Origin of the sequence: Deinococcus sedimenti, from assembly GCF_014648135.1 — a bacterium.
Taxonomy (GTDB): domain Bacteria; phylum Deinococcota; class Deinococci; order Deinococcales; family Deinococcaceae; genus Deinococcus; species Deinococcus sedimenti.
Map to the genome: position 1 here is coordinate 897,781 of NZ_BMQN01000001.1, position 54,824 is coordinate 952,604.

At 66.0% G+C, this 54,824-nt stretch carries 60 protein-coding genes and 1 tRNA gene (2 of these 61 only partly in view); 38 read left to right on the top strand and 23 right to left on the bottom strand.

What is annotated here, in order from left to right; genetic code table 11:
* On the bottom strand, positions 1–56 hold the beginning of the coding sequence (locus tag IEY69_RS04435) for a hypothetical protein (RefSeq protein WP_189071891.1). 259 nt of this gene lie to the left of the window's left edge; only the first 56 of its 315 coding nucleotides appear in the window; the start codon lies at positions 54–56; its stop codon lies beyond the left edge, outside the window.
* A 159-nt stretch (positions 57–215) separates the two neighbouring features.
* On the opposite strand from IEY69_RS04435, the gene IEY69_RS04440 reads away from it, so the two are divergent.
* From IEY69_RS04440 to tpiA, 5 genes are all read left to right on the top strand, one after another.
* On the top strand, positions 216–764 hold the full coding sequence (locus IEY69_RS04440; RefSeq protein ID WP_229783627.1) for a YceI family protein: 549 nt from the start codon (positions 216–218) through the stop codon (positions 762–764).
* Between the two features lie 180 nt (positions 765–944).
* Complete coding sequence (gap, locus tag IEY69_RS04445) at positions 945–1,937, top strand: type I glyceraldehyde-3-phosphate dehydrogenase (RefSeq protein ID WP_189071892.1); 993 nt, start codon at positions 945–947, stop codon at positions 1,935–1,937.
* Positions 1,938–2,016: 79 nt separating this feature from the next.
* On the top strand, positions 2,017–3,189 hold the full coding sequence (locus tag IEY69_RS04450; protein ID WP_189071893.1) for a phosphoglycerate kinase: 1,173 nt from the start codon (positions 2,017–2,019) through the stop codon (positions 3,187–3,189).
* 82 nt (positions 3,190–3,271) lie between these two features.
* Positions 3,272–4,297 (top strand): GNAT family N-acetyltransferase, encoded by a 1,026-nt coding sequence (locus IEY69_RS04455; protein WP_189071894.1) that lies wholly within the window; start codon positions 3,272–3,274, stop codon positions 4,295–4,297.
* 1 nt (position 4,298) lies between these two features.
* Positions 4,299–5,030, top strand: coding sequence for a triose-phosphate isomerase (gene tpiA / locus IEY69_RS04460; RefSeq protein WP_189071895.1), 732 nt, complete (start codon positions 4,299–4,301; stop codon positions 5,028–5,030).
* Between the two features lie 115 nt (positions 5,031–5,145).
* Here tpiA and IEY69_RS04465 read toward each other — a convergent pair whose 3' ends face one another.
* Entirely contained in the window at positions 5,146–6,417 is a 1,272-nt protein-coding gene (locus IEY69_RS04465; RefSeq protein WP_189071896.1) for a hemolysin family protein, read from the bottom strand.
* A 76-nt stretch (positions 6,418–6,493) separates the two neighbouring features.
* Here IEY69_RS04465 and asnS point away from each other — a divergent pair, with 76 nt between their 5' ends.
* Positions 6,494–7,837, top strand: a complete 1,344-nt coding sequence (asnS, locus tag IEY69_RS04470) for an asparagine--tRNA ligase (protein ID WP_189071897.1) — start codon at positions 6,494–6,496, stop codon at positions 7,835–7,837.
* Positions 7,838–7,899: 62 nt separating this feature from the next.
* Here the strand turns inward: asnS and sodA are convergent, their stop codons facing one another.
* Positions 7,900–8,523 carry a superoxide dismutase [Mn] gene (gene sodA / locus IEY69_RS04475; protein ID WP_189071898.1) on the bottom strand — a complete coding sequence of 208 codons (624 nt, stop codon included), beginning with the start codon at positions 8,521–8,523 and terminating at the stop codon, positions 7,900–7,902.
* 280 nt (positions 8,524–8,803) lie between these two features.
* Between sodA and IEY69_RS04480 the strand changes: the two genes are divergently transcribed.
* From IEY69_RS04480 to IEY69_RS04490, 3 genes are all read left to right on the top strand, one after another.
* On the top strand, positions 8,804–10,450 hold the full coding sequence (locus IEY69_RS04480) for a chloride channel protein (RefSeq protein ID WP_189071899.1): 1,647 nt from the start codon (positions 8,804–8,806) through the stop codon (positions 10,448–10,450).
* A 12-nt stretch (positions 10,451–10,462) separates the two neighbouring features.
* On the top strand, positions 10,463–11,185 hold the full coding sequence (locus tag IEY69_RS04485; protein WP_189071900.1) for a hypothetical protein: 723 nt from the start codon (positions 10,463–10,465) through the stop codon (positions 11,183–11,185).
* Between the two features lie 136 nt (positions 11,186–11,321).
* On the top strand, positions 11,322–11,813 hold the full coding sequence (locus IEY69_RS04490) for a pyridoxamine 5'-phosphate oxidase family protein (RefSeq protein WP_189071901.1): 492 nt from the start codon (positions 11,322–11,324) through the stop codon (positions 11,811–11,813).
* A gap of 197 nt (positions 11,814–12,010) precedes the next feature.
* On the opposite strand, the gene IEY69_RS04495 is transcribed toward IEY69_RS04490, so the two are convergent.
* Together IEY69_RS04495 and IEY69_RS04500 are read right to left on the bottom strand one after the other, a co-directional pair.
* Positions 12,011–12,478, bottom strand: coding sequence for an OmpH family outer membrane protein (locus IEY69_RS04495; protein WP_189071902.1), 468 nt, complete (start codon positions 12,476–12,478; stop codon positions 12,011–12,013).
* A gap of 69 nt (positions 12,479–12,547) precedes the next feature.
* Positions 12,548–13,036 carry an OmpH/Skp family outer membrane protein gene (locus tag IEY69_RS04500; protein ID WP_189071903.1) on the bottom strand — a complete coding sequence of 163 codons (489 nt, stop codon included), beginning with the start codon at positions 13,034–13,036 and terminating at the stop codon, positions 12,548–12,550.
* A 130-nt stretch (positions 13,037–13,166) separates the two neighbouring features.
* Here IEY69_RS04500 and IEY69_RS04505 point away from each other — a divergent pair, with 130 nt between their 5' ends.
* Positions 13,167–13,793: a CBS and ACT domain-containing protein gene (locus tag IEY69_RS04505; RefSeq protein WP_189071904.1), complete on the top strand. Its 627-nt coding sequence runs from the start codon at positions 13,167–13,169 to the stop codon at positions 13,791–13,793.
* 71 nt (positions 13,794–13,864) lie between these two features.
* Here the strand turns inward: IEY69_RS04505 and lysX are convergent, their stop codons facing one another.
* From lysX to IEY69_RS04535, 6 genes are all read right to left on the bottom strand, one after another.
* A complete protein-coding gene (gene lysX / locus IEY69_RS04510) occupies positions 13,865–14,728 on the bottom strand; it encodes a lysine biosynthesis protein LysX (RefSeq protein WP_189071905.1) in 864 nt (287 codons plus the stop codon).
* Between the two features lie 83 nt (positions 14,729–14,811).
* A complete protein-coding gene (gene lysW / locus IEY69_RS04515; protein WP_058976663.1) occupies positions 14,812–14,985 on the bottom strand; it encodes a lysine biosynthesis protein LysW in 174 nt (57 codons plus the stop codon).
* A 65-nt stretch (positions 14,986–15,050) separates the two neighbouring features.
* Positions 15,051–15,386: a hypothetical protein gene (locus IEY69_RS04520; RefSeq protein ID WP_188844902.1), complete on the bottom strand. Its 336-nt coding sequence runs from the start codon at positions 15,384–15,386 to the stop codon at positions 15,051–15,053.
* Positions 15,387–15,395: 9 nt separating this feature from the next.
* Positions 15,396–15,890 carry a LeuD/DmdB family oxidoreductase small subunit gene (locus IEY69_RS04525; protein WP_189071906.1) on the bottom strand — a complete coding sequence of 165 codons (495 nt, stop codon included), beginning with the start codon at positions 15,888–15,890 and terminating at the stop codon, positions 15,396–15,398.
* A gap of 29 nt (positions 15,891–15,919) precedes the next feature.
* Positions 15,920–16,468 carry a hypothetical protein gene (locus tag IEY69_RS04530; RefSeq protein ID WP_189071907.1) on the bottom strand — a complete coding sequence of 183 codons (549 nt, stop codon included), beginning with the start codon at positions 16,466–16,468 and terminating at the stop codon, positions 15,920–15,922.
* A 107-nt stretch (positions 16,469–16,575) separates the two neighbouring features.
* A complete protein-coding gene (locus IEY69_RS04535; protein WP_373290999.1) occupies positions 16,576–17,856 on the bottom strand; it encodes a 3-isopropylmalate dehydratase large subunit in 1,281 nt (426 codons plus the stop codon).
* A gap of 275 nt (positions 17,857–18,131) precedes the next feature.
* Here IEY69_RS04535 and IEY69_RS04540 point away from each other — a divergent pair, with 275 nt between their 5' ends.
* Positions 18,132–19,496: an esterase/lipase family protein gene (locus IEY69_RS04540; protein ID WP_189071909.1), complete on the top strand. Its 1,365-nt coding sequence runs from the start codon at positions 18,132–18,134 to the stop codon at positions 19,494–19,496.
* A gap of 144 nt (positions 19,497–19,640) precedes the next feature.
* On the opposite strand, the gene IEY69_RS04545 is transcribed toward IEY69_RS04540, so the two are convergent.
* Positions 19,641–20,348, bottom strand: a complete 708-nt coding sequence (locus IEY69_RS04545) for a response regulator transcription factor (protein WP_189071910.1) — start codon at positions 20,346–20,348, stop codon at positions 19,641–19,643.
* Positions 20,349–20,426: 78 nt separating this feature from the next.
* Positions 20,427–23,138, bottom strand: coding sequence for a COG1361 family protein (locus IEY69_RS04550; RefSeq protein WP_189071911.1), 2,712 nt, complete (start codon positions 23,136–23,138; stop codon positions 20,427–20,429).
* A 17-nt stretch (positions 23,139–23,155) separates the two neighbouring features.
* On the opposite strand from IEY69_RS04550, the gene IEY69_RS04555 reads away from it, so the two are divergent.
* The gene (locus IEY69_RS04555; RefSeq protein WP_189071912.1) at positions 23,156–23,587 is read left to right on the top strand and encodes a hypothetical protein; all 432 of its coding nucleotides are present in this window, start codon (positions 23,156–23,158) and stop codon (positions 23,585–23,587) included.
* A gap of 27 nt (positions 23,588–23,614) precedes the next feature.
* Here the strand turns inward: IEY69_RS04555 and IEY69_RS04560 are convergent.
* Positions 23,615–23,709, bottom strand: a tRNA-OTHER gene (locus tag IEY69_RS04560).
* 166 nt (positions 23,710–23,875) lie between these two features.
* On the bottom strand, positions 23,876–24,382 hold the full coding sequence (locus tag IEY69_RS04565; protein WP_189071913.1) for an HNH endonuclease family protein: 507 nt from the start codon (positions 24,380–24,382) through the stop codon (positions 23,876–23,878).
* A gap of 694 nt (positions 24,383–25,076) precedes the next feature.
* Here IEY69_RS04565 and IEY69_RS04570 point away from each other — a divergent pair.
* Positions 25,077–26,360, top strand: a complete 1,284-nt coding sequence (locus tag IEY69_RS04570; RefSeq protein WP_189071914.1) for a deoxyguanosinetriphosphate triphosphohydrolase family protein — start codon at positions 25,077–25,079, stop codon at positions 26,358–26,360.
* A 77-nt stretch (positions 26,361–26,437) separates the two neighbouring features.
* Here IEY69_RS04570 and IEY69_RS04575 read toward each other — a convergent pair whose 3' ends face one another.
* From IEY69_RS04575 to IEY69_RS04610, 8 genes are all read right to left on the bottom strand, one after another.
* The gene (locus tag IEY69_RS04575; protein WP_189071915.1) at positions 26,438–27,487 is read right to left on the bottom strand and encodes a BsuBI/PstI family type II restriction endonuclease; all 1,050 of its coding nucleotides are present in this window, start codon (positions 27,485–27,487) and stop codon (positions 26,438–26,440) included.
* Positions 27,484–29,274 (bottom strand): Eco57I restriction-modification methylase domain-containing protein, encoded by a 1,791-nt coding sequence (locus IEY69_RS04580; RefSeq protein ID WP_189071916.1) that lies wholly within the window; start codon positions 29,272–29,274, stop codon positions 27,484–27,486. The genes IEY69_RS04575 and IEY69_RS04580 overlap by 4 nt, the downstream gene beginning before the upstream one ends.
* A gap of 23 nt (positions 29,275–29,297) precedes the next feature.
* Positions 29,298–29,603, bottom strand: coding sequence for a hypothetical protein (locus tag IEY69_RS04585; RefSeq protein WP_189071917.1), 306 nt, complete (start codon positions 29,601–29,603; stop codon positions 29,298–29,300).
* A gap of 73 nt (positions 29,604–29,676) precedes the next feature.
* Positions 29,677–30,180, bottom strand: a complete 504-nt coding sequence (locus IEY69_RS04590; protein WP_189071918.1) for a hypothetical protein — start codon at positions 30,178–30,180, stop codon at positions 29,677–29,679.
* Complete coding sequence (locus tag IEY69_RS04595; RefSeq protein ID WP_189071919.1) at positions 30,173–30,565, bottom strand: hypothetical protein; 393 nt, start codon at positions 30,563–30,565, stop codon at positions 30,173–30,175. The genes IEY69_RS04590 and IEY69_RS04595 overlap by 8 nt, the downstream gene beginning before the upstream one ends.
* Positions 30,566–30,900: 335 nt before the next feature.
* Positions 30,901–31,878: an HNH endonuclease gene (locus IEY69_RS04600; RefSeq protein WP_189071920.1), complete on the bottom strand. Its 978-nt coding sequence runs from the start codon at positions 31,876–31,878 to the stop codon at positions 30,901–30,903.
* A gap of 126 nt (positions 31,879–32,004) precedes the next feature.
* The gene (locus IEY69_RS04605; protein ID WP_189071921.1) at positions 32,005–34,110 is read right to left on the bottom strand and encodes a DEAD/DEAH box helicase; all 2,106 of its coding nucleotides are present in this window, start codon (positions 34,108–34,110) and stop codon (positions 32,005–32,007) included.
* 121 nt (positions 34,111–34,231) lie between these two features.
* Positions 34,232–36,223 carry a hypothetical protein gene (locus IEY69_RS04610; RefSeq protein ID WP_189071922.1) on the bottom strand — a complete coding sequence of 664 codons (1,992 nt, stop codon included), beginning with the start codon at positions 36,221–36,223 and terminating at the stop codon, positions 34,232–34,234.
* Between the two features lie 239 nt (positions 36,224–36,462).
* Here IEY69_RS04610 and IEY69_RS04615 point away from each other — a divergent pair, with 239 nt between their 5' ends.
* The 25 genes from IEY69_RS04615 to IEY69_RS04735 all read left to right on the top strand — a co-directional run.
* Positions 36,463–37,068: a hypothetical protein gene (locus tag IEY69_RS04615; protein ID WP_189071923.1), complete on the top strand. Its 606-nt coding sequence runs from the start codon at positions 36,463–36,465 to the stop codon at positions 37,066–37,068.
* 633 nt (positions 37,069–37,701) lie between these two features.
* Positions 37,702–38,127 (top strand): hypothetical protein, encoded by a 426-nt coding sequence (locus IEY69_RS04620; RefSeq protein ID WP_189071924.1) that lies wholly within the window; start codon positions 37,702–37,704, stop codon positions 38,125–38,127.
* Positions 38,124–38,591 (top strand): hypothetical protein, encoded by a 468-nt coding sequence (locus tag IEY69_RS04625; protein WP_189071925.1) that lies wholly within the window; start codon positions 38,124–38,126, stop codon positions 38,589–38,591. Before IEY69_RS04620 ends, IEY69_RS04625 begins: the two co-directional genes overlap by 4 nt.
* Positions 38,588–38,962 carry a RusA family crossover junction endodeoxyribonuclease gene (locus IEY69_RS04630; RefSeq protein WP_189071926.1) on the top strand — a complete coding sequence of 125 codons (375 nt, stop codon included), beginning with the start codon at positions 38,588–38,590 and terminating at the stop codon, positions 38,960–38,962. The genes IEY69_RS04625 and IEY69_RS04630 overlap by 4 nt, the downstream gene beginning before the upstream one ends.
* A gap of 3 nt (positions 38,963–38,965) precedes the next feature.
* The gene (locus IEY69_RS04635) at positions 38,966–39,544 is read left to right on the top strand and encodes a hypothetical protein (RefSeq protein ID WP_229783628.1); all 579 of its coding nucleotides are present in this window, start codon (positions 38,966–38,968) and stop codon (positions 39,542–39,544) included.
* A gap of 130 nt (positions 39,545–39,674) precedes the next feature.
* Positions 39,675–39,938, top strand: coding sequence for a hypothetical protein (locus IEY69_RS04640; protein WP_189071928.1), 264 nt, complete (start codon positions 39,675–39,677; stop codon positions 39,936–39,938).
* Positions 39,935–40,270, top strand: coding sequence for a hypothetical protein (locus IEY69_RS04645; RefSeq protein WP_189071929.1), 336 nt, complete (start codon positions 39,935–39,937; stop codon positions 40,268–40,270). The genes IEY69_RS04640 and IEY69_RS04645 overlap by 4 nt, the downstream gene beginning before the upstream one ends.
* A gap of 9 nt (positions 40,271–40,279) precedes the next feature.
* Positions 40,280–40,780, top strand: a complete 501-nt coding sequence (locus IEY69_RS04650) for a SprT family zinc-dependent metalloprotease (protein ID WP_189071930.1) — start codon at positions 40,280–40,282, stop codon at positions 40,778–40,780.
* On the top strand, positions 40,777–40,953 hold the full coding sequence (locus IEY69_RS04655) for a hypothetical protein (RefSeq protein ID WP_189071931.1): 177 nt from the start codon (positions 40,777–40,779) through the stop codon (positions 40,951–40,953). Before IEY69_RS04650 ends, IEY69_RS04655 begins: the two co-directional genes overlap by 4 nt.
* Before the next feature lie 20 nt (positions 40,954–40,973).
* The gene (locus IEY69_RS04660) at positions 40,974–41,159 is read left to right on the top strand and encodes a hypothetical protein (protein WP_189071932.1); all 186 of its coding nucleotides are present in this window, start codon (positions 40,974–40,976) and stop codon (positions 41,157–41,159) included.
* On the top strand, positions 41,146–41,562 hold the full coding sequence (locus tag IEY69_RS04665; protein WP_189071933.1) for a hypothetical protein: 417 nt from the start codon (positions 41,146–41,148) through the stop codon (positions 41,560–41,562). The genes IEY69_RS04660 and IEY69_RS04665 overlap by 14 nt, the downstream gene beginning before the upstream one ends.
* Before the next feature lies 1 nt (position 41,563).
* The gene (locus IEY69_RS04670) at positions 41,564–41,734 is read left to right on the top strand and encodes a hypothetical protein (protein WP_189071934.1); all 171 of its coding nucleotides are present in this window, start codon (positions 41,564–41,566) and stop codon (positions 41,732–41,734) included.
* On the top strand, positions 41,727–43,367 hold the full coding sequence (locus IEY69_RS04675) for a hypothetical protein (RefSeq protein ID WP_189071935.1): 1,641 nt from the start codon (positions 41,727–41,729) through the stop codon (positions 43,365–43,367). The genes IEY69_RS04670 and IEY69_RS04675 overlap by 8 nt, the downstream gene beginning before the upstream one ends.
* Positions 43,368–43,370: 3 nt before the next feature.
* Entirely contained in the window at positions 43,371–44,798 is a 1,428-nt protein-coding gene (locus IEY69_RS04680; protein WP_189071936.1) for a hypothetical protein, read from the top strand.
* A gap of 179 nt (positions 44,799–44,977) precedes the next feature.
* A complete protein-coding gene (locus IEY69_RS04685; RefSeq protein ID WP_189071937.1) occupies positions 44,978–45,769 on the top strand; it encodes a hypothetical protein in 792 nt (263 codons plus the stop codon).
* A 23-nt stretch (positions 45,770–45,792) separates the two neighbouring features.
* Entirely contained in the window at positions 45,793–46,167 is a 375-nt protein-coding gene (locus tag IEY69_RS04690) for a hypothetical protein (RefSeq protein ID WP_189071938.1), read from the top strand.
* Positions 46,168–46,206: 39 nt separating this feature from the next.
* The gene (locus tag IEY69_RS04695) at positions 46,207–47,319 is read left to right on the top strand and encodes a hypothetical protein (protein WP_189071939.1); all 1,113 of its coding nucleotides are present in this window, start codon (positions 46,207–46,209) and stop codon (positions 47,317–47,319) included.
* Between the two features lie 15 nt (positions 47,320–47,334).
* The gene (locus tag IEY69_RS04700; RefSeq protein ID WP_189071940.1) at positions 47,335–47,685 is read left to right on the top strand and encodes a hypothetical protein; all 351 of its coding nucleotides are present in this window, start codon (positions 47,335–47,337) and stop codon (positions 47,683–47,685) included.
* Positions 47,673–48,026 carry a hypothetical protein gene (locus tag IEY69_RS04705; RefSeq protein WP_189071941.1) on the top strand — a complete coding sequence of 118 codons (354 nt, stop codon included), beginning with the start codon at positions 47,673–47,675 and terminating at the stop codon, positions 48,024–48,026. The genes IEY69_RS04700 and IEY69_RS04705 overlap by 13 nt, the downstream gene beginning before the upstream one ends.
* Positions 48,023–48,418 carry a hypothetical protein gene (locus tag IEY69_RS04710; protein ID WP_189071942.1) on the top strand — a complete coding sequence of 132 codons (396 nt, stop codon included), beginning with the start codon at positions 48,023–48,025 and terminating at the stop codon, positions 48,416–48,418. Before IEY69_RS04705 ends, IEY69_RS04710 begins: the two co-directional genes overlap by 4 nt.
* A gap of 4 nt (positions 48,419–48,422) precedes the next feature.
* Complete coding sequence (locus IEY69_RS04715; protein ID WP_189071943.1) at positions 48,423–49,052, top strand: hypothetical protein; 630 nt, start codon at positions 48,423–48,425, stop codon at positions 49,050–49,052.
* Positions 49,053–49,256: 204 nt separating this feature from the next.
* Positions 49,257–49,616 carry a hypothetical protein gene (locus tag IEY69_RS04720; protein WP_189071944.1) on the top strand — a complete coding sequence of 120 codons (360 nt, stop codon included), beginning with the start codon at positions 49,257–49,259 and terminating at the stop codon, positions 49,614–49,616.
* The gene (locus IEY69_RS04725) at positions 49,613–49,960 is read left to right on the top strand and encodes a hypothetical protein (RefSeq protein ID WP_189071945.1); all 348 of its coding nucleotides are present in this window, start codon (positions 49,613–49,615) and stop codon (positions 49,958–49,960) included. Before IEY69_RS04720 ends, IEY69_RS04725 begins: the two co-directional genes overlap by 4 nt.
* A complete protein-coding gene (locus IEY69_RS04730; RefSeq protein WP_189071946.1) occupies positions 49,957–50,445 on the top strand; it encodes an HK97 gp10 family phage protein in 489 nt (162 codons plus the stop codon). The genes IEY69_RS04725 and IEY69_RS04730 overlap by 4 nt, the downstream gene beginning before the upstream one ends.
* Positions 50,442–54,824, top strand: partial view of a phage tail tape measure protein gene (locus tag IEY69_RS04735; protein WP_189071947.1) — the 5' portion only. Its footprint extends 621 nt past the window's final position; only the first 4,383 of its 5,004 coding nucleotides appear in the window; the start codon lies at positions 50,442–50,444; its stop codon lies beyond the right edge, outside the window. Before IEY69_RS04730 ends, IEY69_RS04735 begins: the two co-directional genes overlap by 4 nt.

Sequence of the window (54,824 nt, forward strand, 5' to 3'; positions counted from 1 at the left end):
GAGACGGCCGTGGCCGCCGATGTGGACAGGGCAAGCAGACAGAGGACGCGGTGCATGTGAGGGACCTCCTGACGTGCGGCCCGGGGTGGGCGTCGCCGTGAGTCAACGGTACGAGTGGGCGCAGCACGGACTTCTTGCTGGCTGATCCCTCAAGGTGGTGGGGAGTCAAATGGTCGTTTCACCAAGTATTCACGGGGGGGGTGCAAGATCAGGGTATGAACAGGGGAATGACGTGCGGCCTGATGGCCATCCCGACACTGCTGGGAGCGGCAGCCGCCCTCCCGTACCGCGCGGCCGAGGGAACGGCCACGTTCACCCACAGCGTGCGGTTCATTCCAGTCCGCGGCACGATCGCGGGTGTGACCGCCAGCGTGGACCTCGACCCGGCGAACCTGGCGGCCACCACCGGCGCCGTGACGGTCCCCGTCGTGAATCTCAAGACCGGCATCGGACTGCGGGACACGCATGCCAAGAGCGATGTGGCGCTGAATGCCGCGAAGTTCCCCAACGCGACCTTCAAGCTGGAGAAGCTGACGGGCGGCAAACTGGTCGAGGGTCAGACGCTGAGCACCACGGCGTCCGGCACCCTGACGGTGAAGGGCAAGTCGAAGGCGATCACGGCGCCAGTCAAGGCCACCCTGCAGGGTGGGAAGGTGAACGTCAGCACGCAGTTCAAGTTCAATCCGCTGGACTTCGATGTGCGTTACCCGGGCAGTAGCGACTCGGTGACGGTGGATGTGGCGTTTGTCCTGAACGGGAGCTAACGCGCGGAAAAGTCCGTGCTGGTGGGGCGGCGCTGGCCGCCTCGTGTTTTTGGACCCGGTACACGAAACGCTTGGTGTACAGGTGACACGAACCGCCAGTCGTGAGGCCCGCGTTACACTGCGACATGCGAGGTCACCCGCCCCAGCACAGGGGGCGGCCCTCACGACTGGAGGCACAGCATGAAAGTAGGGATTAACGGCTTCGGCCGCATCGGCCGTCTGGTGTTCCGCAACCTCGTCGAACGTGGCGTGGATGTCGTCGCCATCAACGACCTCACCGACAACAAGACGCTCGCCACCCTTCTGAAATACGACAGCACCGCCGGCAAGTTCGACGGCACCGTCGAGTACGACGACTCTTCCCTCACCGTGAACGGCAAGAAGATCCACGCGCTCGCCGAACGCGACCCCGCCGCCATCAAGTGGGGCGAGATGGGCGTGGACATCGTCATCGAATCCACCGGCATCTTCACCACCCGCGAGGGCGCCGGCAAGCACATCGAGGGCGGCGCGAAGAAGGTCATCATCACCGCGCCCGCCAAGAACGAGGACATCAGCATCGTCCTGGGCGTCAACGAGCAGGACTACGACCCCGCCAAGCACCACATCATCAGCAACGCCAGCTGCACCACCAACAGCCTCGGCGCGCCCATGAAACTCCTCGATGAAGCCTTCGGCATCGAGAAGGCCATCATGACCACCGTCCACAGCTACACCAACGACCAGCGCGTCCTGGATCTGCCCCACAGTGACCTGCGCCGCGCCCGCGCCGCCGCCGTGAACATTATCCCCACCAGCACCGGCGCCGCGAAGGCCGTGTCCCAGGTGTACCCCGCGCTGAAGGGCAAGTTCGACGGCACCAGTCTGCGCGTGCCCACCCCGGTCGGCAGCATCAGCGACGTGGTCGTCATCCTGGGCCGCGACGTGACCGCCGAGGAAGTCAACGACGTGTTCCGCAAGGCCGCCGAGGGCAGCCACAAGGGCATCATCAGCTACACGGAAGACCCCATCGTGCTGCAGGACATCGTCGGCGACCCGCACAGCGCGATCATCGACGGCGGCCTGACCATGGCCATGGGCAGCCTCGTGAAGTTCTTCAGCTGGTACGACAACGAGTGGGGCTACAGCAACCGCATCGCCGACCTGACCCAGCTGGTCCAGCAGAAAGGCTGATCGCCCACCCCTGATGGTTGATAGAGCGGTGGCCCGTCCATCCTCTATCAACCATCACCTTTTTCCCCGGAGAGACGACATGCAGAACCTCAGTCAGCTGGATGTGCAGGGCAAACGCGTGCTGGTGCGCGTGGATTACAACGTTCCCGTCAAGGACGGCGTGGTGCAGGACGACACGCGCGTCACCGCCAGCCTCCCCACCATCAGCGCCCTGCTGGAAGCGGGCGCGCGTAACGTGATCCTGATGAGCCACTTCGGCCGCCCGAAGAACGGCCCCGAGGAGAAATACAGCCTGAAGCCGGTCGCGCCCGTGCTGGAGAAGGTGCTGGGCCGCGATGTCACGTTCATCGCCGGGACCGCGGACAGTGACGAGACCCTGGCCGCCGTGCAGGCGCTGCCCCAGGGCGCGGTGGCGCTGCTGGAGAACGTGCGCTTCAGCGTGGGCGAGGAGAAGAACGACGCCGGGCTGAACGGCAAGCTGGCCCGCCTGGGCGACGCGTTCGTGCTGGACGCCTTCGGCAGCGCCCACCGCGCGCACTCGTCAGTCAGTGGCGTGGCGGCGCAGCTGCCCCACGCGGCGGGCACCCTGCTGCAGACCGAGGTCGACGCCCTGGGCAAGCTCCTTGACGGCGCCGAGCGGCCATACGTGGTGATCATCGGCGGCGCGAAGGTCAGCGACAAGATCAAGGTCATCGAGAACCTGCTGCCCCGCGTGGACAAACTCCTGATCGGCGGCGGCATGGCGTACACGTTCATCAAGTCGCAGGGCGGGAAGATCGGGGACAGCATCCACGAGGACGATCAGCTGGACCTCGCGGCGCGACTGCTGCGCGAGTACGGCAACAAGATCATGCTGCCCGTGGACGTGATCGCCGCAGACGCCTTCAGCGCCGACGCGAACACCCAGGTGGTCGCCAGCAACGCCATTCCTGACAGCTGGCAGGGCCTCGACGCGGGCCCAGAGACGGTCAAGCTGTACAGCGAGGCCCTGAAGGGCGCGAAGACGGTGTTCTGGAACGGTCCGCTGGGCGTGTTCGAGTTCGCGCAGTTCGCGGGCGGCACGAACGCCGTCGCGGCCGCCGTGGGCAGCCTGAAGAACCAGGCGTACACCGTCGTGGGCGGCGGGGACTCCGTCAGCGCGATCAACAAGAGCGGCAAGGCCGACCAGATCGACCACATCAGCACCGGCGGGGGCGCCAGCCTGGAACTGCTGGAAGGCAAGGCCCTGCCCGGCGTCGAGGCGATGAAGTAAATCCGCACCGGGGAGGCCGCCGCGCCTCCCTGCTCACCTGCGGCGCGTCACCGCACGTGCCCGTGACATGCTGGGAGCCGACATGACCACCACCGACGTCCAGCAACGCGATCACACCGCCCTGACCGAGGAGTTCGCGCGGGCGCTCGTGGCGCACCTGAACCGCATGCGGGCCGAGTCCCACCCGGACGACCCGCCCACGGACCCGGCGAACGTGTGGGGGCAGATGCAGCACCTGCCGCCCATCCTGGAACTGGACTTCTGGACGGTGGAGGACGGCGGGACGATCGTCGCGCACGCGCGCACGCAGGCGTTCACAGTCGGGCAGAACCAGCATCTGGCCGAATTGGAGCTCATGGTCTCCCCTGCCGCACGCGGGCGCGGGCTGGGCCGGACGCTGCTGGGCCACGCGGCGCGCTCCATGCAGGCGCGCGGGCGGACGTTGCTGCTCACGCAGACGAACGACCGCGTGCCTGCCGGGGAGGTGTTCGCTCGCCGCGCCGGGTTCCAGCCGGGCCTGAGCAACCACGTGAACCGCCTGCTCCTGACGGACATCCCGGACGGCCTGCTGGACGCGTGGACGACCCGCCCGGACGACGGGTACACGCTGGACGTCTGGACGGACGGCGTGCCGGAAGCCGACCTGGACGCGTACGCGGAGCTGCTGAACGTCATGAACAGCGCCCCGCGCGACGACCTGGACGTCGAGGACCACCGGACCACCCCCGAGGAGGTCCGCTCGATGGAGACCCTGACCCGTGCCGGGGGCCGAGTGGCGGTCGTGGCGGTCGTCCGCGCGCCCGACGGGACGCTGGCGGGCCTGACGGACGTGTCGTGGCGGCCCGCTCAACCCGGCATCGTCAGTCAGGGGAACACCGGGGTCCTCCCGGCACACCGTGGACACCAGCTGGGCCGATGGCTGAAGGCCGCGAACGTCCGCGAGGTCCTGCGCCTGAACCCGCATGCCACCGAGATCCGCACGCAGAACGCGGACAGCAACGGCCCCATGCTGAAGATCAACACCGACCTGGGCTTCCGCCCGTTCATGGCGTCCACCGTGTGGCAGGGCGCCGTGGCGGACGTGCGGTCAGGACTTGAAAGGAACTGACATGAAGAATCTGCTGGCACTGAACTGGAAGATGAACAAGACCCCCACCGAGGCCCGCGCCTGGGCGCAGGAACTCGGCGAGAAACTCGAAGCCGGTCAGGCGGAACTGGCCGTCATGGCCCCCGCGATCACCCTGAGTGCGCTGGCCGCGAACCTCCCCACCGGCGTGGGCTTCGGCGGGCAGGACGTGTCCGCGCACGAGTCCGGCGCGTACACCGGCGAGATCAGCGCCGCGATGCTCAAAGACGTCGGCGCGACGTACGCCGTCGTGGGCCACAGCGAACGCCGCGACTACCACGGCGAGACGGACGCCGTCGTGGCCGCGAAGGCCCGTCAGGCCCAGGCGAACGGCCTGACGCCCATCGTATGCGTCGGCGAGAAGCTCGACGTGCGCGAGGCGGGCGAGCACGTGCCGTTCACGCTGGCGCAGCTGGCGGGCAGCCTGGAGGGCGTGGGCACCGACGTGGTCGTCGCGTACGAACCCGTCTGGGCGATCGGCACCGGCAAGACCGCCACCGCCGAGGACGCCGAGGAACTCGCCGCCGCGATCCGCGGAGCACTTCAGGAGCGGTACGGTGACGCGGCGGCGGGCATCCGCGTGCTGTACGGCGGGAGCGTGAAGCCGGACAACATTGCCAGCATCTGCGCGAAACCGAACGTGAACGGCGCCCTGGTGGGCGGCGCGAGCCTGAAGGTCGCGGACGTGCTGGGCATGAACGACGCCCTGAAGTAAACGGTGGAGATGGCCCACACTACCGGTGGGCCATTCAGCGGTAAGCGCAAGTGAATTGATTCACGATTTTGACAGCGCGTGAAATTTTTGTTTCCTGACTGCTCATCAACAATTTTTAGCCGTTCGGAGGAACCACCAGAACCCGGTCGATCCTGGGACCGTCCAGATCCAGGACTTCCAGTTCCCAGCCGTCGTACAGCGCCCGCGCACCCACGCTGGGGAACTCGCCCAGCACCTCCAGCACGTACCCGGCCAGCGTGCTGAAATCCTCCCGTGGCAGCGCGGGCAGCGGCAGGTGCATCCGCAGGTCGTGCATGGGCATGCCGCCATCCACCAGGAAACTCCCGTCATCCCGCAGCACCAGCAGGTCCGCGTCCTCCGGGCTGTTCACGCCCGCCAGCTCCGTCAGGAGGTCGGTGGTGGTCAGCAGGCCCGTGAACACGCCGTACTCGTCCACGACAATCGCCAGCCGCTGCCCGGCCTCCCCGGCCAGGCGGGTCAGGACGTCCTCCGCCCATGCGGTCTCCGGCACGAACATCACCGGCTGCAGGTACTCGTGCAGCGAGCCGCCCTCGTGCACGGCGCGCAGGATGTCGGCCACGGCTACCTGCCCGGTCACGTCACCGGTCTCGTCCGTGACGGGGTACCGGTCGTGCGGGTGAGCCAGCACGCAGGCGACCAGATCCGGCAGGGGCAGGTCCGCGCGCAGGGTCACGGCGTCCGTGCGGGGCGTCATGAGATCCCGGGCGCGGCGGTCATTGAAGCGCAGCACGTGATCAATCCGTTCCCGTTCCCCCGCTTCCAGGCTGCCGCTCTCGGACGCCTGGAGCACGAGCGCCTTGACGTCCTCCTCGGTGATCTGCTCCTGCACCTCGCCCCGCATGCCCAGCAGGCGCAGCAGACCGCGCGTGGTGGCCTCCAGCACCCACACGAACGGCTTCGTGAACCGCGCCAGTCCAGAGAAGAACGGCGCGACCCGCATGGCCAGCGCCTCGGGGTTGCGCAGCGCGATGTTCTTCGGGGCGAGTTCACCCAGCACCAGCGACAGGAACGTCACGATGAGCACCACGCCGACCGACGCGGCGCTGCCCGCCAGCTCACCCAGCAGCGGTCTCAGCGCGGCCTCCAGGTACCGGGTGAGGCTCCCACCGGCGAACACGGCACTGACCGTCCCGATCAGCGTGATGCCGATCTGCACGGTCGCCAGGAATGCGCCCGGGTTCTCCGAGAGTTCCACTGCGCGGCGAGCGCCCCGGTGACCGGCGTTCGCCTGCGCCTGCAGGCGGGACCGCCGCGCGGACACCACGCCCAGTTCGGAACCGGAGAAGAAGCCGTTGATGATCAGCAGACCCACGAGAATGCCGAATTCCAGAAGCGGTTGACCCACACCAGGGAGTGTAGTGGTTTCCGCTGGGGCGTGCCGCCGTGCGCGCGGGGGTCGCCGCTGCCTATACTGTCCCGCGATGAGCGTTCATTCCAGCATTCACGACCTCGCGCAGCACGTGGGTCAGACCGTCACCGTTCACGCCTGGCTGCAGGACAAGAGCGGCAAGGGCAAGATCCAGTTCCTGAAACTCCGCGACGGCAGCGGCTTCGTGCAGGCCACCGTCTTCAAGACCGACGTGTCCGAGGAGGTGTTCGAGCAGGCCAAACGCCTCACGCAGGAGCAGGCGATCACCGTGACCGGCGAGGTCCGCGCCGACGAGCGCGCCCCGGGTGGTGTGGAACTCAGCCTGCGGGACCTGACCGTGATCAGCGAGAACCACGGCGAGTACCCCATCACGCCCAAGGAGCACGGCATCGAGTTCCTGATGGACCACCGTCACGTGTGGCTGCGCCACCGCCGCCCCTGGGCAATCATGCGCGTGCGGGACAGCGTGCAGCGCGCCGTCGTGGACTTCTTCCACGGTGAGGGATTCATCCGTTTCGACGCGCCGTTCTTCACCCCGAACGCCGCCGAGGGCACCACCGAACTGTTCGAGATCGACCTGTTCGGCGAGGACAAGGCGTACCTGTCCCAGACGGGTCAGCTGCACGCCGAGGCGGGCGCGTTCGCGTTCGGCAAGGTGTACGCCTTCGGCCCGACCTTCCGCGCCGAGAAGAGCAAGACGCGCCGTCACCTGCTGGAATTCTGGATGATCGAACCCGAGGTGGTGCCCAGCAACCACACCGAGAACATGGCGCTGCAGGAGCGCTTCGTGAGCTTCCTGGTGCGCCGCGTGCTGGAGGAATGCCAGGAGGAACTGAAGATCCTCGGGCGCGACCAGAGCAAACTCGCGGGCGCGGCCGAAGGCAACTACCCGCGCGTGACGTACACCGATGCGCTGGACATCATCCGCCAGCACATTGAGAGCCGCGACCTGCCCGCCAACGTGCAGGAGGACGTGCAGCCCGTCGAGTGGGGCGACGACCTGGGCGCCCCGCACGAGACGATCCTCGGGCATCACTTCGACCGTCCCGTGATCATCGAGCGGTACCCGGCGGCCATCAAGGCGTTCTACATGCAGCCCGACCCGCAGGATCCCCGCGTGGCCCTGTGCGACGACATGATCGCGCCCGAAGGGTACGGCGAGATCATCGGCGGCAGCGAACGCATCCACGACTACGACCTGCTGAAGTCCCGCATTGAGCACGAGGGCCTGCCGCTGGAGGCCTTCGAGTGGTACCTGGACCTGCGCAAGACGGGCAGCATGCCGCACGCGGGCTTCGGCATGGGCCTGGAACGCGTGATCGCGTGGATCACGGGCATCGACCACATCCGCGAGGCGATTCCGTTCCCGCGTATGCTGACCCGCATGCGCCCCTGAGCGACCAACGAGAAGCGCGCCCCATCCAGTGGGGCGCGCTTCATTTGCAGTTCGAGGGGGGGTTACTTCGCGGCGGCGTAGCGGCGCGCGACCTCGTCCCAGTTCACGACGTTCCAGAACGCCTTCAGGTAGTCCGGGCGCTTGTTCTGGTAGTTCAGGTAGTACGCGTGCTCCCACACGTCCACGCCCAGGAGCGGGGTGCCGCTGACGCCCGCGACCGCCTCGCCCATCAGGGGGTTGTCCTGGTTGGCGGTGCTCACGACGGCCAGCGCGCCGTCCTTCACGACCAGCCACGCCCAGCCGCTGCCGAAGCGGGTCTTGGCGGCGTCTTCGAACTTCTCCTTGAACGCGTCGAAGGACCCGAAGGCCGCGTTGATGGCGTCGGCCAGTTCGCCGCTGGGCTGACCGCTGCCCTGGGGGCCCATGACCTGCCAGAACAGGCTGTGGTTGGCGTGTCCACCGGCGTTGTTGCGCAGCGCGGTCTTCTTGTCGGCGGGCACCTGAGCGAGGTTCTGGATCAGGTCCTCGACGGGCATGCTGGCGAACTCGGTCCCTTCAAGGGCCTTGTTCGCGTTGTCCACGTACGTCTGGTGGTGCTTGGTGTGGTGGATCTCCATGGTGCGCGCGTCGATGTGGGGTTCGAGGGCGTCGTAGGCGTAGGGCAGCGTGGGCAGTTCGTAGGCCATGGTGATGCTCCTTTCAGGCCGGGCGGGACTGTGCGGCACCTCGCCGCACCCCGACACCGGAGTTCCGGCACGTATCTTACGCGCGGTGCGCGATTTGTGAAGAGCGCGCGTGACTTTAACCGGCGTTCATCTGACCGGCCCAGCCTGCACCTGGACCCTACCTGACGCGGCCACACCGGACTGGACAGACCGAAATCGCGCGGGCTGAGCGCAGAAAAGACCTCTCCACTGATCCCGGTTTTGTGGCGTTCAGGCGCGAACTGCTCTAGCATGGACGGCAATGCGTTCTCCGTTGCCCCGCGCCGTCCTGCACCGCCTGGAAACTGGAAGGCTCGTGGTGCTCAGCGTGCTGCTGGGTGCACTGGTCGGCGGGCTGTGCATCGTCCTGCGGCTCAGCCTGGACGTGCTGATCGGCCTTGCCGTTCACCTCACCGATTACGCCTCGCCTGGCACGACCGGGGAGGGCGGCCTGATGATGGCCTTCGGCACGGCCGCTCCCTGGGGACTGCTGGCTCTGCCCTTCGTGGCCGCCGCGTACGCCGCGCTGATTCCGGACGGTGTGGGCGACCCCTTCACGCAGCTGGTGCGGGGCTACCACCAGCGCGGGCAGTGGCCCGCCCTGCCGACGCAGGTGCGGACCCTGGCCGCCACCCTGATCGGGCACGCCTCCGGGCTTCTGGTCGGGCGGGACGCGCCCTTCACGATGGCGGGCATGATCGGCGCCCGCCTGATGCAGCGGGTCACGCGCCTGGACGCCGTGGAATTCCGGACCCTGACGCTGGCCGGAGCGGCCGCCGGGCTGGGCACAGTGCTGCACGCTCCCCTGGCGGCCGCCGTGCTGATCGCCGAGCTGCTGTACCGCCGCTTCGAATTCGAGTTCGAGGTCGTCATGCCCTGCCTCCTGGCGGCCGTGGCGGGCACCGCCGTGTACGGACTGGCGTTCGGGTTCACGCCGCTCATGGCCTTCCCTGACGTGCAGGTACCGGCAGCGGCGCAACTTCCGGCCTTTCTGGTGGTGGCCCTGGGCGCCACCCTGCTGGGGTGGCTGGCCCTGCTGAGCTGCTCGGCCCTCCCGGGCACCGCCCTGCGCGGCTGGCGCCGCCCGGCCTTCGCGGCGGGAGTCGGCCTGCTCACGGCAGTCGTGGCGGCGCGCCTGACCCCCACCGTCCTGGGGGACGGCTCGGGCTGGCTGCAACTCGGGGCGGGAGGGTTCCTTGGGTCCGATGCCGGTGGGCAGGCGGCGTGGCGCTGGGTGATTCTGGCGTTCGGTCTGCACGTGGCGCTGGGCGGCGGCGTGCTGCCGTCTGTTGGCATCGGTGGCCTGCTGGGCATTGGTCTGGCGAGCGTGCTGGGCGTGGACCCGGCGGTGGCGGCGATGGTGGGGGCCGCGTCGTTCCTCACCGTGACCCTGAACGTGCCGCTGGCCGCGACCCTCCTGACGGTCACGTGGGGCGGAGAAGCGCTGCTGCCTGTCACGCTGGCCGCGAGTGGCCTGGCGCACCTGCTCAGTGGCACGCGGGGTCTGCTGGACAGTCAGGTGCAGGGGCGGCGCGAGAGTGGCGTGCATTCCGGCACGCCCGCGTGGCTGCCGGACACCGTGAGGTACATTCCGCGCCGCACGCCCGACCTGCCGGCCGTGCCATACGACGCCGCCGCTCCGGTGACCCCGCAGGAGACCGAGGTGCTGCCGCCCCCGTCCAGTGACCGGGAGCTGTACCGGAGGGTGGTACCGGCCAGCTGGACCGGCGCGCGGCTGGGCATGGTGACGTTGCCGCCCGGGGTGGAGGTGGTCGGTGTGGTCCGCGACGGTTCGGTGCGGCTGCCCCGCGCGGACCTGCGCCTGACCCGGTCCGACGAACTGGTGTTCCTGGCTCGCCCCGAGGCGTACACGGCGTTGGAGGGCGTCCTGCGGCTGCCCGGCGCATAATGAGTTCATTCCATGAAGCGCCTTGTTCCGTTCCCGCGCCGCTCTACCGGTGACCTGCCGGTGCCGCTGCGGTGGTCCGTGCGCCTGCTGGTCTGTGGCCTGCTGGCCACGCTGCTCAGCGCCTGCCTGCCGCCCCCCGTCGGGCCGTCGCTCACCCACCTGACGGTGGTGTCCGGTGAGGACTGGACGCCGCAGGATCTGCTGGAGCGCTCTGAACTGCCGGGCGACCGGCTGCTGCCGCTGGCGGAGGCGCTGGACCGCGCTCCGGTGGGCAGTCTGATGATCGCCTGCGAGTACGCCGCGGCCCTCTGGGGGCCGTGCCGTCACCTGACGCGGAAGATCAGCGCGGACCGGGTCGTGGAGGAACCCGGCTGGTTCGGTCGGGGGGCCACGCAGCTGCCCCTGACCAGCCTGCTGCGCCGCGACCTTGTCCTGGTGGTGGATACCGGGGTCCGCGACGTTCATCTTCGCGCCGTCATGCGGGAAGTGGAACGGCTGGGAGACGCCCCGTACCTGCTGAACGGTACGGTTGACGCGTTCGACTGCGGCACGTACCAGAACGCGCTGCAACGCGCGGCGGGCCTGCCGGACGCCGTGCCCATTGACGCCCGGTGGGGGGCCTACCTGCCGTCCGGCGTGCTGCGAATTCCGACCAACCGGCTTCTGCTGGCGGGCGCGTCAGCACAACTGCTGAAGCAGAGTGCCAGGAAGGGTCCTGGAACCGCGATTCACTGATCCCCCCACGCCCTTCGGGTCCCGCTGCCACTGCACCGGAGAACCCGCTGACCGAGTTTTTACGGGACGTTCGCGTTGCCCTCATTCAGTGCGGGAAGCCGCAATCTGGCGCACAGGTCCGTGCGACCCTCCACCCATGACTCAACAGTCCAACGAAGGCGTGCAGGAACTCTCGAAGCTCATCCACGGCGTGAAATTCGCCATGCTGACGGTGCAGAATGCCGATGGTCACCTCCACGCCCATCCCATGACGACCCAGGAAGTCGAGTTCGATGGGGACATCTGGTTCATTGGTGGCAAGGACACGGCCCAGGTGGCGGCCATGCGCCAGCATCCGCAGGTGAACGTCAGCTATTCCCGGCCGGACAAGGGCGTCTACGTGAGCGTGAACGGCACGGCAGAACTGGTGGAGGATCGCGAGAAGCTGGATGCACTGTGGAGCGACATGTACAAGGCGTACTTCCCGGAGGGCAAGGAAGACCCCAACATCCAGCTGATCCGGATCAGCGCGAACGGCGCCGAGTACTGGGAAGGCGAAGGCAAGGTCCGCAGCCTCATCGAGATCGCCAGGGGCATGATCAAGGGCGAAGAAGCACACCCCGGCAAGAACGAGACCGTCAACCTCTGAAAACAACCCGCCTGACGTGAAGCGGGGAGCGACCTCTGAGTGTCGCTCCCCGCTTCAACTTCTGCATTCACAGCACAATTCAGCCCGAAATATACGGTCGATCTCCCGGAACTGAGCCGGGTTAACAGCAACGGATGAACGCAGAGTTGAAGAGCGTGGTGGCGACCCTTCAACGCAACTGAGCACCGCTGTCAGACTTACTTGACTTCCTTGAGAACCGCCTGCGTGAGGTCCACGGCGGTGTTCGCATGGACGATCAGGTTGGTGTCGTTGGCGACGTTCGCGTCGATCACGATGCTGTACCCGTTGGTCTTGGCGACCTTTGCGACTGCGCTGTTGACCTTGGTGGCCAGTGGCTTGAAGGCGGTCTCGATCTGCTTGATATACGAGTCACGGGTCTTGGCGTAGTCCTGCTGCGCCTTGGTCAGCGCAGCCTTGTCCGCGGCGCTGCCCCTGGACGCCTTCGCAGCCAGTGACTGGATGGAGGTCTGGCGGGCTTTCAGGTCTGCGTTCGATTTGGCCGTCAGGTCCGTGTAGGTCTTGCTGCCGGACATGCTCTTGATGACGTTCTGAACGTTGACGACACCCACCCGATTCTTGCTCTGCTGAGCGTGCGGGACGGTGGCGAGGAGCGCCAGGGGCGCGAGGATCAGGAATCGGTTCATCGGAACCTCCTTACAAGACGCGGCGCCGGCTGTCCTGCGGTGCAGGAGTGCAGCCAGCGCCGGGAGGGATTACTTGATGTTCTTGACGACGGCGCTTGTCAGGTCGGTGCTGTCGTCAGCGTAGATGACGAGCCCGCTCCTTGCAGCGACGTTCATATCCATGACGATGCCGTAGCCGTTGCTCTTGGCGACGGCGCTGACCGCCTTGTCCACAGCCTGCTCGATTTCTGTGACTTTGGGGTCAATCTGCTTGTCGTAGTCCGCTGCTTTCGCCTGAATGGTCTTGATCAGCGCTTCGCGGGTCTGCTTCTCGGCAGCGCTGGCGTTGGTGCCCTTGGCATCGATCGCCTTGATCTGCTTGTCGATCGCGCCGAGTTCGGCGTCCGCTTTGGCCTTGATGTCGTTGATGGCCTTGGCGTTGGAGTGCGCCGCGAGCAGTTTGCTGATGTCCACGAACGCCACCTTCTGGGCGGTGGTCTGCGCGTGGGGCGCGACCATGCCGAGGCCGAACGCAGTGGCGAGGGCCACGGGGGCCATGAGTTTTGCACTGATCTTCATGTCCGGCAACGTAGCACGGCGCATTCTGAGCCGAATGAAGGCCACCTGACGCGGTTCACATGCCGCTGCCATCCTCCGGGGCGGGACGTTCTGGCCGCCCCCGTGCGCCTGGGCTGGGTACACTGCGGGCATGCTCGTTCGCGACTGGATGACCCGCAACCCGGTGACCGTCACCCCTGACACGCCCGTGATGGACGCCCTGAAGATCCTCAAGGAGGGGGGCTTCCGCCGCCTGCCGGTGCTGGACGCCCAGGGCCGACTGGTGGGCATCACGACCCGTAAGGACCTGAAGGACGCCATGCCCAGCAAGGCCACGACCCTCAGCGTGTGGGAACTGAACTACCTGCTGAGCAAACTGACGGTGGACGAGATGATGGCCCGCCCCGTCATCACTGCCGCCGAGGGCGAGTACATGGAGGACGCCGCGCTGCGCATGCAGGAGCACCATGTGGGGGGCCTGCCGGTCCTGAACGACGCGGGGCAGCTGAGCGGGATCATCACGACCATGGACGTCCTGCGGGCCTTCACGGGCATCCTGGGCATGCGCGAGGGCGGGCAGCGACTGACGCTGGACATGCCGGACGTACCCGGCAGCCTCGAGCGGGCGACGGGGGCGATCCTGCCGAGCAACATCATCAGCGTGGCGACGTTCGGCGGGGAGAACGGCCGCCGCCGCTTCGTGATGCGCGTCAGCGGGGACGGCGTACGTGACGTGCGCGACCGGGTCCGCGCGGCGGGCATCGACGTGCTGGACTGAATGCACAGCAGTGGGAGGCCCGGTGTTCGATGCACCGGGCCTCCCCTGTTGGCCTGTTCCGGCATTCGCCGTTACAGCAGGCTGATCGCGTACTCGCCCATCACGCGCGGGATGTTCACGCCGGTGGTCGCCACGGAGTTCTTGAATTCCATGGTGTGGTTGATCTCGATGATCTTCAGGCCACCCCACTCGTTCTGCGCGGCGGGGTCCTCGACGAGGTCGATGGCGACGATCTGCCCGTGCACGGCAGCGGCGGCCTTCTGGGCCAGATCGGCGATCTCGGGCGTGACGGGGCAGTTGCTGGCTTTCGCGCCGCGCGCGGTGTTCGTGATCCAGTGTTCGCTGGTGCGGTAGATCGCGCCGATGCACACGCCGCCCACCACGAACGCGCGGATGTCCCGGCCGGGCTTGTTGATGAGTTCCTGCACGTAGAAGATCCCGTGCTGCGGGCCGCCCAGGACTTCCTTGTGCTCGATGACGGCCTCGGCGGCGGCGCGGTCGTTCAGGCGGCTGACCATGCGGCCCCACGAGCCCACGGTGGGTTTCAGGACGACCGGGTAGCCCATCTCCTCGATGAGGGTCAGGGCGGTGTCGCCGTCGAAGGCCACGCCGGTGCGGGGCGTGGGGAGCCCGTGGGCGTGCAGCGCGGCGTTCGTGGCGAGCTTGTCGCCACACAGTTCGATGACGTGCGCGGGGTTGATGACCTTCACCCCGAAGCCCTCCAGCGCACGGGTCACGCCGTGGCCGCGGCTCTGGCTGACGCAGCGTTCGATGGCGACCTTCCAGGGCACACCCGCGCGGCCCTGCTCGTCGAAGGTGACCTTCAGCTGGGGGGTGTAGACCTTGTCGTAGGGAACGCCGAGGTCGTCGAGGGCCTCGAAGAGCATCTTCTCGTCGGGGCGGATGCGGTCGTACAGGACGGCGAGGTCGGCCATGCTGGTCTCCTGGGGAAAAGCGGGCGGGCGGTCAGACCCGGGCAGCACTGTGCCGTGACGCCTGACCGCCCGCTGTGTCCGCTTTACTCGCCCCAGTCCTCCGCTTCCTGCGGGGCGGCTTCGAGGCGGGGGGGGTCGATGGAGACGACCTCGTATTCCACGCCGGTCTCGTCGTCGATGACGAGTTCGCCCAGTTCGGGGTTGGTCAGTTCGATGGTCGCGCCGGTATCGGGATTTTCAAATTGAACGGTAGCCATAATCACTCCTTGCGTTTGATAGGCTAAACGATATCGGGCTTATCGTTTGTTATTGTCTAGGGGACTTACCCTTCCTCGTCCGCCAGTTCCAGCTCGAACTTCGCGCGGCAGTGCGGACAGGTCATCAGGGCCACCTCCACGCCGTCCTGCGCGCGGGTCATCGGGGCCGCCTGCAGCATCTCCGCCGTCACCTCGAACTCCTCGTCGCAGTTCGGGCAGGTCGTCATCGCGCCCAGCAGCTCCAGCTCGAAGTCTTCGCCGCCGTCGTTGCGGGTCACCTCCATTTCCGAATGACAGGAGGAACACACGATCACGTCCCCCACCTGAAGCTCCGCGCGGTCCTGATCGGTCAGTTCCAGCACCTCGGCACAGATGGGGCAATCAATCTCAAGAGTCGCCATGAACCCAGTTTAGGCGGGCTCGCCCGGAAAACGCCCGTGCTTCTTGAAGAACGCCAGGATGCTCCCCTCGGCCAGCGCCTCACGCAGGAACTCCGGCGGCGGCGGCAACTGCACCGTCCCGCCCGCGTACGTCAGGACGCCCGTGGGCACGTCCAGGGACACCTCCGCACCGTCCTCCAGCAGCCCGGTCAGGTCGTACTCGAACGCCGGAATGCCCAGGTTCAGGAGGTTGCGGTAGTGAATCCGCGCGAAACTCGGCGCGACGATCCCGCCCACCTGCAACTTCTTCAACGCCTGCGGAGCGTACTCGCGACTGCTGCCCAGCCCCCAGTTACGCCCCCCGATCAGCACGTCACCGGGCCGCACCTCCGCAGCGAACTCCGGGCGGATGTAATGGAACGCGAACGTCTGAAACACGTCCTCGCCCGCCATGAACGGCGCGAACTTGCCCGGCAGGATGTCGTCGGTGTTCACGCTGTCGCCAAATTTCCAGATTCTCGGCATATTTCTCCTCCTACTGCACATCAATCAGCTCAAATAAGACCGTTTTTCTCAAGATAGCCGTAAAGATTCGGGAATGGAGAAAAGGGTATTGCCTGCTTTTGGTTATAAATCTTCAGCGTTTTAAGGTAACTTAATATTTGGACATCAGAAGAGATATTGTATAGCCTATATTCAAAGTGCTCATTGTGTCTTATAAGTCCGTCATTGATATATCTCACCGTCAAGTCTACAGTTGAAAGAAGTGCGTCGATTGAAGATTCAAGGTCAACCCTGGAGATTTCTATATCCCTAATCTCCCAGTATCCATGCCTTCCTTCTAGAAGGGGCTTCTCAAAAAAGCTAATCATGTCATGCTCAAAATAGTAGTACGCTCGAGATACTTTTTCATCCAAAAAATATAGATCATACAGCTGCTTATAGTATTGCATTTGTCGATCTTTACTCAATTCAGAGATTTGCTTAGTCTGATTATCATTAGTTATAATTGTTAGCAGAAGAGCCAGTGAGGCAAACAGGCTGCTCAAAATACCAAAGCTATCGCCCATTGTCCCCATTTCCGAGATATTCGTTCTATCCAAGTCTGTAGCGAATACGAGGAATAAGAATTCGAAAATCCATAAGGTAATAATAATGAAACTTACTATTCGAGGGAAGCTTATTTTACGAGGAAGGTTTGACATATGAGTTACATCTTAATGTCCTCGGGCAGCGCGACGCGGCCCATGACGGCGGTCGCGGCGGCCACGGCGGGCGACGCGAGGTAGATGCGGGCGTCCTTGTCGCCCATCCGCCCGATGAAGTTGCGGTTGCTGGTGCTGACGCAGACCTCGCCGGGCGCGAGGACGCCCTGGTGGCGGCCCATGCACGGCCCGCAGCCGGGGGTGCCCAGCACGGCTCCGGCGCGTTGCAGGGTCAGGAGGGTCCCGTCGGCCATGGCGTCCTCCATGACCTGACTGCTGGCCGGAATCACGAGGAGGCGGGTGCCGGGGGCGACGCGCCGCCCGCGCAGGACGTCGGCGGCGGCGTGCAGGTCCTCGATGCGGCCGTTGGTGCAGGTGCCGATGAACACCTGATCCACGTGCACGTCGCGGAGGTCCTCGCGCAGCTGGGCGACGTCGAACACGTTGTCCACCTCGCTGGGGGCGCTCATGCGGGGATTCAGGGCGCCCAGGTCGATCTCTATGCTCTGCACGTACGTGGCGCCCCCGTCCGGGTAGACCCATTCGGGGATGTCGTAGCCGTACGCGGTGAGGATCTCGCCGCCTGGGACGACCAGTCCGGCCTTCGCACCGGCCTCGACGCAGAGGTTGGCGAGGGTCATGCGTTCGCCACGCGTGAAGCGGTCCCCGGCATGCATCTCGATGCTCTGGTACGTGGCGCCGTCCGCGCCGAGGCGGCGGATCATCTCCAGCGCGACGTCCTTGGCGGTCACGCCGGGCCGCAGGTCGCCCGTGAAGGTGACTTTCACGCTGTCGGGGACTTTCAGCCACGTCTTGCCGCTGGCGGCGGCCAGGGCGATGTCGGTGGCGCCCATGCCGCTGCCGAACGCGGCGACCGCGCCGTACGTGGTGCTGTGGCTGTCGCTGCCCAGCACGATCCAGCCGGGGCGGGCCAGGCCCTCCTCCATCAGCACCTGATGGCAGATGCCGCGCCCCACGTCGAAGAGACGCACGCCGGTCTGCGCGGCGTACTCGCGCGCTTCCTTCTGCGCCTGCGCGACGCTGACGGTGCTGGCGGGGGCGACGTGGTCGATCACGATGCTGACCCGTTCGGGGTATTTCGGAACGGCGCCGAGGTCCTGTTCCATCCGCTGGATGAAGCTCTGGGCGATGGAGTCCACGACCATGACCTGATCGACCTCGACGACCGCGAGGTCACCGGCGTACACGACCTGCGTGCCGCGCCGGGAGAGGATCTTTTCCGCCATGGTCTGCGGGCGGGGGGTGGAGTTCGTCATGCGGCCCATCATGCCGCATCCGCGCAGGTGCGGCGTGAGATTGACTGGATTTTCGGCTGAAAACTTTTCAAATGCCATCACGAGCCCCAGGTAGGCGGCGCCATACCGGTGGTCCACCACCTACCAGACGACAGAAACAGATCCTTCTGGACCCGGGTCAAGACAGCAGGTCAGCTGGATGTCACCATGCTCCGGTACCCACAATTCATCCGGCGACCGGCCCCCACACGCCACCCCCGCATCGGGTGGAGCGTGGCCGCCTGGACTGCCACCCAGGAGACCCCATGACCGCATCCCGCCTTCCCCTCACGCTGCTTCTTGCCGTCACCAGCCTCCTGTCCGCGTGCCGCAGCGACCCTGCCGCGCCCGCTCCGGTCCAGGCGGACGCCCGCCTGAGCGTCGCCGCGACCCCCACCCCGACCGAGACGATCGCCGCACCGAAACTCACCGACCTGACGAAGACGTACCCGGGCGGTGTGCAGCCCCGCACCCTGGCACTCGACAAGAGCGTCCCGCTGATCCTCATTCACGGCGTGGGTGGCTGGGGCCGCGACGAGGGCCTGGGCCTGCGTTACTGGGGCGGCCTGCTGGACGTCCAGGCCGACCTGCGCGCCCAGGGCTACACGGTGTACACCGCCAGCCTGGGCCCGGTCAGCAGCAACTGGGACCGCGCGGCGGAACTGTACGCGCAGATCAAGGGCGGCTGCGTGGACTACGGCGCGGCGCACGCCCAGGCGCAGGGGCACGCGCAGAAGGACACGAAGAAATGCTACGCCGGGTTCTATCCCGCCTGGGACGCCGCGCACCCCGTGAACCTGCTGGGGCACTCCATGGGCGGGCAGACGGCGCGCCTGCTCGTGAAACTGCTGGATGATGGGGACGCCGCGAACCGCGCCAGTGGCGGCCTGTTTGCCGGGGGCCGCGCCGGGTGGGTGCGCAGCGTCATGACGGTCAGCTCCCCGAACAGCGGCTCCCCGGCGGCGGACACGCTGCAGGACGCGATTCCCATGTTCAAGAACCTGATTCTGGCGTTCGCTGCCAGCGTCGGCAGTATCGACCCGGAGAACTTCGTGTACGACTTCGACCTGGGCCAGTGGGGCCTCAGTCGCGCGGCGGGCGAGGGCCTGAGCGCGTACAACACCCGCGTGTTCAACTCCTCCGTCTGGAAGTCTCGCGATCAGGCCGCGTGGGACCTGTCCGCGGACGGCTCGGCCGCGCTGAACACGTACGTGGGCCGCAGCCGCACCACGAAGTACTTCTCCTGGGAGACGAACGCCACCAGCCGGGGGCTCGTCACGGGCTGGCAGTACCCGAACCCCACCATGAACGCGGTCCTCTCCCCCATCGCGTACCCGTACGCGTGGCCGCTGAAACCGGGCCTGGGGAACATCAGCGGGCGCAGCCCCGGCGGGAGCGTCAGCTACGACAGCTCCTGGTGGGCGAACGACGGGATCGTCCCCAACCGCTCCATGAACGCACCGCTGGGCCAGAGCAGCGTGGCGTACACCGGGCAGCTCACCGCACCCGGCAGCTGGTACCGGCTGGGCCGCGTGGACGGGTACGACCACCTCGACATCACGGGGAACCTGTCGTTCCGGGACGTGAAAGCCTTCTACCGCAACCAGGCGGCGTTCCTGGCCGGGCAGTGAGGCCAGGAACCGAGCAGGAGGGATGAACCACACCGTATGAGCTGATGCCAACGCAACGACTCCCCACGAGAGATCATGTGAGGAGTCGTCTGCTGGCGTGAAAGGCCGGGTGCGGGGATGCCGCCGGATGTTCACGTCTGTGCCTCATGCCAGGATGGGTTCCGGAATGTTCAGGGAGGTCGGGACTTCCAGCACCACGCCGCTGCCGTACGGCGCGTGAATCAGGTCCGTTCCCCCTGCGGCCTGCCTGAGCTTGGACCGGAGGCGGGCCAGATGGGAGTTGAGCGTGGTCAGTTGCGGCGCGTGCCCACTGGGCCAGCAGGCGTCCAGCAGGTCCTGCCGGGAGAGGCGCTGCCCGCTGTTGGCGGTCAGGTGTTCCAGCAGGCGGTACTCGGTTTCGCTCAGGGGCACTTCCTCGGCACCAACCTGGCAGGCCCGCGCAGCGGGCAGCAGGGCCAGGGGACCGTGGTAGATCGGGGTGGCGCCCGGCGCGGTCCGCACCTGCACGCGCATCCGGGCCAGCAGTTCCCGCCAGGCGCAGGGCCGCACCACGTAATCGACCGCTCCGGCATCCATGAACGCCAGTTTGAGTTGCAGGTCGCCGTTCCCGGTGAGCAGGATGACGGGGGGGTGGATGGGCCGCTCGAGGTGCAGCTGTTTCAGGAAGTCCAGGCCGTCACGGTCGGGCAGGCGGGTGTTCATCAGGATCAGCGAGGGGGGGTGTTCCGTGAGCTGCTGCCAGCCCTCGCGGGCGGTGGTAGCGACTGCCACCAGATACCCGTGCGAGGTGAGGCGCCGCAGCGCGGCCTGGACGGCCGGGTCCTCGTCCAGGATGAGCAGGCGGGTGGGCATGACGCTCTCCTTGTCGCGCACGTGAGGAACGCGCCGCACCCCCGTTTCGGGAGGCGTCGGCGCGTTCCGGGCCGGAGATCAGGGAATGACGGTGGTAGACTCGGCCTTGAAGTTGGTCTGCGCCTGGCCGCTGCTTTCAGCGGTGTTGTTCCAGCGCATGGTCTGCTGGTACTGACGGGCGACCGTGCCGGCGGGCGCGGTGACCTGCGTGCGGATCCAGAGCACACCACCGGGCGCCACGCGGAACGTGGGGTTCAGGGTGATGGTCTGCTGGCCGACGCCGCTGTTCGCGCTGACGGTGTACTGGGTGCCCAGGGTCAGCAGGGTGCTGCTGGCGTTCGTGTAGTCGCTGGTGACCGCGCCGGTCTGCGGGTCACGGGTGGGAGTGGCGTCGTAGTAGACCTGGGTGTTGCTGAAGTTGAAGATGCCCGGGGTCTGCTGGATGGGGTCGGTGGCACCGAAGTTGTAGATCAGGACGTTGTTCAGCGCACCTTCGTTCGAGGACGGCTCGACGCTCGCGGCGCTGGCCAGGATGGTGCCGGTGGCGTCGCCGCCGCGGATCGGGTCGACCGTGTCGGTCAGCTGCGTCTGCTCGGAGATGAACGAGGTGACGGTGACGCAGGCGCGGGCCTGACCGGTGCCGCCGTTGGTGCTGGTGTAGCTGCCGGTGTCGCAGTATTCGCCGCGGGGGGCGCCGGCGGGCACGGTGCTCGTGATGGTCAGGGTCAGGCTCTGGCCGGGGTTCAGGGTCAGCGCGGCGGGCACGGTGCTGACGGTGCGGGTGGTGGCGTCGTAGGTGACGCTGCCGGCCTGCGCGGTGCCGGACACGACGTAGCTGCCGCTGCCGAAGTTCATGAACGTGGTGTTCAGGTTGCCCAGCAGGTCCTTGACGGCGACGTTCGTCGCGGCGGCGGATCCGTTGTTGGTGACCGTGATGACGCTCTGGTAGCTGCTGCCGGGGGTCAGCTGGTTGATGGCCGGCTGGTTGGGTGCCGCCTGGTTGAGCTTGGTGATGGCCAGGGCGGGCGACGCGACCTTGAAGCAGGGAATGTCGGACGTGCCGGTGAGGGCCGAGCCGTTGTTGCTGGTCGCGGTGAAGGTACCCTGGTCGCAGTAGGTGCCGTCGACGCTGCCGGTCGCGGCGAACGTGAAGGTCTGCGAGGCGCCCGCGGCGAGGTTGAACGCGGCGGAGGTGAAGCCGTCATTGCCGTTGTTGGTGACGGCGACGGTCTGCGGGGCGGTGGCGACGGTGCCGGTGATGGCGTAGTTGGCGGCGACGGTGTTCTGTGCCAGCGCGTCGGTCACGACCACGTTCGTCGCGGGGGCGTTCCCGCCGTTGCTGACGGTGATGCGGGCGTAGACGGGAGTGTTCGGGGCGACGGTGACGCCGCTCGCGATGGGCGTGAAGGCGCCGGCCGCGTCGACGGTACCGAGCGTCTTGACGATGTTGACCGTGGGCGCCGTGACCGTGAGGCAGGCTTCGTCGGACAGGTTGGGGGTGACGGTGCCGAACGCACCGTTGTTGTAGGAGACGATGGTCGCCACGTCGCAGTACACGCCGACCGCGCTGGCCTGCGCGGGGAAGGTGAAGGTGCGGCTCGCGCCGGGGGCCAGGTCGAAGGCCACGTCGAAGCCGTCGGTGGCGTTGGCGGTGGTGCTGGCGGGCGCGGTGATGCTGTACGCGGCGGCGTTTCCGGAGCGCAGGACGTCGTTCAGGCGGATGTTCGTGGCAGGACCGGCGCCGGTGTTGGACACGGTGATCGAGAAGTTCTGCGCCTGGTTGATGCCGGCCTGGTTGTTGTCAGGCGTCTTGGTGATGGTCAGGCGGGCGCTGGGGGCGAAGGTCTTGTTCAGGAACTGCTTGGTCACTTCCGTGCCATTCACGTACGCGATGGCGCGGACGCGGGCGGTGGCCTGCGTGGTCACGGCGGGGTCGTGGTTCAGCGTGGTCCAGGTGAAGCCGTTGGTGTCGGGCGTGTTCACGCCGGTCACGTTGTACAGCGGGTACTGGGTGCTGCTGGGGAAGCGAGCGTTCGTCCCGGTCGAGCTGTTGGTGTACGTGTTGGCGCTCATGGCGTTGTCGTTGATGTCCTGCCCGGTGATGGGCGCGCCGGAAGGCTGACCGCCGTCGTCCGCGGCGGAGAAGCGCACGTTGCCGGTCTGCTCCAAGATGTCCCAGCGGACGTTCGCGCCCACGATGGGGTAGATCCTGCCGTCAGCGGCCTTGAAGCCCACGTAGCCGCCGGCGACGTTCTGGCTGTTCAGGGGAGCGACTTCGTCCTGCTCACCGGCGGTGGGGGCCGCGGGGGTGCCGATGGTGCCCACCAGAGCGGGGTCAAGACCGGCGTTGGCTTCGTTCTCCATCCAGGCGTAGAACACGAAGCGGGTGCCGGCGTTGTTCAGGTCGTCCTTGGTGATGGCGATCATCTTGCCGCTGGCGTCCATATAGTACGCGCCCGAGACGGTGTTGGCAGCCAGGGTGGGGTAGGCGAGGTTGCTGCTGCCGCCAGACACGATGGTGAAGTTCTGGGTGTTGGGCTGGAAGCCGTCCTTGCTGTACGTGGCCGTGTAGGTGCCAGGAGCCAGGGTGGAGTAGCCCGTGGAGGGAATGATGTTGCCGCTGCTGTCGCGGATGGTCAGCGTGTAGCCGTTGGGGTTGGCGGGAAGGTTGACGCTGCCGGTGGTGACGACGGGCGTAGTGGGGGTGGGGGTGGTGCTGCCGCCACCGCAGGAGGCAAGGAGCAGGACACTCGTAAGGGCCGCGATACCGACTTTCATCTTGTTGTTCATGTGTGCGCCTCCCAGGCATGAATCAACGCATCCCGGCCCTCTCTGAAGGCAGGATGAGTCACTTCGTGGTGGAGCTTGAAGTGGTTGACTGCTTCATTAACCCATTGATGCAAGGTCGGCTTATGAGCCCAGTCTCCATGAGAGGTTCAACTGACGTTCAGCTGGGATTTAGGTCTGATGACAAGTTGCAAAACGTGAACATTATTGTTTATAATCTTTATTCCAAACTCATAATTTATCAGTTTGATTTCTGGAAGACCTCAGAAATTAAATGCAGTTCTCTTCACGCAACAAGCATTGAGGAGGCGGTCCTGAGCCCGATTGTGAGAGCTTTCGCCTGTTTTGCAATTTCCATCACAATTTTCAGACTCATCTCTCGAAGCAGCACGAGTAACACAGTCGTCACTTTCATCGAAAAGGGCACATCCGCGCAGAGGACAAAAAAATGACCTCCGATCTTCTCGAAGGTCATCTGGTGGTGCCGGTGAGGGGACTCGAACCCCTACGGTTTCCCGCTCGATTTTGAGGTCGTTAGGAGCGCCCAGGCAGCGGCAGATGCGTCAACACCGGCATTTTACGGTCTCTGGTTGCCCCCGTAAAGCGCGGGCGGCACTCGATTCGGGCACTGGGACCTGAGGCGCGTCGGCGGGCGCTGATGGACGCCAGAGCGGGGGCATCTGCCGAGTACGGAGAAGCCCCGTGCACAGGCGCCTGTGCACGGGGCGGGGGAGTGGGCCTCACTTCCAGATCTCACCGTCTCGGATGCGCTTGATGGCACCAGGGGTCACGCCGTACTGCGCGGCCAGTTCGGTCAGCAATCCATGGCGCGTGGGCAGGGACCTGATGTGATCGACGTCCCGGCGCGAGAGCTTGGCGCGTCCGTTGCGCTCACCGCTGGGTCCACCCTTGCCGGTCTTCCGGCCCTTGCTGACCATGTCGGCCATGTTCTCGTCGTGGGTGCCGGCGAACAGGTGTTCTGGGTTGACGCAGCGTGGGTGGTCACAGGTGTGGCAGGCGACCTGACCGGCGCTCAGGGGACGGCCGTGCAGCGCGAGGGAGAGGTGACTGGCCTGGTACGCGTAGGCCCCGTCCTTGGTGGTGATCTTGGCCACGGCGTAGCGGCTGCCGGGGCTGACGGTCCAGATCCAGCAGCCGGTGTCGGGGTCGATGTCGTAGGAGCGGTGGAAGCGGGCGGTGGTGCGCGGGAGGTCTTTGATCTGATCAGTGGTCAGGGGCGATTTCATGACTCGGTTGTCGCACTGTCTACCACTGCGAACATGAGCAAAAATGCGTGTGGTACGCACTTTTCGGGAATCTATCCCGTGTTGAACCAGATGGATTGACGGGCATGCTTTCTCATGCGTGGTGCGCTATTTGCACTGAGTACAAATGCCCGGCCTGCGCGCGTGGAGGCAGAGGTATAGAGGTTGCCTTCAAAAAGCGGGGCATGTGGCAATGGACCGAATTGTGGGTTGATACGCTGTCTGTGTCACACAACGAGGGACGCGGGGCCTTGAATTGGCGGGATCACATGCGTGACGATCATCCTCTGCGGGTGTAGGAACCTGTCAGAGACAACCTCGTACCCTCACATTGGGAGGCCAACATGCCAGTTATCGACCATATCGCTCAGCCCGACTCCGCCGTGATCCGCGAGCTCCTCCTGAAGTGCTTCGCTGGAAGCACCGAGCCTAAGGAGCCCCAGCAGTGCCTTCAGAGTGTCCTCTCTACCCACCGGTCTGTCTCCCATGACCGTGCAGTCGGCGTGATGTGGAGCATGATCAACGACGGCGAGCTCAGCATGCAGCCGGATCGTCGACTCACCTTGTCCCAGCGCTTGGTGTCTTGGAATCAGGCACGCGTACTTTGACGACGGAACCTATCCAGCCAAGTCGCTTGCAGCGGTTCACGCCTGAGCGCCCACTTGCACAGACGAGGGTGAATGATCCTCGTACGCCAGAGCAGCACGACCGCGATCGCGTCTTACACACCGACGAGTTCCGGCGCCTGGCTGGCATTACGCAGGTCATCACTCCTACAGGTCACTCGTTCCACAACCGTCTGACGCACTCGCTTGAAGTGGCCCAGATCGCCCGTCGGCTCTCCGAGAATCTGGCGGCGCAAGCCCCTGAGAAGCACCGTGGCGCGATCAACCCAGACGTTGTGGAGACTGCCGCACTGATCCATGACCTTGGACACCCTCCATTCGGCCACGTGGGCGAAGAGATGTTGGATGCCTTGGGTCAAGCAGCCGGTCTTGAGGATGGCTTTGAAGGGAACGCACAGTCTTTTCGTATCGCAACGAGGATTGCTGTCCACAAAGCCTCTTACCTCGGACTTGGTCTAACCCGGGCAACGCTGAACGCGTCGCTGAAATACCCGAACTTGCGCGGACCAAAGCCGCCTCAAGGCAGGGACGACAAGCGGGCGAAGAAGTTGTACAAGAAGTTCGGTGCTTATACCGACGATGCAGAGGCGTTCGCTTTTGCGCGTGAGCTCTCTGCTGATGACTCGCCAAGCATCGAGGCGCAAATCATGGATTATGCTGATGATATCGCCTACTCCATGCATGACTTGGTTGATTTCTACAGGGCAGGTATAATTCCCATTGCCGATCTTGTGGATAATCTCAATCAGTTCTTCGATGCCCACAAAGAGCATTTCCTGCCCAGTGAGTATGAGCACAAAGAGGATGAAGCGCTTGAGATTGTTAGGCGTATCTTCGACATGATGCCCCGTTCGATGTTCAGGGGCGACCATGAAGCGAAGGCGCGTCTTCGTGACTTTATGTCAGCGCACATCACCGCGTACAGCCAGCTGAGCATAGATTGGAATCAGCCAACCCCGCAGCTGATTATCTCCGCTGAGCACCGGCTGGAGCTGGCCTTCCTGAAGCGCATCATCTGGGAGTACGTCATTCTCCGGCAGCAGTTGGCAAGCCAGCAAGCAGGGCATAGGCGCATCATCACTGTCCTGTTCGATACGTACCTTGATGCGGTGGAGCAAGCCGCGAAGAAGGGCTCCCACAGCCTGATTCCGCCTGGCTTTGCACACGAGGCCTGCCTTGGAGAGAGCCCCGCAGAAGGCGTGCCGCATCATCCCGCCCACGTCCGCTTGGCCATCGACATCGTGTCAAGCCTGTCGGACGCGCAGGCGCAGGCCATCTACCTCCGAGTGACGGGTATTAACCCGGGTCAAATTACCGACAACATCTTCTACTGAATCCAACGAAAATGCCGCATGGTTCATCAACGCCGAGGCGGGCGCCTGATCAGGCGCCCGCCTCGGCGTTTCGGGACTTACTTCTTGACGCGCAGGCTCATCAGGCCGTCGGGTTCAGTCCGGTACCACACGTCCGTGTTCCACGCGACCGAGTGGATCAACTTGCGTGCTGCGGTCGACTGCCGGTCTTCGAAGGCAGTCAGGAAGCGCACGCCCTCTTCTTCGAATCCGCATTCGAGGGCGAGTGCCAGCAGTTCGCGGCGGCGGCGCTCGGTGATGGCGCCGTCAGTGTGAACCACCTCGACGAAGGTAAGCACATGCGGGTCGACGTCGACGTCGATCAGGACGATATCCGGCAGCAGGCGCCCGATGTCGATTTTCAGGCCAGCGATGTCCAGAAGAAGCTCATCCCGGTAGTTCAACTTATTGCCGCTCTCGCTGATCAGCAGCACGTTGCTGTTCGGGGAGAAGCGGGGGATGTAGTCCTCAATCACACCCTGCGTGATCAGGCTGGACAGTCCGGGGCCCATCTGGTGGGTGGTGCCGTCAGGCATGCGGACGCGGACCGGGGTGCGGGCCTTGGCTTTGAACTGCTTGGTCAGCTTGGCCCGGCGCACAGCCGCCGTGCTCAGGTGGGCCTTCTGCCAGCTCTCGATCTGTTCGTCCGTGACGTTGCTGCTCTTCAGCAGCGTGGCGAAATCCAAGGCCAGGGCGTAGCGGGGGGCCGAGGAGGTCGTCACGATGCCGGGGCGCTCCACCACCGCCCCGATCTCGATCAGGCCGTTCCGCAGCACGTTGTCGCGGATGGTCTCGCGCGTGTTCTCGCGGTACCAGGCATCGGCTGCGGTCGGCCGGTCCTTGGGCTTAGTGGAGGAGACGGCCGCGTAGTAGGTCTCGCGGGACTCGTCGTCCGTCAGGGCGGCCTGGGTGTCCCCCATGCGGGTGACCAGGTGGGAGGGGCTGAACCAGCGGTTATTGCCCTCCACTTGGTCGCAGTACAGCATCGTGAACACGGTGCGCGCGGCCGCCTTGCTTACGAGGTCGGCCCGGGTGGCCAGGCTCTTCGGAATGAAGAGCTCGAGCTTGCTTTGGACGTAGTCCGGGTGCAGGTAGTCAGGTGTCTTCACCCCTGAAGGTTAACAGGTATTTCAGTGTTGTCCAGCATGGGATGAACTACCTGATTACCTGCACCGTTCCAGTAATACCCTCCCACGGTATCTTCGATCTCCTGATCCGTCGCCCCAGCCGCCATTAACGCCGCCAGCTCCATCAGCTGCTCATGTCTAGGCAGGGGCAGCGCTTCGAGCTCGTAGGCACTCACGGCCACGCTGCCGCTCATGCAGCGGAACACATCGTCCACCGCGCGGGTGTTCAGCAGCCGGGCGATGGCCTCCAGCGGCACGTTCTCGCGGGTCGGCAGCAGCATATTCACGTGGTTCTCCACCACCGCGCCGCCGTGCTCCGCCAGGAACGCGGCCGGGACCGCGGCGCAGATCAGGCGCCTATGCTGTTCCTTCGAGGTCGTCCGCTGCATCAGGATGGCCGGCTGCTCCAGGACCAGGTGCTCCTGACCGGGGCGCAACCGGATGAACCGGCTGTGCGTGGACCGGTCGGTGCGGAACGCGAACGTTCCGTTCTGGACGGCCTCCCCCCACAGGATCGGCAGCGAGCGGTGATCGGCGGCCGGCGCCTTCCAGTCGTTGCTGAGCTGCTCCTTGTGACGGTTCCAGACCAGCGGACCGGTGCTGACGGTCACGCCGTAGTCGCTCAGCCGAGTCGGCATGTGGGCCACGTGCCGCACCAAGCCGATCTGGGCGTGAACGCGGGGCACGATCCAGATATCCGACGGGTCGGCCGGCAGATCGATGTCCACCGCGTGCGGCTCGCCGGGCACGCGGACGTGGACGGTGGTGCGGGGCTGGCGCCGGGCCGGGTCCACCTTCTTGAGCGCCATCGTCGCCGCTTCCTGGAGCACGTCCTCGAACACCCCGCTGCGGGCCTCGATGACCTCCAGGTGCGTCAGGTCCCCGGCGCCGCGCAGGGTCGCGCGCAGAGCCTGGAAATAGGAGCCGGCCAGGAAGGACGTAGGCACCAGCAGCGAGACCACGCCCGTCTTCTTGGCCAGACGCAGGCAGAGGTCCGTGAACACGCCGTAGAGGTTGGCATGCCCACGCAGGCTGCGGGCGTACACGCCGCGCAGGTCGCCGTCGAGTGTCACCTTCCCATACGGTGGATTGGCCAGGACTACGCTGTACTGGCGACGGTGGGTGTGCCGGCGCAGGGCATCCCCGATGTACACGAAATCGTGCAGCGGGTACCCGGCGCGCTGGACGTCGTCGGCCACCGTGAGGCTGAGCATGATCCGCGTCACCCAGCCGCTGAACGCGTCGAGCTCGAACGCGGCCACGTGGTCATCCAGGTGGTCGATCAGCGCCGCGCCCATCAGGTAGGACCGGCGCTTGATCATCTGGACGGCCGGGATCAGCAGCGCACCGAAGCCCACAGCTGGGTCCACCACGTTGGCGCGGGTCCAGTCCACTCCAGGGCGATTGGCCATGTCGGTCAGCTGCTGGGCCAGGGCGGGCGGGGTGAAGAAGGCGCCACGTTCGCTCCTGATGGCCTGATCCATGTTCGCGGTGTAGACCGTACCGACGATGTGGCACACCTCGGGCATGCCCTGGTGGACCACGGCGCGGCGCAGGGTGCCCGCGACGGCGCGGGCGTCGGCGGTCATGGCGGCCACTTTGACGGGCGGGCGGGGCATCGGCACGCTGGAGCCGATCCGGTCAGCCCAGAGCCGGCGCAGGGCAGAGGTCACGATGGCCTGGGCCTGCGGGGTGCCGAGGGGACCGGCAGAAATGGCGCGCTGGGGGCGCGCGAGGGCACGAACGTTCACGGTGAGGTATTGTTGCATGCCCGGCGCCGGCGCCGTCCGGGTCATCTGATCTCCCCGTCGATATCGTCGAGCATGGCGTCCCAGACCTCGGTGCTCACCCCGGGAGGCGCGGGGGGCCGGACGTCCGGGCTGGCGGCCCGGCGCTCCTCGGCCAACTGTGCCACCCACGGGTTGAGTTCGCTGTACCACTCCACCTTCAGGCGTCGGCGCTCGCGCCAGGCCTCGCGGATGTTCTCGCGCAGGATCTCGGCGTCGGGGCGCTGGGGGTCGCGCATCAGCAGCAGCCTCCAGACCTCGGTGGCGTCGGTGTTCTGCCGCAGCTCGCGGGCAATCTCGTGCATCCTCACGCCGTTGATGCTATCACAGCTTGCATTCTGAGTACGAACAAGGTACGATGATCTTGTCTTCATGGGAGTCTCCTCACTCCACCCCGCGCCGGGCAACTGGCGCGGGGCTTTTCTCGTGCACCGCCAGCAGCGGATGGTCTCGCAGGATCACGCCGAGTTCCCGCGAGACCGCCAGGCAGGCCACGATCCAGTCCTCGCGGCCCGGCAGCACCAGCGGCTGCACCAGGTCACTTCCGCCCGTGACATGCAGCTCGCAGGCGCCGGTGTCGCGGATCAGCTGGATCCACGCGTCCTGCCCAGGGACAGCGCAGGCGGTCCAGTGCTCCCGGGGCGGCAGCGAGCGGACGCACATCTCCCCATGTGCGTAGCCGGCGATGATCAGGCCCGCAGCCACGCAGCGTCGGAGCGGCTGAGACAGGTCCCACTCGGGGTACTGCGCCGTTCCCATCAACCACTCCCGAACCACCATCTGCGCCACGTGCAGCGACGGGTCATCCAGCAGGCGCGGCGCCCATGGAGCGCTGGCGAGGCGCAGCAGGCTCAGCTCAGTGGTATGCGCGGTAATAGACTCAATCACGCCCCTGTTCTGTAACCGACTCACTGTGATCCTGTCCCAGTCTGAGTCCCTGGAATTCGCGCCAGACCAGCCACTCAGGAACCAGCGCCGTGATGTGGCGGATCGCGGCGCTGAACTCGGGACGAATCGGCACTTTCGGCGGGCGGGACTTGACCCCCGACATCCTGTGGAGGCTGTTGCTGTTCGTCGTAGCCACTCGCGCCTCCGGTGAGCACTGATCCAGCAGTCGGGCAGCCACGCGGGCCAGGCGAAGCTCAAGGTCAGTCCGGCCCTTGAGATCGCTCTCCGCTTTCAGTCGTTCCTCCAGGGTCACGACCTGTTCGGCCAGGGCCTTTCCTAGTTCTCGGTTGAGCGCACCTCGGGCGCGGTTACGGGGGCGGGGCACCCGGCCATTCTAGCCGCGCAGATCCTGGCCGCACAGGCTGTTCTGCATACCGGCCGCAGGTCATGGCCACGGCGCCGTGCAGAATCTGGGCCATCATCATCAGCCGCACTCGGACGCCAAACACACTGGCAGGGGTGATGGCCGGAGTGCAGGCCAAAAGCGATGGTCGAAATGAAGGCCAATTCGATGGCCAGGGTGCGGGCCGGTATGCAGTCCAGTATGCATGGCTGGACTGGGGAACGAAAAAGGCGCCCGCGCACCTGGAGGTCAGGGCGCGGGCGGTGAATTCGTGGGCGAGATGTTCTAGGTCAATTGAAGATACCCGGCCGGGTGTCTCATGGACGCCGAGCCCGGATGGCCTGGATCCTGGCCTGCTGATTGGCCTCGGCCTGGTCATCCGGCAGGCTCAGCGGGCGGGTCAGGGTGGTGCCGCCCGGTTCCACATGCCCGCGGATTCGCAGGCGATCGAGGGCGGCATTCCATACCGCGCGCAGGTCCGCAGCGGCGTGAACAGCCGCCCGTGGGATCACCCGCACGATGCTCTCAGGAGCCGCTGGGACGCCCTTACTTCCACGCAGAACCACTGCGGTCACGAGGTCAGCGCCGCCCGGTTGCAGGGCTCCCAACGGACTCTGTGCGCGCTCAGTCAGGGCCCGCGCGTCGTCCAACCAGCGCTGGAGTTCGGTGTGCCCCAGGGTGCCGTACAGGCTCTGGGTGAGCAGCTTCCCGCCCCTCTGGTGGCCCCAGTCGAGCTCGTTGTGGCAGCGGCTGCATAGGGCGCTGAGCCCCTCCAGGTTGTCTGGGTTGCTGCCGTAGTGCGCGACGTGCAGCACGCCCTGCACCTGAATCCTCACCGCGTCCTTCTGGCGGGTCTGGCGGTTCCATGGCGTGTTGAGGTAGACCCCCTGGTTCGGCATCCCGCAGTGGGCGCACCTGTGCTTCGAGGCCGCGCGGACGCTCCTCTTCAGCTCAGGGCTGAACTCCTCGGTGTAGCTGGACTTCAGGCCGCCTGCTTCCGTGCGGTGGAAGGCGGTGCTGGTCGGCAGCGGCGTTGGAGGGCTGAGCGGCGTCCGGGCGGCGCGCTCCTCGCCACGTTCCAGAATGCGGACCATCAGGGCCTCGAAGCGGGCCGGCTCCATCCCGTCATGCACAGCGGAGAGGTCGAACTGCGCACGGCCCTGGCGAGTGGTGTACAGCGCCCGGTCGATCCAGTAGGTCGCGTGTTGGGCGGCCGCTGGGATGTCGAGGTAGCGTGTCTGGAGATAGAACTGCCCGTCTGGCGTGGGCAGCAACTGGTTGCGTGTCGTGGTCATCGTGTCTCCGAATGTCGCTGATATGTCAGATTGCATGGTGAGAACAGTTAGATTCCCGGTTCTCTGTGGTCCTACCAGGAAGAAGCCCCGGGTCTCCCCGGGGCGTGCCCTTCAGCTGGCGTGGGCTCACCCCTTTGTGTTCAGTTCGGCGGCCTCCGCGCCGAACAGGACCGGCTGGTGCCAACTCGTCTTCTCTGGGGCTTCCTCTGCGGACACTGGCTCTGGCTGCGAGGGGCTCTGCGCTTCGGTCTCCGCTCTGGCCTGCGCTCTGGCCTGCGCCTTGGCGTTCTTCTCCGCAGCGTATTTCTGACGCCACTGCCGGTTGACGATCTCCTGGATCTGAAGGCCGGTCTCCTCATCGAAGGGCAGTGGGCGGTCCCTGAGGTTGTACGGCGGATTGAACCCGAACTCCTTGACGAACCAGAAGAACGCCTGGCCGGGCTTGCCGCTGCGGGTCTGCGTGGCGGCGTACTGCTGCATCTGCCGGTACAGCACGTACAGTCGCTCCTTGTCCGCCTTCAGCGCATCCCGGGCGGCTTTGGCGGCCTTCTTCTCGCGGCGCTCACGCTGAGCTGGTGTGAGGGCCTCCTCCTGGCGCCGCTCCCACTCGATCAGATCGGCGTCCAGCGCGGCCTGGTTCTCGGCCTCCCAGTTCTTGCTGCTGGCCACGGCCCCACAGGCCGGGCAGCGGGGGCCACCCTTCCAGGCATTCCCACAGGTGCAGGTGCGCTCAGTGTCGGACTTGCCCACCTTGCTCTTGCGGGTCTTGCCGTTGGTCTTATCCATCTCCAGTTCCCACGTCTCGTAATTCTCCACTGGGCCGAGCTCGTACATGGACCCCGTGTGGTCGACGATCAGGCAGTCGCTCTTGCCAGGCGCGGTCCGGAGCGCGCGTCCGGCAATCTGGAGCCAACGGGACACACTCTTGGTGGGCCGCATGATGAACACCGCGCCGACATCCGGCACGTCCACGCCCTCTGTGCAGACGTCGACGTTGCACAGGATCTGGATCTCGCCGCTTTTGAAGTCCGCCATGATCTGCTTGCGTTCGTCAAGATTGGTATCACCGTCGATATGCGCCGAGGCGGTGTACCCCGACAGCTTCAGGCGCTCCAGGACGGCCTGGCTGTGCTTGCGGGTGCAGTTGAAGATGATGATCTGACGGTCTGAGGCAATCCGGTTGATGGTGTCGATCAGGCTCCCGACAACCTGTGGCTTTTCAGCTTCTTTAGCGGCGTCTTCCAGGTCGTAATCTCCGGCGGTGGTCCGCAGGGCCTGGAGGTCGAACTCTGAGGGCACGTAGTAGGTCGGCTTGATCAGGTATCCGCCAGCGAAGGCCTGGGCGTAACTGAGCGTCTGGACCATCACGTCAAAGTCGCCCCCCAGGCCCCTGCCGTCGGTGCGAACCGGGGTTGCAGTCACGCCCAGGACGCGGCGGGGGGCCAGGGACTTGATCGATTTCCGGTACTTGTTGGACACAATGCGGTGCGCTTCGTCGACAATGCACAAGATGTTGTCCAGGTCGGACTGATCGAGGTAGTGCCCGAGGTGACCAGCGCTCTGAACGGTACTGACGATCACGCGGTTGTGCGGCTCCGGTCGGTGCTTGGACATCAGCTGGCCGATGAGCTCTGGGTCGACACCGCGGCCGATGTGCTCGGCCAGCTGCGAGATCAGTTCGAGGGTGTGGGCCATCGCAACAACGACGCCGCCCGCTTCGACGTGGCGCCGGGCAATCTCCGCGATGACCACGCTCTTCCCGGTGCCGGTGGGGAGGCGAACCAGGACGCGGCTGCGTCCGGCTTCCCAGTGCGCTTCGGTCTGGCTGATGGCGTCAACCTGGTAGGGGCGCAGGGTGGGCGCGCCGGTGGGTCGGCTGATCACAGTGGTCTCTTCGATACGTGGCGTGGCGATCAGCAGGCGCACGCTGCCGTGCGTCACCCAGCTGCGGGCCTGATCGGCGCGGTCGGGCATGACGTAGCCCACGCCGTCTGCTGCGCGGATCTCGTTGGTCCAGCCCCGGCGCTGAGCCCATTCGAACAGCTGGCTGTGAAGCACCTGCGGGTAGCGTGCACCTACCACGGTCTGCTCGGCGGCGCGGGCGCTGGCCAGGGCGGCTTTGAAGGCCTGCTGAGCTTCGGTCGGGTCCGTGACTGGGGCGTCGATCAGGCCGATGTCGGCCATGAGGGACAGGATGTCGTTCATGTTGGTTGCTTGGGTCTGGGTCTGCATGTGGGGATCTCCTCTGTGGGGCGCAGGTGGTCTTCAACACCTGATGCGATCTCTACTGATCACATGAGTACAGGTGTCGCTCAGGGGAAGCCGGGGCGTCAACCCCGGCTTCTCATCTGGCTCAGGCGGCGTTCGGCAGGGCGACGGGGGCGCTCTTGAAGGTGCGCCACTTCGCGGAGTCCTCAGTGCGGCGCTGGCGGCTCTGGGCCTGCGTCTCGCGCAGCTCGTTGATACGGGCCTGCTCGAACTCGGCCGGGCTCACCAGGGGCTCCAGGGCGGCGGTGATGAACTCGCGCCCTTGCAGGACCTTCACGTGCTGCTGCACCGTACGCTTGGCCGTTCCGCTGCGCTCACTGATCCCGTTCACGGTGCGCTCGCCGCGGTGAATCATCCACATGGTCCACCGGGCGCGGTTCAGCTGCGCGGGGATCCGGGCAGGCGCCAGCGGGTCTTTCACCCGTGGCTTGCGCTCACCGGCGGCGCGCGGGCTCACAGTGGCTTTGCGCCCGGGCATGCTCAGTTCGGGTTGTTGAAGACCCTCCAGGGCGGCGCAGTCGACGCCGCGCATGTTCATGTAGATCACGGGGGAGCCCTGCGTGTCGGTCTCCAGGCGCGCGATGATGCCCTGAGCGGCGAGCCAGCGGAGCCGGTCGTGCAGCTGATCCGGGCGGCCACCGACGCGCTCGCTCATCTGGCGCAGACCACCGACGCGAACGACGCACAGCCCGCTGTCGGGGTGCCACTCGCCGGCGTTCATGCGGTCGAAGATGTCGTGCAGGGCGGCGCGGAAGGCGGCTTTCTGCATCGAGCCACCCTTGGCGCTGTTGACCACGCGGAACAGCAGCCGTTCCTGCTGCTCTGGGCTCCACTCGGGTCTCTGGGCGTCGCTAGCAGCGCCGGTGTGGGCCACGGCTGCTTTCCAGGGCTGGCCGTCCCAGGCGCCGATCACGCGCTCGATCTCCATTTCGAGGAGAGGACGGCCGTTGCGCTGGGTCAGCACTTTCTCGGTGGCCAGGGCGCTGGAGAGGAACCAGGCAGCCATGGCCTGGGCGTCCCCGCCGGTGAGGGCGCACAGCATGCTCAGGAGACTCCAGCGGGCCGTAGAGCCGCTCTTGTCGCCGCTCTTCAGGACGCTCAAGTCGCCGTTCCACAGTCCGCGGTAGTAGGCGCTCTTCATCGGGGCGTCCAGGGGCGCGGCGAGGCGCTCAGGGGCGATGAATTCCGCTTTCCCGAGCTCGGCCAGGGTCACGGTGCCGGCGCCGGGCTTGATGGTGCGCGCGCTCTTGTGCTTGACCAGGAAGTTCCACCACATGTTGATCAGTCGCTCGCAGTTGGGGTTGGTGTTGGTCCAGGTGCACTGCCCTTCACCGTCGACTTCGTGCAGGTGGTTGCCAGTCAGGGTCAGGTAGCGATCGCGCGAGTAGATCTCGATGTCGATTTTGGCGAGCTGCTCGGGGGTCCCGAATTCCGGGGGGAACTGCACGGGGACCAGCTTCCCGTTATCTGACTTGCCTTTCTCGTCGGGTGTGAACTTCAGTTCTTTGAAGTCAGTCATGTTGAAGCGGGTCGCGTGGTCCTCGGTCGGAAGTCGGCCGGGGATGATATGACGTGACCCGTTGCGGCTGGGGCTCACCTCGGAGTAGCCTCCATCGCTAACGACCAGGCGCGAGAAGTGCGCAACGCTCGCCGGCATGACGTGCCCGTTCACAGTGTCGGTTGGGCCGTCGTAGTCTTTGTGATCGATGTCGACGACGAACATGTCGAACGCGGTGTCCGTGAGCCCCGTGACGATCCCCAGGCCACGCGTGCCGTTGCCCACGTGCTCCATGGCTTCCTCGTAGGTCATGGCGTGCTCCAGGGAGTGGCCGTTGAAGGACTCGATCTCGCCGGTCTCGCGGTTCACGCGCTTGTTGCCGAAGTAGCGGACCTGGCCGTTCTCGTCGGGCAGGCGGGCGCCGAAGTCGGCGTGCACCGGCAGCTTGACGGCCTTCTCGGTGCTGGGGTTGAACCACCACATCCAGTTGCGGAAGCGGCGGCCCTCCAGTAGGGCATCCGGGAGGCGGTGGTAGTTCGTGTTGTCGATGAGCGGGGTGGGGTGGGACGCATTCTGCATAAATCCTCTTGACACTCGTGTCAGACGGTGTATACTGAATGCATTCGATAGCTTCAGCTTTTTTCCGTAACCCCCCTTTGGCGAGGGGGGTTCCCTTTTGCGCGGCTCCGGTGTCTCCGGCGGCGGCGGTCTAGGGCTGTACCCGAATACTGAATACTGTCGCATGCTTTGTGCTGATATGTCAAGTGAGTGTATGAGTCTACACTTTTGCCCAATGCCAGAGCGGCTAGAATGCCAGCATGACACCCGCGAAGGCCGCCCCTCTGAGCCCGATGGTCATTCCCCGCTCCACCCGGACCCGGGCGCTGAACGTCGCCGGCCGGACCGGCGAGCGGCCCCGGTGGCCCAAGACGGCTCAGGAGCGGGGGCAGGCGCTGCGCTGGTTCATGCAGACCCACAGCGTGTCCCACGGCGCCCTCCGCACGGCCGCTGAGATCAGCAGCGGGACCCTGATCAGCTGGATCAGCGGGAAGTACGACATCGTGCTCCAGGCCAGGCGCCCGAACATCAAGCGCCTGCTAGAGGTCATCGCCAACCTGGAGCCCAGCATGACCGACGCGGAGTTGCACGAGCTGTTCGGCGTGCCCGAGGAGTTCCGCTCCATCTGGACCCTGCCGCGCGTCCAACAGCCGGACACCGAGGTGTTCCAGCGGGTGATTGGCCTGTTGAACGGAACGGCGCCTGTAAGGCTCACCACGGTGCCTGCGTACGGCTGCGGGCCCCACGCCACCCTGGTGTACCGCGACGCCCCGGGAGCAGCCCGCCTGGAGCGCGCAGACACCCCCCTGGCTGGAGAGCCGGTGCTCGTTGGACGTCTGATCAAGATCGAGATGCTGGAGGAGTAAGAAAGGCGGGCGCCGGCGCCTGGGGTCATTCCTGGGCGCCGCTTCCATTTGCCGATGAACACTACGGATTTTCCCAAAGTGTACGTGGGTTCTGCGCGTGCAGTCGGTGGGATGTCAAAGGCTATCCCTGAACTCACAGTGTTCGATATCTATCCCTTATTAGTTCTTCTCCGGCCCCAGACAGCCCTGGAGTCCCAACCAGGCCTGTGAACCATCCACCCCCGAAGAACACTACGGATTTTCCCAAAGTGTACGTGGGTTCTGCGCCGACCCCGGGACCGGCGCCTGGTCTGGGCCACCCAACCTGTGAATCCCAAAAAGCCGATGAACACTGGCCAAAAGTCGAAAGTGTACGTGGGTTCTGCGCGATGTGGAGCGGCGGATGTCAAAGGCTATCCCTGAACTCACAGTGTTCGATATCTATCCCTTATTAGTTCTTCCCCCGCCCCAGACCAGCCCAGGGGTCCGAACCGAACTGTGAACCCTCCACCCCCGAAGAACACTGGGTAAATCCCGAAAGTGTACGTGGGTTCTGCGTGCACTGATCACTGTGCCGATACCACCACCAAGCGCAAGTGCCCATTTTCTCATCTATCTAATGATTAGACATATCAGCTAAGCGACCATCGGGGCATGAACCCCCAGATCACCGACCTCACCGTCGCGGAGCTTCGCGACCTCAACCGCGTGTCCCGCGAGGACGCGCGCGCCGCCCTGCTGACCGCCACTAACCCCCAGCCCGACCGCGTGGCTGCCCGCAGTGGCCGCTACATCCCCGACGTCCGCGCCGCCGCCCAGGACCTGTGCGAGACCGGCGACCTCCAGCTGATCCGCGGGCGCTACGAGCGCAGCACGCCCACCAGCGTGGACCTGGACGCCGCCATCGCCCGACTGACCGGCATCCGCTTCACAGGCCTGGAGATCGCGAAGCTGATGGGCATCACCGGCCCTGACGCCTACCAGGACGTGGACCGCCTCCTCGATGCCCGCGCCGCCACTGTGGGCGACATCCGCCGCGCCACCAGCGTGGGTGGGCTCAGCATCTGGAGCCGCGCGTGAACGCCGCGTACCGCACCCGCGCGGTCCTGGTCCTGGCTGGCGACCAGGCCTGGGACCTGGTGATGAAAGCGCCCCTGGAGGTGCCCGAGACCGCCCAATTCTGCGTCTCCGAGCTGCTGCGCCAGCGCCAGCAGAACTGGCGGCCCGGCGCCCGGCAGGAAGACCGCGCGGACATCGTGCGCCTGGTCGGGAGCCTGCTGTACGCCCCCGCCCAGGTTGGCCGCGTCTGCCTACTGATCGACCTGAGCCCAGCGGAACTGCGGCTGCTCGCGGGCCACTATCACGGCCCCATCCACCTCCTGTGCGTTGGGAAGGATGACCTCCACTGGGGAGGCGCCCACCCGCCCTTCCTGGCGCGCGACACCGAGGAGGCCCTCTACAGCGTCCGGACGGCCGCCGGTCTGGTCTCCGTGGAGCTGGGCGACTACTTCCAGCCGGTGCGCGTTCCCGAAGGCGCGCTGTGACCCTCAGGCTCACCATGCCGTGGCCCATCAGCGTGAACTCGCTGTACCGCTCCTACGACGGGCGCCAGATCATCTCCGTGCCCGGCCGCAAGTATTACGCGGCCTGCAAGCAGCACCTAGCCGCCATCAAGCAGCTTCCCGACTTCGGGGAGTCGCGCCTGAAGGTGGTCATCCGGCTGTACGCGCCGTCCGTCCGAGTCTACGACCTGGACAACCACGCCAAGACCCTGCTGGACGCCATCACCCACTGCCAGCGCGTCTGGAAGGACGACCGCCAGATCGACGACCTCCGGATCATCCGCATGGAGAAAGGCGGCAAGAACGCCCGGGCCGAACTCACCATCACCGTCATTCCCGACAAGGAGGCCTGAACCATGGGCATCTCACATGAACAAGCTGTGCGCAACCAACTCACCCTGCTGTGCGTGGAGGTCATCCGCGAGACCATCGAGTCCGACAACCTGGTGCCCTTCACCGAGTACCGCGCCCCCACCGAGGTGCCCTACGCCACGAAGCGCGGCGCCGGCGGGAGCGGTGCCCTCACCGTGAGTCTGCAAAAGGCGCTGCTGCGTGGGGATGAGCGTGCAGCCGGTCAACTGGCCGCGCGCATCGAGGCCATCCCGCTCCCGGCTGCTCGCCGCGCCCCGGGTGTGCTGGACCTGTACCGCGTCGCCTTCCCGGGCTTCAAGGCCAGCCGCGCGAAGTTCCGGATGAAGATCCCTGGGCAACAGGTGCAGCTGGACTGCCGCAGTGGTGAACTGAACGCGGCCCTGCGCGCGGTGTGGAACGTCCACCGCAGCCCGCTGACGATCCGCACGCACGCAGGGGGGCTCAGGTACGAGTGGATCTCCACGCTGCCGGCCCATGAGCGCCAGGCCTGGATCACCCTGGCGGATGGACTGCTGAACGCGCTCAATGATGTGTCAGTTGATATTCAGCCCAAGGAAGCGTAGAATAAAAGGTAGAAGCCCCAGGTGTAGCGCGACGGTACCACCCCTACACCCCAGGCTGACGAGACCACGCGTCCTACCCCAAGAGCCCCCTACCCAAGCGGTAGGGGGCGCCTTTTTGCTAGGAGCCCACATGACCTATACCGCTTACCAGGCGGCCGGCGATTCGCTCGCTGCCGCCCGTCAATCCCTGTCCGCCGAACTTGACGTCATCTACGCCGACGTCCGCACCGCCACCGCACGTGGCGCCTTCTCCATCACCCTCTCGCGTGAGGTGACAGGCACCCAGGGCGTGCAGATGATCGGCGCCCTGACCCGCGTCCTGCGCGCCGACGGGTTCGAACTGTCCGACATCCAGACATCGGCGGGCCGCTACACCCTCACGGTGCGCTGGTGAGCCCCGAGGAGACCCCGGCCCTGACCCATGAGGAACTCGGGCGCCTGATCCGCGACCTCTACGCCGCCCGTCCCGCGCGACCGGCGCCGCGCTTCATTGCCGAGGATCCCGAGGTGAGGCGGCATCAGTACCGCCTGGCCCTGAACCCGGGCGACTGGATGCGGCCCAGAGCCGGCGACCCGGCCGCGTTCGCCCTGGCCTGGCTGATCACCAACCCCTGTGAACTGACCCTGCGCGAGGGGCCGGATGTCCAGCTGGACGGCGCCCACGCCACCCTGTCGCCCGCCCTGATTCGCCGCAGTCCGGACGCGCTCCGACTCTACGCCCTGTGAGGTGAGCCCATGAGCCTAATCAACCGCCTCAAGCAAGCCATGCGCGTGCTTGCGGGGTCAGCGGTGGAGCCGGAGACCGACCCACCGATCGATCCCAACGCGGCGTGGGCGGCCCTGGAGTCCTGCTGGACCCTCAGTCATGAGCTGTTCGGCATCCCGCGTCACTGGACGCTGCGGCAACTGTCCTCAGGCGACGATCCCGGGTATTGCACGCCGCGTCCGGAGTACGGCTACGTCTACATCGGGCTGAATACCGATCAGATCGACAGCATCGACTTTCTCGCGGAAATCATTGTCCACGAACTGTGCCACGCCGCCGATGCCCACTGGTTCGGCGCCATCAACCAGCTCGCGGCCACGCTGGAGGGCGCCGAGGCCCGCGCCGCTGACGCCATCCTCACTCACGCCTGCGAACTGGCCGTTCAGCAGCGCCTTCAGAGCTCGCCGGCACAGCAGCTGATCGCCCACGCCCGGGCCACGTACCTCGCCGCACTCCAGGGGGCCGAGTGAGCGACCGGGCCACCGAACCCCTGAGTCAGGAAGACCTCGGAAGGCTCGCTGTCCTAACCGAGGTCTACGCCATTCACCGCGAAGTGATCGAGACCGCCCGGGCCGCGCGACCCAAGCGGCGCAAGAAGTACGACCCGGAGAGCGAGATCGGCCAGTTGCTCGCGCAGCTCTGAGCCGACCACAAGGAGACCCCATGATTCAGAAATTCACGTCCAATATCACCACCCGCCAGACCGAAAGCGGGCCCGTCGTCACCGAGACCGTGACCGTCAAGGACGAAGTCGGCCGCGTCCTGCGCCGCGAGCGCAGCGTCAACGGACAGCTGCTGTGGGTCACGGAATACAAGCACTGGGAGCAGGATACGAATGACGATCAGTAACGCCAAACCGTACCGCATCTACACCGAACGCGAAAAGATCGAGGTGCTGATTGCCCTGCGCGTGAACGGCGGCAACATGAGCCGCACCGAACGCGAGACCGGCGTAAGCCGCGCAACCCTGCGCGAGTGGTCCATGTCCCCACTCGCGCAGCACCCCGAGGTAACCCGGGCCGCCGACGAAAAGCAGAGGGCCTTCATCAGCTCGCTGGAGAGCACCCGCGACTCCCTCGTTGCGCGCATGAACGACATCGCGCAGAACGAAAAGGACCTGTTCAAGCTGTCCGGCGCGTTCAAGATCGTCACTGAAGCCATCTCGAACGCGGAGATGAGCATGGTCCTGACCGAGAAGCTCAGGGCTGCGATGGAAGCCGCCGACGAGGAATCGGGCGCGGGGATGAACTGACATGAGCGAGAAGCTGGTGCCCCTGGAGGTCTTCCTTCAGCTGCCGCGCTCGCAGCAGCAGCTGTTGACCCGGGCACAGGCTGCGTTCCGTCAGATCGAACTGGAGAAAGCCCGGCAACAGAAAGCGCAACAGAAAGCCCGGTCAAAGCGCAGTGGGGTGAACGATGAGTAGGATCATCCCCAAAGAGCTCCTGGCCCAGGTCCCCAGGGAGCTGAGACAACAGGTGCTGTCCTTCGACCAGCAGCTCGCGCAGATCGAGAAGATGAAGGCCAGGCGCCGCAAGAACGCTGTGAACCTCTCGGGCGGCAAGCCCCTTGGAACGGATGACGTGACCAAGTGGCTGCGGACCCTCTGGCCCAAGCAGTTCCAGGCGGAACTGGCCCCGTTCCACACGGAGCTCCTGGAATGGCTGTTCGCCCGCGACCCGGCGCAGTCCAGCAGCCGGGCCTTCATCTGGCCGCGCGGGTTCGCGAAGACCACGTTAGGCCGCGTGATGCCCATCGCGCTGGCCACGCGTGGGTACAGCTACGTGCTCTACGTGCAGGCCAACCAGGCCATGGCCAATAGCAGTGTCCAGAGCATCGGTGATCTCCTGAGTCACCCCACCGTGGTCCAGCACTACCCGCTCCTGGGCCAGCCCGAGGTGTCGGAGAACACCGGCCAGCAAAAGGCCTGGCGTCAGAGTCGGCTGCACACCGCGTCAGGTCTGATCATCGACGCGGCCGGCCTGGACACCGCGATTCGCGGGCTGAACCTGGACGGCAAGCGTCCGGACGTGATCATCTTCGACGACATCGACGCAAAGAACGACTCGCTGGAGAGCACGGAAAAGAAGCTGGAGACCGTACTGTCCAGCATCATCCCCGCAGGCGCCGCGAACCGCTGCGTGGTCATTCTCCAGAACATCATCAACGAACACGGGATTGTCACGCGCCTGGCTGGACTGGACGCCGAGCACCCCCGCGACTTCCTGATGGACTGTGGAATCTCCGGGCCCTACAAAGCGGTGGAAGGTCTGGAATACGAGCTCCGGGACGTGGAGAATCCAGAGCCGGGCGCCGCGCCACGCCGCTACGTGATCACCGCTGGCGTTCCGACCTGGCCGGCCGTGCGTCCACTGTCGGTGCTGGAAGATGAAATGAACCAGATCACGCCGCACCGCTTCATCAGCGAGTTGCAGAACGAGGTCACGGGATCGACGGGGAGCATCTACCAGGGCCATGACCTGACCGGTGTTCCGCTGCCGCCGCTCGAAGAGTTCGAGGACATCCAACTCTGGTGTGACATCGCTGTGACATCCGGGAAGAACAGCGACTCGCAGGCCATCAGCGTGGCCGGGCGACATTCGAGCGGAATCATCTACACCATGCACGCATGGGAAGGCGTGGAAGACCCGGCCAAGTTCATGCGCCGGGCTGTGCAGGCGGCGGTGCGCTTCCAGTGCCGGATCCTGGGCGTCGAAGTCAACCAGGGGGGCGACCTGTGGCGCGACCTGTTCAACCGGACCGTGGATGACCTGAAGCGGGAAGGCCTGATCGATTCGGCGCCGGGGTACGACTCGGCCTCTGCGACCTCGCGGACGGGCGGCAAGGAAGCGCGCTGGCAGAGCGTGAAGGCGTTGCGTGAGACCGGGCAGGTTCAGGACGGCATCGGCACGCATGAGGTCCGCTTCCGGAGTCTGCTGCGGATCCCCGAACACAAGCCGTATGACCTCGCGGACGCGGACTACTGGTCCATCGACAAGTTACGCAAGAAGAACCCCGTCCGCGTCGGCGTCGCGATGCCCCGGACCGGCTGGAGGTAAGCAATGACGTATTCAATCAACGACGTGCGCCAGGCCGCGCGGGAGGTTGACGGCGGGGACCACCTCGGCGCCGGCCTCTCGCGCTGGAAGGGTGTTCAATACCTGCCGGCTCCCGGCGACGCGCGGGAAGTCCTCACGCGAAAGGCGCAGCTGCAAGTCGGGCTCATGTCCGACCTGGGCCGCGAGTTCGTCCCGTCTCAGAACATGATCCGCAGCGTCATCACGAATGTCTGCGATCACGTCTGCGGGAGCGAGCCGACCTGGACCCTGACGGCCCCGACGGAAGCTCTCCGGGAAGAGGCGGAGGCGATCCTCACCGCCGCATGGAACGCTCGCGGGGTTCACACCGAGCTTCAGACCGGTATTCGGCCACTGGTCCGCGAGGGACGCGGGGCCTGGCGGATCAGAATCCCAACCGGTGCAGTGGCCAAACTGCGTGCCGGCGAGCGGCCCAGTTCCACTGAAATCGCGTCACGCTGGCTGCGGATCGAGGCGGCTCTCCATCCCGAGCGGATGCGCGTGGTGGAGGATGATGACACGCTGAGCCTGGTGGGGGAATTCACCCTGGACGCCCAGGAAGGGCGGACCGAACTCACCCGCGTGCGGGGCGGCCGCACGGAGGTCATCGAACGCAGCGGGGAGACCAACCGCCGACTCTGGGCCCTGGACCTCGGCGGCAGACTGCCGTACGTCACGGCACAGGCGCCGGCGCTGATCACCCAGAGCATGCTGGACAACCAGGGCTACGCGGACGTGGCAACGACCGCCGCCGCTGTGAATGTGGCCAGCAGCGGGCGTCTGAGGATGCACTTCCACAACATCACCCCGATGCTGGATGGCGCCGGGAAAGCCATGCCACAGGTTCTCGGACCCGGCGGCGAGCTGTATACGACCGACACCATCGCGGTCCAGTCCATCGAAGACGGCCAGAGCGTCCGGGACGTGCCCGTGCGCATGAACGGCGAGGTCCGCACCATCGGCGGGGAGAGCCCCGAGCCGCTGAATGTCGCGGTGGGCATGGCGCGGATGAATATCTATGCAGAGGCCCAGCAGCTGCACTACCTCATGGGCGCCGACGCCACCGCCTCCGGGGAGGCCCGCAAGACCGCGATGGCCGCGTTCCTGCGCAGCCTGAACCCCTACCGCAGCGCCGCCGTGAAGGCTGTGCGCGAGATCAACGAACTCATCCTCGCCCTCGTAGCCGCACTCTCTGGTACCCCAGGCAAGTTCGCTGGCGTGGTCATCGAACCCGTGCTGACCGACCGACTCGTGGATCCCACGCCACAGGAACGGGCGCAGGACGCGGCGGATGTTGCCAGCGGACTTATCAGCATGGAAGAGGCCCGGAGCCGTCAGGGCATCCTCAATTCACAGGCTATGCAGCGGCAGATTGAAGCTGAGCGCGTGCCAGCCGTTGATCCAGCCCAATGAGCCGTGGTATGATTGTATAAGTTCAAGGAGTGTAGCGAACACTTCAGATACCAGCAGCGCCGCCCCCACCCGGGCGGCGCTGTGTTGTGGCGCCGCGCAGGACGCGGATAAGTCCAGTCGGGTCAGGCACAGGTGTGTCTGAGCGGCCCTGAGCCCTGCCTTTCCAAGGAGAAAGAGACATGACCTACCAAGAATTCCTCGAAGCCCACGCCGGTGATCCGGTGAAAGCCGCCGAAGCCTACGCCGCCTACAAAGCAGCGAGCGCTGCGGGCGCCAACCAGGCGCCGGCCAACCAGGATCAGCCGCGAGCGGACCGCGCGCAGGACGCCCGGAACCGCATCACCCTGCGCGCCCTCACCACGGCGCTGCGCCAGCACGGTCTGGAACTCCCAGACCATGAAGGCGTCTCGCAGGAACGCTGGAACGAGCAGCTCACCACCGCTGTGAGTGCCTTCGCGTCCAGCCTGACCGCCGTCTCCACCGCCAACACCGAACTCAGCGCCGCGATGGGCGAGCTGGGTATCGACATGGACGCCTGGAGCCGCGCCGGGAAGGACAAGCGCGCCGAGATGGTAAATGCCGCGAAGTCGGCCACCTCGGGCGCCGCTCAGGAGCTCGCGAAGCTCAAGCGCGAGGTGACCGTCAAGGAGACCGCCGCCGAGCTGGGCGTGGATCCCAAGCGCCTCTCGTTCCTGCTGCAAGGCCGCGAGATCACCCGCGCCGAGACCGAGGCGGACGGCAAGAAGACCGTGAGCTACACCGTCGGGACCGGCGACAGCGCCGTGAGCCTCGATCAGGTTGTGAGTGACGCGGGCTTCGGCACACTCGAAGAATTCGCCGGAAAGGCGGCCGAGCAGAAGAAGACCGAAGAGGCCAACGACCCCTTCGCCTTCCTCGAAAGCGGCCAGAGCAGCAAGACCAACGAAGGTTCAACGAGCACTGACCCGCTGGCCTTCCTGGACGCCAAGTAATTCATCCCACAAGGAGAACAAGCATGCCCTTTACCACCACCACCCTGCCCCGCGTGAACGCCCCGGCCTTCATCGCCCACCCCGAAAGCATCCAGCGCCTCGAAGGTGGCGCCGTCATCACCGCCGCTGACTTCGAGAACGGCGCCCTCGCCGGCACGCCTGTGAGCGTCGTCGGCGGCGTTGTGAAGCCCTTCCACCTCGACGCAACCACCAGCGGCCTGCTGGGCGCCGACTTCGACGCGGCGGACGGCCAGCGCGCCGTGGCCGTGATCGTCGGCGGCGTGGTTCACGTGAACCTGCTCCCCGGCATCAACATCACGTCCTACACGGCCCTGAAGCCGCACTTCGTCTTCCAGGACGACACCGGCACCTGGGTGCCGATGCCCGAAGACATCTAAGCCGGCCGCAGCCACACCATTCCAAGGAGCTAACACAACATGAGCAACAACCCCATCCAGAGCTTTACCGCGCTGCTGACCGCGCTGGCCGCGAACCCCGCCCGCACCTCCGCCCTGTCCGAGCTGGCCGCCGTCAACGCCGCCCAGCCCGACCCCTTCGCCGCTCTTCTGCCCCGCGAGACCAGCGACACCTGGCGCGTCGGCGGCGGCAACCTGCGCATGGTTGTGACCCCCGCGCTGCCCGTCGCGCCTGACAGCCCCCTGCCGCAGGGTGGGCAGGCCGTCGCGACCGCCTGGAGCGGCGAGACCGACAAGTGGGGCCTGCGCTTCGACATCAACGAAGTTCAGATGAAAGAACTCCACGAAGCCCTGTTCCGCGCGGCCGGCCAGGGTGGCGCGACGGGTCTGGCCCGCACCGGTCAGGAGTACGTCCGCCGCATGCTGGGTCAGGTCAACGAGAGCCTGAACCTCAGCGAGCGCATCGTGCGCGCGGAAGCCATCATGAGCGGCCGCTACACCGGACGCGCCTCCGTTCTGGGCGCCAAGGCCGCCGCGAAGATCGGCACCGTCGACTACGGTGTGAAGCGCTTCACGGCTGCCGGCGCCTACGACGGCCCTACCAGCAGCTTCTGGGCCGACATCGCGAAGGGCCGCCGCGAAGCCGGCACCTTCGGCGTGACCATCGTCACCAGTGAGGCCACCTACCTGGCCGCGAAGACCAACCCCGTCAACGCGATCGCGGAGACCGCGCGCGTCGAGAATGCGAACGGCACCATCACCGTGATCATCAGCCAGATGCCCAAAGTGTCCGACGGCCACTACAACACCACGCCTGACGCGGAATTCGCGAACGTCCAGATCACGCTGATTCGCACCCAGGCCTATCAGGTTGCTGGTGCGGACGGCAAGCTGACTGCCGTCAAGTACGGCGTGGACAACGTGCTCACGTTCCTCCCGAGCGGCGTTCTGGGCGGCCTGGTCATCGCCCCGACCGTCGAAGGCCAGCGCCGCGGCGTGAACGGCGGCAGCCGCTGCACCTACATCGCGGAGCCCAGCGACACGGAAATCAGCGTCCGTGGCGTGACCAACATGCTGCCCGTGATCTACCGCGCGGACGAAATCTGCGTCTTCAACACCGGCACCAACGTCTGATCCAGGAGGTGAACCATGCAACCAGCTGAACGACTGCGCGCCCGGTTCACCACCCCGGCTGACCTGGGCCGCGAGACCGCGGAAGAAGTCGACGCGTTGATCACCCAAGCTGTGGGTCTGTCCGAAGCGACGGACCCACAGGACGTGGTGTTCAACCGCGCCCTGGCCGAGCTCCTGGCGGTCCGCATCGAGGTGGAACGCGGGCGCCCCGACACCGTGAGCGTCTCCGGCGAGTTCAGCCGCGGCTCGAACAAAGCCGCGACCCTGGCCAGCCTGGAACGCGACCGGCGCGCGGCCCTCCGCGCCTGCGGGGACGGCGGCAACGGACTCACCGTGGTCTACGGCGGGCTGAAATGGATCCGCTGACCCGCGAGCGGGAAAGCATCCGCAGCATCCTCAGGTCCGAAGCGGCTCTGCTGTACCGGCACACCGGCGCCTGGGAGAAAGGCGGGCTCATCTCGCCCCCAGTGCGCTTCAGTGTGCGAACCCTCGGCCCCAACTCGCGTGACCTGATCCCGGCTGAGCAGGCGGCGGAACGGGCCGGCGTGGTGGGCGCGGACCCGGTGATCATCCGGGTGCACCTGGATGACGCCCTGCCCGAACCCGGCTCCACCATCCAGTACGACCAGCGCACGCTGACCGTCACGGGCTGGAGCGAGCAGAGCGACTTCACCGGAACGCGGCGCCTCTTCGGGGTACTGCAATGATGCCGGGACTGAGCGACGTGCTCGCCAAACTGAGCGTGCTCACTAGGACGCTGGAGCCCGAGCAGGCGGCGGTCCCGCAGAACTATGCGGGCGCCGGCGCCCGGGGAATTCCCGGCTACCTGACCAGTGTGGGCGGGCAGTACATCCAGCTGGAAGAACCGGAAGTGGTGAGCACCAGCGGATCCATCTCGCGGGTGTGGATCACCATCGCCTGCGTGGCGAGCGACCGCATGGCATCCGACGCCCTGGCCCTGCTGGTACAGCGGACCCTCTCCGGCACGCAAGCGAGACGTGGGATCTACCGCCCCGTGAAGTTGGACTTCGCGCGGCAGACCGGCCCCGGCGTCTACGTGACCCGACCCATCTTCGAATTCATTCACATTCAGGAGTAATCACATGCCATACACCATCTCCAACGCTACGGACGCCCGCAGCACCGAGAACTACAAGAGCACCGGCCGCCAGATCACCGTGGACGCCGGCGACGGCTGGCTGGATCTGGGTCTGTTCAACGAGGACCAGAGCCTCTACCCGACCACGGACGTCCAGCGCGACAACCGCAACGCAAAAGATGAGCGCGGCAACACGGTCCTGGTCAAAGAGCGCGTGACCGGCACCACGGCGACCTACGACACGATCACGCTGGTCACCCCCAGCGATGCGGTGCGCAGCCTGCTGAAGGGCGACAGCGTGACCGTCACCGGGATCGCCGGCGCCACGGTCTCCGGCTTCGAGCCCGGCAAGACCGTGACCGTGCGCATGGTCAACGTTCAGCGCAGCCAGGATGACGCCGACAAGGCGACGGTCCTGTGGCACCCCCGCGCGACGGTGGAGTACCTGGGCGAAGACCAGGAAGGTCTTCCGCAGATCCGCATCAGCGTGCTGTCCTTCGACAAGGAGACCCTCAGCGCCGCGATGGACCCCTACAAGGCGGTCCTCGGCAGCTACGGCGGCCTGTTCGAAGTTCCGGAAGCCGGCCTGCCCGCGATCCTGGACCTGATCGACGCCGAAGCGCCCCTGAACTGAATTCCACGCCGTCCAGCACGGCCTGAAAATCAACTTCCTCACAGGAAGGCCAGGAAGGGCCCTCCGAGGAATCCTGAGGGGTACATTACCCCCCAAAAAGCGACATGCAACGGTTCCCCCCTGCCCGGCCCAGTCAACGGGCGACGGCAGGGGGTCCTTTTTTGTTCCACCCACAACACAAGAACCAACAACAACGAGGTGCACATGCGGATTCGAACCACCATCAGCCTGAGCGGCGGCGCGCTGACCATCCAGCGACTCGGGGCGCTTCACCAGGACGCCGGCCTGCTGGACCTCATGCGCCTGGCCAGTGTGACTGGCGCCCTGTACGAAAGCGCCTTCCAGCTCAGCCCCGATGACGTCGACCCAGGCCTGTGGGAGTCCTTCGACCGCCTCCTGTCCATCTGCGCAGTCGGCCCGGTTCCGGACCTGAGCGTGCCGGATCGCCTGCTGCTCCTTCACACCCTCTGTGAACTGAACGGCCTGCTGGACCTTGGAAAAAAAGCGGCGGCGCTGGGGGAGCTGAGCCGGACCCTCCAGCGCCTGACGCCCTCGACCGAATGATCCTGAGGTACCTGGGCCCGGAGATGTACGAGACCGCGATCCGCTGGCCCACCGACCTGATCACTGCCGCCATCGATGCGGCCCGGCAGCGGGAAGCGGAGCGGCGCCTCGATCAGGTGGAAGACCTCTCGATGGCAGCTGGCCTGAAGCTCGGATCGGAGTACGTCGATCCCAAGAGCAAGGGCAAGAAGGCCGATCCCAACGCGCCCTACTACTCGCTCGATCGCCTGCGGGAACACCAGGACTTCCTGCGCGACCGGGCCACCGGTGAACGCGACCTGGCCACGGCCCGGCGCCGGCGCCGAGATGCCGACCGACTCAAGGCACTCCGGGGGCTGGCATGAGCATCAAGATCAAGACGAATGCACGCGAGCTGGAAAAGCGACTCCGTGCAGCCCGGCGCGTCAGTACGCAGATGAAGCGGACCGGCGCCCAGGCAGCGAGACGCGCCGAGGTCCACGCGCGCATGGGTGCGGACCTGAACATCTACGACACCACCCCGGGCTCCTACGAGCGCACCGGAAGGCTGCGGCGCGGGATCGACTCCAGCTGGAGCGTGCAGGGCGGCGTGCTGACGGTGACGGTCTTCAACGACGTCAAGTACGCCAAGTCTGTGGAGAAGGGCCGCAGCGCATCCGCGGCCGGCGCCGTTCAGCAGATCATCACGCAGCCCGGCCGGAATCCAGCGGCCCAGGTGACCCTGGGGCGCAGCGGCGAATTCTACTTCATCCCCGGTCCAATGCTCGAACCCGCCGCGTACTACGCGTCCATCTACATCACTGAAGAATTCAAGCGCCGCGTCCTCGCTGCGTTGGGAGGCACTGCATGACCCGATTTGAAGCCACCGCGACGTTCGATTCCAAGCCGTTCGAATCCGGCGTCGACAAGGCGCTGAAGAGCCTGACCCGCCTCACCGACTTCGCGAAGAAGGAAGGGACGCTGAAGATCACAGCGGCCCTGAGTGCCGGCAGCGTGCAGCAGATCCGCCGCGATCTCGCCTCGATCAGCACCGGCGGGCTCGGCGCCGGCGCCGGGATCAACATCAAGGTGAGTGCCGATCAAGCCTCTGTGGACGCGATGGCCCGCAACCTCCGCCGCACCCTCTCGCAGGTGGTGAGCGTGGACTCCACTGCGCTGAACACGGTGAACGGGCACCTCACGGATCGCATCCGCGAGCTGAACGCCCTGATCACCCAGCTGCGCGCACTCGGCGGTGGACGCGGACCAGGCGGGACCGGCGCCGGCGGAGCAGGCGGCGTGAGTGCACAGACGCGTCAGATGCTCGAACAGCTGCGCGCCCTGAACGCGGAATACGTGCGCGGCGAGATCGACGCGGGCGAGTACCAGACCAGGTTAGTGGCCCTTCAGACCCAGCTGCGGGCGGCCGCTTCGACTGCCGCCGCCGGGAGCGCCGAGTTCCGCGCGCTGGACGGGGCCATCACCCGCACGGTCACGGGGCTTCGGAGCATCAACAGCTCCAGCATCCTGAAGCTGCGTGCAGACCTGGCCGGCGCCCGCGCCGAATTCGACGCGGCGAGCGCAGCCGCCACGAACGCCTTCACCCGCAACGCCGCCATTGACGCCTTCCGGGGCAAGCTGGTGGCGACGCGGACTGAATTGGAACGCCTGCGCGCGTCCGGCACGCTGACCACCCAGCAGCTGTCGGTGGTGAACAACCAGATCGGGCAGATCAACCGCACCATGAACACCATCGGTGGCGGGGTCAACACGGCCGGTCTGTCCGGCAACATCAAGAACGCCCTTGGAAACATCTCGCAGTTCATCCCCGGGGTGAACCAGTTGTCAGGCGCCGTGGCTGGCCTACCACCCGCGTTCGCTGCGGCCGCAGCTGGAGCCATCGCACTGGGAGCGGCCTTCGCAGCCAGCTTCCGGACCGCCGCCGACTTCCAGCAGAAGATTGCCGACATCAAGGCCATCACCGGCGTAACCGGCCCTGAGCTGTACAACCTCTCCCGGATTGCCCGCACCGCCGGCCGTGACCTCGGCGTGGGTGCCACGGAAGCGGCAGATGGCGTGCTGGCGCTGGCCCGCGCCGGCCTGACCACCCAGCAGATCCTGGACGGCGGCCTGACCGCGGCCCTGAACCTGGCGGGCGCGGCGGGCATCCAGGTGGGTGAAGCGGCCAACCTGATGGCTAGCGCAATGACGGCCTTTGCCCTCAGTGGGGCGCAAGCGAACATCGTGGCCGACTCCTTCGCGAACTTCGCGAACGCCACCGTGCTGGGCGCCTCTGACCTGAGCCTCGCGATCGCCGCTGTGGGTCCCACGGCGCGCACCGCCGGCATCGACCTTCAGGAATTCGGCGCGATCATGGCCACGCTCGCCCAGGGTGGCTTCCGGCAGATGTCCGACGCGGGCACCTCGCTGAAGACGCTGCTTATCTCGCTGTCCGCTCCATCGGCGGAAGCGGGCGCGCAACTGAAAGCCCTGGGTGTGAACATCGCGGACAGTGAGGGCAACCTCCGCCCCGTGGTGGACGTCATGGAGGACCTGAAAAAGGCCGTCGATTCCCTGGACCCGACCGCAAAAAGCGCGGCCTTCAAGGCGATCTTCGGACAGGACGCCATCCGTGCGGCCGACATCCTCACCCGGGACATCGACAAGCTCAAGGAAATGCGCGAGGAGTTCGAGCAGACCGGGACGGCGGCGAATACCGCCAAGACCAGGCTTGAATCCTTCAAGGGCGAGACCGCCAAGCTGAGCGCCTCGGCCCAGGAAGCCAAGATCGCCCTGGGTGAACAGCTCCTGCCGGCTGCAACCGACCTGGTGAAGGGCCTGAACGCGCTGATCAGCAACACGGACGCCGTGGTGGGCTTCTTCAAGGGCATGACCAACGCGGCCCTGACCGCCTTCCCGGCCCTGCGCGCCCTGCAACTCCAGCTCAAGGGGCTCCAGCTCTTCGGTGAATCACAGTCTTCCGCGCAGGACCTGAGCGGGCAGGCCAGTGAACTGATCCAGAGTGCCAGCAAGCTGGAGCAGGCCCGTGGACGCGTGATGCTCGCCGCCAACCAGTACGCCGCCGAAGCCGCCGGTGGAAATCAGGATCTGGCGTCCGAAGCCCGCGAGCGCCTGAAGAAAGCCCGTGAGGACTACCAGAAAGCCCTGGCCGAGGACGCCAAGACCAATGGGAGCCTGTCCAAGGGCGCCCAGGCCAACGCGCAGGCTGTGCAGGCCCAGACCGCGGCCGTCCAGCAGTTCCGCCGCGCCCTGGAAGAGCGCCAGTTGTCGTTCCAGGTTGAAGGACTCACCGAAAGCGAAGGGCGCCTGAAGCGCACACGGGCGGAGTTCGCCCGCCTGCGCCAGGAGCTCGAAGCGGCGTTCCCCGGCAACCTCAACAACACCAAATTCATCGAGCAGGCCAATGCTCTGGAGGACCAGCGCAAGCTGGAAGTGAACGCCCTGAAAGCCAAGGTGGAGGAGGAAGCCGCACGGAAGCAGGCCCAGGCTGCACGCGACAATGCCGAACTGATCGCGGACGCCCAGGCCCGCGTGAGTGAAGCCAGCCGCAACCGGGAGACCGCCGCCCTGAACGCCGCCCAGGCTGCGCGGCTGGCGGCCGCGAAGGGGAACGCCCTGGCCGAACTGAACGTCCGGCGCCAGTCGCTGGCCGAGTCTGTGAAGCTCGAAGCCGACCAGGCGAAGCAGGCAGGCGCCGAACGCCGGGCCGAGTTGAAGCGCACGCTGGATGACGCCCTCGCACAGGAAGGTGTGACGGCCGAGAAGCGGACCGCCCTTCAGCGGGCCTACAACCTCGACCTGAAGGCCCTGGAAGCGCAGGAAGCCGCCGACCGGATCGCGCGGGAAGCCCGCCGCGTGGAGGAATCCAAGCGCCTGGCCGAGGAACTCGCCCGGACCAAAGAGGAACTGGAAAAGCGCGCCACCGAAGCTCAGGCCCGACTTCAGGACGCCCTGGCTGCCGAGGAACTCGCGAAGTTCGACCTGCGCCAGGCCCGACTGACCGCCGCGACTGAGGAAGGCACCCGTGCGCGGATCGAAGCCGAACTCAAAGGACAGCGTGAGCGCGCCGCCCTGGTGGAACGGCAGCAGGCCCAGAGCCAGGCCCGTGAGGAAGCCGCCCTGAAGGAGAGGTACAGCAAGGAATTGGCCGCCGAAGGACTCAGCGCCGCGGACCGGCTCCAGATCCAGCGCCTGTACGAGCAGGACCTCGGCACCATCCGCGCGAAGGGCCGCACAGAGGCGCTGGCGAACGTGGCCACACTGGAACAGGCCGAACGGGACGCGGTGAAGCGCCTGCAAGATCTCCAGGATCAGGCGGCGCAGCGTCAGGCGGATCAGGCCGGGCAGCAGGTGGAAGCCCTGCGCGCCCGTCAGGGGCTCCTGGACACGGCGGCCCAGCGCCTGGACGCCGAACGGGAGATCGCCGGCGCCCTGAACGATCAGCTGGCGGTCCAGCGCAAGAACGCGGCGGACTCGACTCTGAGCGGCGAGCAGCGCCAGAAGAGCGCCGAGGACGTGCTGAAGACTGAAGGGGACATCCTTCAGTCACAGAAAGCCCAACGTGACCTGCTGCGCGAAGTTATCCAGGCCCGGTTCGCGGATGAACTCCGCCGCGGCGCCGACGCCCTAGCCCGCGTGAACACCGAAATTGGAAGAACCACCTCCAGTGCGGGCAAACTGGCGCTTGAACGCCAGAAGACCGCCCTGCTGCGTGAGCAGGCGGACCTTACCGCGAGGCAGGCGAGCAGCACGGACGCGCTGCTCTTGACCGAGGAACAGCGCCGCAACCTGACCGAAGCCGCCGTGAAAGCCTCGGACGAACTCACCGACAGTCAGCGCCGGCAGGTGGAACTGACGAAGGCCGCCACGCAAGAAGCGCGCAGCCTGGCCGAGGCCCTGGTGCTGGCCTACTCCGCTACGAACGTGAAGGGGCAGGACCCGACCGCCGGGGTGGCCGATGCCCTGCGCGAGACCACGGAAGCCGCCCGCGAACTCGATCAGGTGCTGTTCAAGCTGGGCGGCACCCCGAACCCTGAAGTCTTCGGGGTGGCACAGCAGGCGATCGAGCGCACCACCAAGGCCCTGGACAACCAGGCCACCAAGGTGAAGGCCCTGACCGACCGCTACCGCGAATCCCGTGACGTCATGAACTCGCTCAGCTCGCTCTTCGGGGACATCGGGGCAGAGACGCAGGACCTGGAGCTGATCGAGATCAGCGCCGCCCGGACC

Excerpts from the sequence above, each read along its gene's own strand:
- IEY69_RS04440 (WP_229783627.1), top strand. The coding sequence starts at position 216 with ATGAACAGGGGAATGACGTGCGGCCTGATGGCCATCCCGACACTGCTG.
- gap (WP_189071892.1), top strand. The coding sequence starts at position 945 with ATGAAAGTAGGGATTAACGGCTTCGGCCGCATCGGCCGTCTGGTGTTC.
- IEY69_RS04450 (WP_189071893.1), top strand. The coding sequence starts at position 2,017 with ATGCAGAACCTCAGTCAGCTGGATGTGCAGGGCAAACGCGTGCTGGTG.
- IEY69_RS04455 (WP_189071894.1), top strand. The coding sequence starts at position 3,272 with ATGACCACCACCGACGTCCAGCAACGCGATCACACCGCCCTGACCGAG.
- tpiA (WP_189071895.1), top strand. The coding sequence starts at position 4,299 with ATGAAGAATCTGCTGGCACTGAACTGGAAGATGAACAAGACCCCCACC.
- asnS (WP_189071897.1), top strand. The coding sequence starts at position 6,494 with ATGAGCGTTCATTCCAGCATTCACGACCTCGCGCAGCACGTGGGTCAG.
- sodA (WP_189071898.1), bottom strand. The coding sequence starts at position 8,523 with ATGGCCTACGAACTGCCCACGCTGCCCTACGCCTACGACGCCCTCGAA.
- IEY69_RS04480 (WP_189071899.1), top strand. The coding sequence starts at position 8,804 with ATGCGTTCTCCGTTGCCCCGCGCCGTCCTGCACCGCCTGGAAACTGGA.
- IEY69_RS04485 (WP_189071900.1), top strand. The coding sequence starts at position 10,463 with ATGAAGCGCCTTGTTCCGTTCCCGCGCCGCTCTACCGGTGACCTGCCG.
- IEY69_RS04490 (WP_189071901.1), top strand. The coding sequence starts at position 11,322 with ATGACTCAACAGTCCAACGAAGGCGTGCAGGAACTCTCGAAGCTCATC.
- IEY69_RS04495 (WP_189071902.1), bottom strand. The coding sequence starts at position 12,478 with ATGAACCGATTCCTGATCCTCGCGCCCCTGGCGCTCCTCGCCACCGTC.
- IEY69_RS04500 (WP_189071903.1), bottom strand. The coding sequence starts at position 13,036 with ATGAAGATCAGTGCAAAACTCATGGCCCCCGTGGCCCTCGCCACTGCG.
- IEY69_RS04505 (WP_189071904.1), top strand. The coding sequence starts at position 13,167 with ATGCTCGTTCGCGACTGGATGACCCGCAACCCGGTGACCGTCACCCCT.
- lysX (WP_189071905.1), bottom strand. The coding sequence starts at position 14,728 with ATGGCCGACCTCGCCGTCCTGTACGACCGCATCCGCCCCGACGAGAAG.
- lysW (WP_058976663.1), bottom strand. The coding sequence starts at position 14,985 with ATGGCTACCGTTCAATTTGAAAATCCCGATACCGGCGCGACCATCGAA.
- IEY69_RS04520 (WP_188844902.1), bottom strand. The coding sequence starts at position 15,386 with ATGGCGACTCTTGAGATTGATTGCCCCATCTGTGCCGAGGTGCTGGAA.
- IEY69_RS04525 (WP_189071906.1), bottom strand. The coding sequence starts at position 15,890 with ATGCCGAGAATCTGGAAATTTGGCGACAGCGTGAACACCGACGACATC.
- IEY69_RS04535 (WP_373290999.1), bottom strand. The coding sequence starts at position 17,856 with ATGGGCCGCATGACGAACTCCACCCCCCGCCCGCAGACCATGGCGGAA.
- IEY69_RS04540 (WP_189071909.1), top strand. The coding sequence starts at position 18,132 with ATGACCGCATCCCGCCTTCCCCTCACGCTGCTTCTTGCCGTCACCAGC.
- IEY69_RS04545 (WP_189071910.1), bottom strand. The coding sequence starts at position 20,348 with ATGCCCACCCGCCTGCTCATCCTGGACGAGGACCCGGCCGTCCAGGCC.
- IEY69_RS04550 (WP_189071911.1), bottom strand. The coding sequence starts at position 23,138 with ATGAACAACAAGATGAAAGTCGGTATCGCGGCCCTTACGAGTGTCCTG.
- IEY69_RS04555 (WP_189071912.1), top strand. The coding sequence starts at position 23,156 with ATGAATCAACGCATCCCGGCCCTCTCTGAAGGCAGGATGAGTCACTTC.
- IEY69_RS04565 (WP_189071913.1), bottom strand. The coding sequence starts at position 24,382 with ATGAAATCGCCCCTGACCACTGATCAGATCAAAGACCTCCCGCGCACC.
- IEY69_RS04580 (WP_189071916.1), bottom strand. The coding sequence starts at position 29,274 with ATGCAACAATACCTCACCGTGAACGTTCGTGCCCTCGCGCGCCCCCAG.
- IEY69_RS04600 (WP_189071920.1), bottom strand. The coding sequence starts at position 31,878 with ATGACCACGACACGCAACCAGTTGCTGCCCACGCCAGACGGGCAGTTC.
- IEY69_RS04605 (WP_189071921.1), bottom strand. The coding sequence starts at position 34,110 with ATGCAGACCCAGACCCAAGCAACCAACATGAACGACATCCTGTCCCTC.
- IEY69_RS04610 (WP_189071922.1), bottom strand. The coding sequence starts at position 36,223 with ATGCAGAATGCGTCCCACCCCACCCCGCTCATCGACAACACGAACTAC.
- IEY69_RS04615 (WP_189071923.1), top strand. The coding sequence starts at position 36,463 with ATGACACCCGCGAAGGCCGCCCCTCTGAGCCCGATGGTCATTCCCCGC.
- IEY69_RS04620 (WP_189071924.1), top strand. The coding sequence starts at position 37,702 with ATGAACCCCCAGATCACCGACCTCACCGTCGCGGAGCTTCGCGACCTC.
- IEY69_RS04635 (WP_229783628.1), top strand. The coding sequence starts at position 38,966 with ATGGGCATCTCACATGAACAAGCTGTGCGCAACCAACTCACCCTGCTG.
- IEY69_RS04640 (WP_189071928.1), top strand. The coding sequence starts at position 39,675 with ATGACCTATACCGCTTACCAGGCGGCCGGCGATTCGCTCGCTGCCGCC.
- IEY69_RS04650 (WP_189071930.1), top strand. The coding sequence starts at position 40,280 with ATGAGCCTAATCAACCGCCTCAAGCAAGCCATGCGCGTGCTTGCGGGG.
- IEY69_RS04660 (WP_189071932.1), top strand. The coding sequence starts at position 40,974 with ATGATTCAGAAATTCACGTCCAATATCACCACCCGCCAGACCGAAAGC.
- IEY69_RS04665 (WP_189071933.1), top strand. The coding sequence starts at position 41,146 with ATGACGATCAGTAACGCCAAACCGTACCGCATCTACACCGAACGCGAA.
- IEY69_RS04670 (WP_189071934.1), top strand. The coding sequence starts at position 41,564 with ATGAGCGAGAAGCTGGTGCCCCTGGAGGTCTTCCTTCAGCTGCCGCGC.
- IEY69_RS04675 (WP_189071935.1), top strand. The coding sequence starts at position 41,727 with ATGAGTAGGATCATCCCCAAAGAGCTCCTGGCCCAGGTCCCCAGGGAG.
- IEY69_RS04680 (WP_189071936.1), top strand. The coding sequence starts at position 43,371 with ATGACGTATTCAATCAACGACGTGCGCCAGGCCGCGCGGGAGGTTGAC.
- IEY69_RS04685 (WP_189071937.1), top strand. The coding sequence starts at position 44,978 with ATGACCTACCAAGAATTCCTCGAAGCCCACGCCGGTGATCCGGTGAAA.
- IEY69_RS04690 (WP_189071938.1), top strand. The coding sequence starts at position 45,793 with ATGCCCTTTACCACCACCACCCTGCCCCGCGTGAACGCCCCGGCCTTC.
- IEY69_RS04695 (WP_189071939.1), top strand. The coding sequence starts at position 46,207 with ATGAGCAACAACCCCATCCAGAGCTTTACCGCGCTGCTGACCGCGCTG.
- IEY69_RS04700 (WP_189071940.1), top strand. The coding sequence starts at position 47,335 with ATGCAACCAGCTGAACGACTGCGCGCCCGGTTCACCACCCCGGCTGAC.
- IEY69_RS04705 (WP_189071941.1), top strand. The coding sequence starts at position 47,673 with ATGGATCCGCTGACCCGCGAGCGGGAAAGCATCCGCAGCATCCTCAGG.
- IEY69_RS04710 (WP_189071942.1), top strand. The coding sequence starts at position 48,023 with ATGATGCCGGGACTGAGCGACGTGCTCGCCAAACTGAGCGTGCTCACT.
- IEY69_RS04715 (WP_189071943.1), top strand. The coding sequence starts at position 48,423 with ATGCCATACACCATCTCCAACGCTACGGACGCCCGCAGCACCGAGAAC.
- IEY69_RS04720 (WP_189071944.1), top strand. The coding sequence starts at position 49,257 with ATGCGGATTCGAACCACCATCAGCCTGAGCGGCGGCGCGCTGACCATC.
- IEY69_RS04725 (WP_189071945.1), top strand. The coding sequence starts at position 49,613 with ATGATCCTGAGGTACCTGGGCCCGGAGATGTACGAGACCGCGATCCGC.
- IEY69_RS04730 (WP_189071946.1), top strand. The coding sequence starts at position 49,957 with ATGAGCATCAAGATCAAGACGAATGCACGCGAGCTGGAAAAGCGACTC.